Consider the following 55623-nt stretch of genomic DNA (forward strand, 5'->3'; position numbering starts at 1 on the left):
CGTGACGACCGCCGCGACGGCCTTGGTCCTCGTACTCGCCCTGCGCCGATGCGAACGGGTGCCCATGACGTGCCTGCCTCTGCGTGCGGAAGTGGGGGTGCGGCAGCACGCTAGCGAGCGGGGAACGGACAAAGCGGGGGATCGGGGGCGGGGGTGGGGATCCTTAGGGTCCGCTTAAGGCGCCCATCGGGACCGGGAAAGGTTCGGCGGCCAGGGCGGGTCCGGCCCGGAGTCCGTCCCCCGTGGTCCTCGCGCCCGGCCCGGACTTCGCCTCCTGGGTCCCCGGACACGTCCCGGAGTTCGTCCCCCGTGGACCCCGGACACGCCCCGGAGCTCAGCCCTCCCGTGCCCGTCGCGTCCCCGTCCCCCCGCGCCTGCGGCGGGTCGGGCGGTGGCCCCGGCGGCCGTTCGTGCCGTGCGCGCCCGCCGGGCCGCCCGCGCCGGCGCGTCCGCCGAGGCCGATCCAGACGCGGACCTCCGTACCGCCGAGGACCGAGCGGCCGATGCGGACGTCGCCGCCGGTGCCCTCCGCCACGCGCCGCACGATGTCGAGGCCGAGGCCCGTGGAGCCGTCCCGGCCGCCGCTGTTGCCCCGGGCCAGGGCGGCGGCGGGGTCGGCGATGCCGGGGCCCGCGTCGGAGACCAGGACGATGACGGCGTCGTCGCCGTTGTGGACGTCGATGGAGAAGGCCGTGCCCTCCGGGGTGTGGCGGAAGACGTTGCCGAGGAGGGAGTCGAGCGCGGCGACGAGTTCGGGCCGGGCGACCGGGATGCGGACCGGGCGCTCGACGCCCGCGACCCGCACCCGGCGCCCCTCGTCCTCGGCGAGCGCCGACCAGAAGTCCATGCGCTCGCGCACCACTTCGGCGGCGTCGCAGCCCGCGCCGGGGCCGGTCGCCTGGGTCTGCGGCTTCGCCTCCCGGGCCGTGCGGATGATGATGTCGACCTCGCGCTCCAGCTGTTCGACGGCCGCGCGGGTCTGCTCGGCGGCCGGACCGGAGCCGAGGGAGGCCGCGTTGAGCCGCAGGACGGTCAGCGGGGTGCGCAGCCGGTGGGAGAGGTCGGCGGCCAGCTCCCGTTCGTTGGCGAGGAGCTGGACGACCTGGTCGGCCATCGAGTTGAAGGCGACGGCGGCGGACTTGAGCTCCGGCGGCCCCTCCTCGGGGACCCGGGCGCCGAGCCGACCCTCGCCCAGGTCGTGGGCGGCGCCCGCGAGCCGCTGGGCGGGCTGGACCATGCGGACGCCGAGGCGGTCGGCGACGGCGACGGAGCCGACGATCAGGGCGGCGCCGACCCCGGCGAGGACCAGCCAGGCGGTGCCGACGCCGTTGGACACGTCGCCCTCGGGGACGAAGAGTTCGACGACCGCGACCCGGCCGCTGCTGAGCGCGGTGGGCTGGAGCAGCGCGAAGCCGCCGGGGACCTCCGTGATCGAGGCCCGACCGAGCTCCCGGGTGGCCGTGAGCTCCTTCTCCCCCGCCCGGCGGGTGCCGATCTCCAGGGGCGCGCCGCCCGGCACCTCGGCGGGGACGTGCACGGCGAGCCGGCCGGCGGCCCCGTCCTCGGTGGTGGCGACGGCCTTGTCGAGTTCGTCGCGGTCGGTGGTGATGGCGAGGACGGGGGCGAGCCCGGCGGCCCGCCGTTCGGCGTTGGAGACGGCCCGGTCGCGGGCCATCTCCTTGACGACGAGCCCGAGGGGGACGGCGAAGGCGACCACGACCATGGCGGTGACGGCCAGGCACACCTTGACGAGCGCCCATCTCACGGCCGGGGCTCCCCGGGCGGCTCCAGCTTCACGCCCACCCCGCGCAGGGTGTGCAGGTAGCGGGGCCGAGCGGCCGTCTCGCCCAGTTTGCGCCGCAGCCACGACAGGTGGACGTCGATGGTCTGGTCGTCGCCGTAGGACTGCTGCCACACCTCGGCGAGCAGTTCCCTGCGCGGGACGACCACGCCGGGCCGTCCGGCGAGGAAGGCGAGCAGGTCGAACTCGCGCCGGGTCAGGTCCAGGGGCGTGCCGTCCAGTTCCGCCTGGCGGCGCAGCGGGTCGACGGTGAGCCCGCCGACCCGGATGACCCGGGAGGGCGGTGCCTCGCCGGCGCCGGACCGGGCGCGGCGCAGGACGGCGGCCATCCGGGCGGAGAGGTGGTCGACCGAGAAGGGCTTCACGAGGTAGTCGTCGGCCCCCGCGTGGAGGAGCCGTACGATCTCGGCCTCGTCGTCCCGGGCGGTCGCGATGATCACCGGCACGTCGGTGAGGCCGCGCAGCATCTTGAGCGCCTCGGACCCGTCCAGGTCCGGCAGTCCGAGGTCGAGGATGACCACGTCGAAACGGAAATGGGCGACCTCGCGCAGCGCCTCGAGTGCCGTGCCTACGCTCCGTACGGTGTGGGACGCCTCGGAGAGCTGCCGGATGAGGGCGGAGCGCACGAACTGGTCGTCCTCGACCACGAGCACACTTGCCATGGGCGGCACCGTACGCCATGCGGACGGATCATCGGACAATGTCCACCCTCCGATTCGGAACGGCCGGGGGTGGTGCACTATGGGCCGGTGCGAAGAGGACTGGTCCACGCCCTTGCCTGGTCGCTCGCCACCGGCGCGGCGGTCACCCTGTCCTGGTGGGGGGTGCACACCGTGCTGTCCGGAACCGTGTACGACCCGCCGCGCGCGCTGCCCGTGCCGCTCTGGGCCGCGGACGGGACGCACGGTCCCGACGGCGGTCCGCTGACCTCCTCGACCCGGTATCCCGGTCCCGACCCGTCCGCGTCCGGCGCGCCGGGGACCGGACCGGGCGGCGGTCCGACGCCCTCGGCCACCCCGTCCGACACCCCCTCCGGCACTCCGTCGCGGCGCCCGAGCCCGACGGCGGAGACCCCGGCGGCCCCGCCGCCGAAGACGGGTTCGGGCACGGGCGGGGGCTCCGGACCGGAGTCCGGCTCCGGCACGAACGTGAAGAGCTACGCCGTGGACGGCGGCCGGGTCGCCTTCGACCTCGGGGAGACCTCGGCCGAACTGGTCTCCGCGACGCCCGCCTCGGGCTGGCAGATGCAGGTGTGGAAGCAGACGACCTGGATCCGGGTGACCTTCACCCGGGACGGCCGCGAGCTGTCGGTCTTCTGCGTGTGGCACGACACCGCGCCCCGCGTGGAGATCGAGGACCGGGCGGTCTGACCGGCTGTCCGGCTGTCCGCATTCCTAGCGGAAGACGGAGGCCGGCGGGGCCGGTGACGGCTTGGCGCTCGCGTCGGTGACCGGGGCCGCTCCCCCGGCGAAGTCGGCGAGGGGTCGCCCGTGTTCGACCCGGCCCGGGTGCGGGTCGGTGGCGACCCTGCGGGTGAGTTCGGCGACCGGGAGCTCCCGGTCGGAGGCGAGCAGGACCGCGTTGCCGAAGCGGCGTCCGCGCAGCACGGTCGGGTCGGCGGTCAGGGCCAGTTCGGGGAAGACGGCGGCGGCCGTGGCGATCTGGCCGCGCAGATGGGCCAGCGGCGGGCCGTCGGCCAGGTTCGCCGCGTAGAGGCCGCCGGGCCTCAGCGCCCGTCGCACCTCGGCGAGGAACTCGGTGCTGGTCAGATGGGCGGGGGTGCGGGCTCCGCCGAACACGTCCGCGATGATCAGGTCCGCCCAGCCGTCCTGGACCTTGGCGAGGCCGGCGCGGGCGTCGGTGGAGCGGACCCGTACGCGGGCGCCGGGGTCGAGCGGCAGTTCCCGGCGGACGAAGCGGACCAGGGGCCCGTCGAGCTCCACGACCTGCTGCGTGGAGCGGGGCCGGGTCGCGGCGACGTAGCGGGCGAGGGTGAGGGCGCCGCCGCCGAGGTGCACGGCCTGGATCGGGCGGTGGGGCGGGGCGGTGAGGTCGGCGACGTGGCCGAGGCGCCGCTGGTACTCGAAGGAGAGGTACGTCGGGTCGTCCAGGTCGACGTGCGACTGCGGGGCGCCGTCGACGAGCAGCGTCCAGGCGCGCGGGCGCTCCCGGTCGGGTACGAGTTCGGCGAGACCGCCGTCGACGGTCTCGGTGAGGGGGGCCGCCGCCGCCCGGTCACGCTGCTTGTTCCTGGCCATCGGTCCATTATCGGACGATCGGACCGGTCACGACGCGCCGGGGAACGCGACGGGCTCAGCGGCAGCCGTCGGCGGCCTCGATGAGCCGGGCCGCCTCGCCGAGCGCCTCGCGCAGGACGGCGGGGTCGGTGACCGGGTCGGTGTCGCCGGGCGGCAGCAGCCAGCCGGCCGGGCGGGGGGCGCCGCCGGCCGGTTCGGGCAGCTCCGGCAGCTCGGGGAGGCGGAGGCCGCGCCCCGAGGTGCGCGTACAGGCGCTGCCCGGCACGTCCCAGGCGGCGGCGGTGCCGGGCGGCACCAGGAAGCCCAGGGTGTCGCAGGTGCCGTCGTGCACCACCGGGCCGACGGCGGGGGCGCCGGTGCGGCGCAGGATGTCGACGGCCTCCAGGCCCTGGCGGACCGGCACGGTGACCAGGTCCCAGGCTTCGGCGGCGGACTCGGCCCCGGCGGCGCCCGGGGCGGGCACGGGCCGGGCGGCCGACTGTGAACCGATCTCCGACATGGGACCCCTCCTCGCTCCATGAGGAGACACGTTCCGTCTCTCCTTACGGTTCAACGCCCGTGCGCGTCAACGGCTACGGCGGTTTCCCGCCGCAAAGGATGGCAGTTCATGGCAGATCGCAGGCGAGATATCCGATTTGTAGCCAAACTCTGCGTAGGCATTCGGTCACAGCGGGTACGTTTCTGCCGCCGGACCACCCGGCAGCACCAGGAGAGGGCTCGGCCATGGCGATGTCACGGGCAGTTCCCAACCTCGCCTTCCGCAGGCTCCGCGGACAGCAGTCGCCGGCGGAGTTCGCCGCGGCCGTCCGCCGGGCGGCGCGGGAGATCGGCGAACAGGTCGCGTGCGACGCCCGCTACATCGGGCGCGTGGAGGCGGGCGAGATCCGCTGCCCGAACTACGCGTACGAGCGGGTCTTCCTGCACATGTTCCCCGGACTCGGCCTCTCCGACCTGGGGTTCTCCGCACGGGAGACGGTGCGCGGCCGGCGGCAGACCGTCCCGGCCGGGGCGCCGTCCCCCGCCGCCTCCACGACCCGGAACGATGAGGAGAGCGACGTGCTGCGTCGCGCATTCATGACGAGCGGCTCCGCCACCCTGGCGGCCGCCTCGCTGGGACTCGGCGGCCCCGCCGTCGCGATCCCCAGCCCCCGCGGGACCCACCGGATCGGCGAGACCGAGGTGCGGGCCGTCGAGGACGCCGTGCGGCGGATCCGGCTGCTCGACGACCGGCACGGCGCCGACGGGCTCTACAAGGTGGCCGCCCAGCCGCTCCGCACCGCGTACGCGCTGCTCGACGACGGCACCACGGCCCGCCGTTCCACCGAGGACCGGCTGCACGCGGGCGCGGGCGAACTCTCCCTCTCCGTCGGCTGGCTGGCCCACGACTCGGGCCGGCACGAGGACGCGCGCTCGCACTACGCCGAGGCCCTGGCGACCGCGCGCGTGGCGGGGAGCTCCGGGAACGCGGCCCTGGAGGCGCACGCCTTCTGCAACACGTCGTTCCTGGCCCGGGACACCGGCCGCCACCGGGAGGCGGTCCGGGCGGCGCAGGCCGGGCTGCGGGCCGCGCGGTCCCTGGACTCGGCCCGGCTGCTCTCCCTGCTCTCGCTGCGGGAGGCGTGCGCGTGGGCGGCGCTCGGCGACCGGTCCGCCTGCGAGCGGGCCCTCGGCCGCGCCCACTCCTTCTTCGACCGGGGCCCGGCCGACGGGGACCCGGAGTGGATGTCCTTCTTCGGGGAGCCGGAGCGGGAGGCGCAGGAGGCCCAGTGCTGGTCGGTGCTCGGCGACTGGGGCCGGGCCGCCCGCCACGCCCACCGGGCCACGGTCCTGCAGAACCCGCACTTCGCCCGGAACCTCGCGCTCTACCGCGCCCAGCTCGCCCGGGACCTGGCGCACGCGGGCCGTCCGGACGAGGCGGCGGCGGAGGCGCGCCGGGTGGTGGACTCCCTCGACGGCATCGCCTCGGCCCGCATCCGCGAACTCCTCGCGGAGACGGGCCGGGTGCTGGCGGCGGTCCGCTGAGGCCAAGGGCCTACTGCTCCAGGTGTCCGGTGTCGTTCCAGCGTTCGAGCGCCGGGTCGCCGTACGCCCAGCCCAGGACCGAGAGGCTCGTCGGGTCGAGGCGGATGCGGGCGGCGAAGGAGACGTCCTCGCCGAGCCAGCGGGCGCCGATGGAGCGCAGGATGTGCCCGTGGGCGAAGACCAGGACGTCCCGGTCGGCGGAGCGGGCCCACTCCACGACCTCGTCGGCGCGGTCCGAGAGCTGCGCCAGGGTCTCGCCGCCGGGGACGCCGTCGCGCCAGATGAACCAGTCCGGCTGCCGCTCCTTGATCTGGGGCGGGGTGAGGCCCTCGTACGCCCCGTAGTCCCACTCCATCAGCGCGTCCCAGGGCTCGGCCCGGTCGCCGAAGCCGGCGAGGGTGCAGGTCTCGCTCGCCCGGACCAGGGGGCTGGTGCGCACCTCCACGCCGGGCAGGCCCTGCCAGGGGCCGCGGTGCAGGCGCTCGCCGAGCAGCTTCGCGCCGCGGCGCCCCTCTTCGAGCAGGGGTATGTCGGTCCTGCCGGTGTGGCGGCCGAGGAGCGACCACTCGGTCTGGCCGTGCCGGGCGAGCAGGATGCGCGGTGCCATGGGAAGGCTCTCCAGAGGTTCGCGGTGCGGACGTGCTCCTTCCATCATCGCCCACCTGAATTCGGGGCGACACGCGGGCAACCTCCGGGTGCCCTCCGGCGTCCCCTCCCCCGGGCCGTACGCCTTACGGGAGGGGACCTTGTCCATGCGCAAGCCACGCTGGTGGGCCGAGCTGTCACTGATCGGCGTCGTGTACGCGGCCTACACCGGCGGGCGGCTCCTCGTGCGGGGCGACGAGGCCTCGGCCGTCGACCACGGCCTCGCGATCCTGCGTCTGGAGGGGCTGCTCGGGATCGACGCCGAGCGCCCCCTGAACCGGCTGTTCACGGACGTCCCCGCGCTCGGGATCCCGGCGGACTTCGCGTACGCCACGCTGCACTACCTGGTCACCCCGGTGGTCCTGGTGTGGATGTTCCGGCGGCGGCCCGCGCACTACCGGGCGGCCCGCGCCTGGCTGATGGCCGCCACCCTGCTCGGGCTCGTCGGCTTCACGCTGCTGCCGACCTGTCCGCCCCGGCTGCTCGACGCGGCGCACGGATTCACCGACACGATGGCCCACTTCAGCGCGTACGGCTGGTGGGGCGGCGAGGCGAGCGCGCCGCGCGGGCTCGGCGGGATGACCAACCAGTACGCGGCGATGCCCAGTCTGCACGTGGGGTGGGCGCTGTGGTGCGGGGTGATGCTGTGGCGGTACGGGCGGACTCCGCTCGTGAAGGCGCTCGGGGTGGCGTATCCGCTGCTCACGACGGTGGTGGTGATGGGCACGGCCAACCACTACCTGCTCGACGCGGTCGCGGGGGCGGCCGTGATGGGGGCCGGGTTCCTCCTCGCCCCGCACGCGCTGCGGGTGGTCGACCGGCTGCGCGGGACGGCGGTCCGGACGGCGGGAACGGGGAGCGGGAAGGAGGGCGGAACGGGGGCCGGAGCAGGGGCCGGAACGGGGGAAGCCCCTCCGGTTGTCAGTGGGGGATGCGAGACTTTCGCGGGTGAGCACATCCCCGGACAGCGGTCCGTCGCGACCGCCGCAGACGACACGTCGACACCTGCTCGCTGAGCTGCGCGGACCGGGGGTCGCACCGCGTCCGCTGGACGCGCGGGCGCTCGCGGCGCTCGCCGCCAACCCCGGCTGCCGGCGGCGGGCCCTGCTCGACGGCGCCGGGGTCGACAAGTCCGCCCTCGCGGCGAAGCTCGGCTCCCCGGCCCCGTTCGGGCAGTCGCAGTTCGCGATCGTGCGGGGCAACTCCTTCGAGGCGAAGGTGAAGGCGGACGGCGGGCGCGAACTGCTGCGGCTGCTCGGGGTGGAGGAGCCCGGCGAGGTGTCCGTGCCCGACCTGTCGGCGGCCGGGCCCGAGGGCCGGGTGGCGCGCACGGCGCTCGCGCTGCGGGAGGCGACCGGGTCCGGGGGGTGGACGCTGCTCGACCATCCGCTGCTCGCCCTGGAGGTGGCGGGCTCCCCGGTCTACCTGGAGCCGGACGCGGTGGTGGTGCGCCCCGGCGGCGGGTGGACGGTGGTCGAGATCAAGTCCTTCCCGACGGTGGACGGTTCGGCCGACGCGGCGAAGGTGGGCGCGGCGGCCCGCCAGGCCGCCGTGTACGTGCTGGCGCTCGAACGGGTGGCGGCGGTCACGGAGGGCGCGCGGGTGGCGCACTCGGTGCTCCTGGTCTGCCCGAAGGACTTCTCGAACGTGCCGACGGCCTCGGTCGTCGACGTGCGCAAGCAGCGGTCGGTGACCCGGCGCCAGCTGGACCGGCTCACCCGGATCGACGAGATCGCGGACGCGCTGCCGGAGGGCGTCAGCTTCGACGTGGCGGAGCGCTCGCCGGAGGAGCTGACGGCGTCGGTGGAGTCCGTGCCCCACCAGTACGCGCCGGAGTGCCTGGCCGCCTGCGAGCTGGCCTTCCACTGCCGGTCGCGGTCGCGGGAGACGGGCGCGGTGGAGACCCTGGGCCGTTCGGTACGGGGTGAGCTGGGCGGTCTGACGACGGTCGGCGCGGTCCTGGCGGCGGCGCGCGGCGAGGCGGGCGACCCGGACGACCCGGCGGTGGCGGCCCTGCGGCGGGCCAGGGCCCTGCGCGAGGAGGCGCTGGCGTCGGCGCCCGCCCGCATCCCCCGGGAGCCTGTCGAATGCCCCTGCTGACGTCCCTTTCCCGCACCGCGCCCCGGGAGGGCCTCGCATGTCGCTGATCTCCACGCTGGCCCGGATGGAGGCCGTCGAGTCGGGGCGGGCGCAGCCGCTCGCGACCGTGCGGCACCGGCGCGTGTCCGAACGGCCGCTCGTCCTGGTGCCGTTGACCACCGCCGGTGAGGCGGGCGCCCCGCTGGGCGCGCTCGTCGGCACCGACCCCGAGGAGCCGAGGCTCCTGGTGGTGCCCCAGCCCCGCGACCGGGACCTGCGGTTCGCGTTCCTCGCGGACCTGGCCGAGGAGGTCCTGCCGTACGTCGACGCGTTCGCGGACGTCGTCGAGCTGATCGAGCGCAACGAGACGGACGCCGAGACGGGCAAGAAGGTGCGGGTCGAGGTCGAACTGTGCGCGGACGCCCCGCAGTTGATCGTGCCGAGCCGGGCGGGCGTGGAGTACGTGCGGCTGCTCGGGCGGTCGACGCGGTTCCGGCGGACGGCCGAGCAGGACCCGGAGACGCCGTTCCCCGCGCCGCCCCGGGTGCCGCTGCTCGGGCGCTGGCTGACGCACTTCGGGGAGCGGGCCCGGGTGCCCGGCTCCTCGCTGCTGCTCGCGGCGACGGACCTGCTCAACCGGCACTGGGCGACCGGCCAGTCCTCCCTGGAGGACCAGCACCTGGGCGCGCTGCTCGCCTGGATCGACCCGGAGGACGGGATGCCGGGCCGGGAGGGGGCGCTGCGCGCCGAGGCGGGCCGGGACGAGCGGGGGCAGCTCTTCTGCCCGCCCGCCGGGCCCGCCACGGACCCGGCCTTCGACAACCGGCTGCTCGCGCCCGCGATCGAGCGGTACGACCGGGCCCGGCAGGCGTCCGGCGCGGCCGAGGACCCCGAGGCGGCCGAGCGGGCCCTCGGCGAACTGCTGACGGCCGAGCGGGAGGTGCGCCGGCTCGTCGTCTCGCAGCTGAAGCCGACGTGGGAGGCGGTGTGGCGGGCGGTCGGCCTGCTGCGGGAGCTGCCGGAGGGGGCCAGGGTCGGGGACCGCTGGACCCGGGACCGCTGGTCCTTCACCGCCCACCGGGACCGGGTCGCGGCCGGCGAGCCGCCGCAGCCGCGCCGGGACGACGCGGTGACGGCGGCGCGGAAGCTGGCGGCCCGCGAGCAGGCGCAGGGCCAGCTGGAGGCGCAGGAGGCCCTGGACGACCCGCTGGTCCTGGCGGGTCGGCGGCTCGCGGGCGAGGCGTTCGCGGCGGAGGTGGTGGAGGTGACGATGGCGTGGACGGAGTCGAAGCGGCCCGCGCCCCGGCCGCTGCTCACGGTCCGCACGGACGACCGGCCGCACCTGGACGAGCGGGTGAGGGTGTACCGCTCGCTCGACGGGAAGCCGCAGACGGCGGAGTTCGTGCGCCACGAGGAGGACGGCGCGCTGGTGCTCCGGGTCCTGGACCGGATGGGCCGGTCGAAGGAGCCCGCGGAGGGTTCGGTGCCGGAGAAGGGCGAGCGGATCGCCTGGACGCTCTTCGAGCACGACCAGCGGACCGGGCCGAAGCTGCCGGACCCGGAGGAAACCCCCTGGACGCACGGCGGCCCGCCCCGGGCGGACGCCGTGGAACTGCCCGACCCCGTGACCCCCGAGGACGTCCTGTGACCGTGTTCGACCCCGTGACCCCCGAGGACGTGCCGTGACCGTGTTCGACCCCTCCGCCGAGGCCGGGCGCGCGACGGCCGCGATCCTGGCGGACACCCTGCACGGCACGTCGCGGGGCGTGGTGGTGGACTCCCCGCCGGGCGCGGGCAAGTCGACGCTCGTCGTGCGGGCCGCCCTCGAACTGGCCGCCGCCGGGCGCCCCCTGATGGTGGTCGCGCAGACGAACGCACAGGTGGACGACCTGGTGCTGCGGCTCGCCGAGAAGGAGCCGGACCTGGAGGTGGGCCGGCTGCACTCCAGCGACTCCGACCCGTACGACAAGGCGCTCGACGACCTGGAGAACGTACGGAAGTCGGCGAAGGCGGGTGATCTGGCCGGGCTTCCGGTGGTGATCTCGACGGCCGCCAAGTGGGGGCACGTGAAGAACGTCGAGCCGTGGGCGCACGCGATCGTGGACGAGGCCTACCAGATGCGCTCGGACGCGCTGCTCGCGGTGGCGGGGCTCTTCGAGCGGGCCCTTTTCGTGGGCGACCCGGGGCAGCTGGACCCGTTCTCGGTGGTGGGCGCGGAGCAGTGGGCGGGGCTGGCGTACGACCCGTCGGCGAGCGCGGTCTCGACCCTCCTCGCGCACAATCCGGAGCTGCCGCAGCACCGCCTTCCGGTGTCGTGGCGGCTGCCCGCGTCGGCGGCGCCGCTGGTGTCGGACGCGTTCTACCCGTACACGCCGTTCCGCAGCGGCACCGGGCACGGGGACCGGAAGCTGTCCTTCGGGGTGCCGTCGGACGGCTCGGGCCCGGACCGGGTCCTGGACGAGGCGGCCGAGTCGGGCTGGGGCCTGCTGGAGCTCCCGGCCCGGCACACCCCGCGCACCGACCCGGAGGCGGTGGGCGCGATCGCCCTGGTGGTGCGGCGGCTCCTGGACCGGGGCGGCGCGGCGGTCTCGGAGCGCGCGGAGCACCCCGTGCCCCTGACGCCCGACCGGATCGCGGTCGGCACCGCCCACCGCGACCAGGCGGCGGCGGTCCGGGCGGCGCTCGCGGACCTGGGCGTGTCCGGGGTGACGGTGGACACCGCGAACCGGCTCCAGGGGCGCGAGTACGACGTGACGGTGGTCCTCCACCCGCTGTCCGGCCGCCCGGACGCGACCGCCTTCCACCTGGAGACGGGCCGCCTGTGCGTCCTGGCCTCCCGGCACCGGCACGCGTGCGTGGTGGTGTGCCGCGCGGGCGTGGCGGACCTCCTCGACGAACACCCGTCGACGGAACCGGTCCGGCTGGGCGTGGCGGTCTCGTTCCCGGACGGCTGGGAGGCGAACCACGCGGTCCTCTCCCACCTGGAGGAACACCGGGTGACCTGGACGCCGTGAGCCCCGGGGCGCGGCCGGAGGTCTCGGCTCCGGGCCGCGGGACGGGACCCGGGGCGCGCGGTCCGGGGTTCGCGCTCTTGCGGGGCGCGGGACAATGGAGGGCGGCCCGGGGTTCCGGGCCGTGTCCGTGCGCGGTCGGGTCCGGGTGCGGACACGCCCGTGCGAGACCTGTGCGAAGAGGAGAACGACGATGGCGGAATCCGCGGAGCGGGGCGGGCAGCGGCGGCTTCGGCCGGCGCCGCTGATCTTCGAGCCTGCCGAGGCGTCCGCCGATCCGGAGCACTTCTTCGACCTGGAGTCGCTGGAGGATCCCCGGGAGCTGCTGTCCCGGGCGACGGAGCTGACGCTCGCGTTCCGGGCGGCGACGGACCGGGCGATCGAGTTCCAGGCGATCGCGGCGGCGCAGCTGGCCGACCCGCGCCGGTTCGACCGGCTGACGGTGGCCGACGTCGCCGAGCGGGCCCAGTGGACCGAGGACTACGCCCGCAAGATGATCGAGTTCGGTCGCGACCTCATCCGGGCGGGCGGACGGCCGGCGGAGGACTGAGCCGGCCCGGGGTCCGGAGGGCGCACGGGCGCGCGGGCGTCGTCCTGGAGCACGGGGGCGCGATGCGGGGGCGCGCATGGCCGGAGGCACGCGCGGTGACCGAAAACCACCCCTGGCATATGCCGAGGGCGCACGATACTCCTCCGCCACCCCTCCTGTCCGGGATTCCGCGAACCCTCGGAAACCGTCCCGTCACTCCCGGTACATCTGGACGCATGACGACGTGGCTGCGCGACGAGACCCCGCACGACGTGTTCCGGTTCCTCCGGGAGGGCGACGAGGAGCGGCACCAGACCGCCCGGGTGACCGCCGACGGGGCCTCCTGGCTGGCCTCGGCCGCCGGCGGGCGGGGGACCGCGCTCGCCCGCTGGGAGTCCCGGCCGGCCTCGCCCGCCGCGCTGCCCTGCGGGACGGTCTTCGACGTCGTCAACGTGGACCCGGTCTTCGGGCGCCGGATGCTGGACCGGCTGTGGACGGAGGGCCCGGGGTCGGGGCCCGTCGCGGTCCACCGGGGCCGGATGATGCTGTTCGCCGCGCCCGGCACGGCCCAGCGGCTGCCCGCCCTGCTCGACTGGGAGGAGTGGGGCGACGCGGTGCCCCGGCCGCTCTGTCACGGGCTCGGGGACGCGGTGACCGTGCCGCCGCTCGCCCCCTCCGACGCTGCCGGGCCCCGCTGGCTGGTGGCCCCCGACACCCGTCACCCGTGGCTGCCCGGCCCCGAGGTCGTGCTCTGGGCCTGTGTGCGGGCCGTCCGGGCGGCTTCCGCCGCCGACGTGCGGGTATCGATTTTTCCTCCCGCCGATCCGGGTGCTAATGTCTACGACGTCAGCAGGCGCCGCTAGCTCAGTTGGTTAGAGCAGCTGACTCTTAATCAGCGGGTCCGGGGTTCGAGTCCCTGGCGGCGCACAGACGGAAGAAGCCCCCCGCGGAAGCGGGGGGCTTCTTCGTGTGCCGGGACCAGGGGCCCGTGGTCAGTCGCGTTCCGCCGGGTTGATCCTGACCGTCCAGACGTCCGACCCCGACCGGTCCATGACCTCGATCCGGACCCCGGAACCGGGCACGGTGAAGGTCTCGCCCTCCTCCAGCGGGGCGTCCGCGAGCGGCGGGTAGACCGAGCGCTCCCAGCAGGCCTCGGTGCGCGGGTGCGCGTCCACGACCTCGACCGGGCCGTCCCCGGAGGCCGTGGTGCCCCGCACCCGGTAGACGAGCACGCCCTCCGTGCAGGTCTCGGTGTTGTTCCCGGCGTCGCTCCTGGCCTCGATCGCGAGGACGCTGTCGGGCCCGGTGCGGACGACCGCGAGCCGGGTGCCGAGCGCGCCGCCGTCCCCGGCCGGGGCGTCGGTCGGCTCCAGGCCGACCACCCGGGGCTCCGGGCCCTGGACGCAGGTCACCTGTGCCCGGGAGAGCCAGCCGAGCTTCCACTTGTGCCAGCCGAAGAGGTCCGGGGAGAGCCCGAACTGGCTGCCCATGACGTCCCAGTCGCCCACGTGGGTGTCCCAGTCGCCCTTGCCGTCCTCCGGCCGGTGGTAGAGGTCGGGCAGGTCGAAGACGTGGCCGGTCTCGTGGGCCAGGACGTTGCGGTCGGGCGGGTGCCGCTCGAAGACCGTGACGACCCGCCGGATCTCGGTGCCGTCGACCTCCAGCGGGCGGTCCAGGTTGACCACCTTGGTCGCGTCGGAGTCCACGCCCGGCGCGTCCGGGTCCGCGACCAGGTAGACGATGTCGTACTGGGAGAAGTCGACGTCCGCGTCGGCGGCGGCGACCGCGTCGCGGAGGTACTCGGCCCGCTTCCCGGCGTCCCAGTCCCGCCGTATGTCGTACGCGCCCGACTCGCGCGGCATCGGGGTCCACGCCGTGCGGGCGTGCGGGGTCAGGGTGAAGCGGCCGTAGGAGGCGCGCTCGAAGAAGTCGCCGGTGCCGGGGAAGTGGTCGGCGGCGAGCTCGGCCGGGGTGGTGAGCGGCTCGGAGTCCGGGAAGGACAGGAAGACCATGACCGCGTCGAGGTCCCGGTCCGGGCGCGGGTAGGAGCCGTTCCAGGTGTCGAGCCCGAGCGAGTGGTGGGCCTGGGTGCGGGGCAGGGCGCAGGGGTTCGCGGCGGGCACGCCGACGGCGGGGCCCGCGACGAGCCCGGTGGCGGCCAGGGCGGCGAGCGAGGTGAAGGCGGCCGCGCCGGCGCGCAGCCGCGGGCGCCGCTCCCCTCCCCCGGGTGGCTGCTGACCCCTCACGTCGACCTCCGGATCACGAATGCGGGACACCCCACCCACCTTGTGATGATTTGCTTAATTTCGCACGTTTCCACTGCCCCGGTCGGGTGAGTGCGCACCACCGCGTCGACGCGACACGGACGCGATTCAGCTCACGGAAAGTCACATTCGGTCGCCCCTCCGACGACCCGTGTCAGAGCCGGGCAGAAACGATCGGGCAGGGTGGTCCGGTGGGGATCCTCACAGCGCCGGACGGCCCCCGGGGGCGCCCCTGAGCTGGAACGGCCGCCCGGCCTGGCCCTATGATCGGCTCACTCTTCCTCGGCCGACCGTCCCGTCCCGTACGACCGGCCCGACTGCACTACGGGAGCGAGCGGTGAGCGGAACCCCCGAAGGACCGGTGCACCAGGAGCCGGCGGAGACACGCACGGCCGAGCCCGCCCTCACGGAGCGTGACGCCGGACGCCGGGAGGCCGAACTCCGCGACTACCGCGCCGCCTTCCGGGTCGCCCGGCTCGCCATGGCCCTCGTCGACCGGGACGGCGTGGTCGTCGCGGCCAACGACTCCCTCGGCGCCCTCCTCGGCACCGAGCCCGGGGCGCTCCGCGAGCAGGCCGCCGCCGACCTCGTCGACCTCGCCTCCGACGGACGCACCTGGCACGCCTACCGCGAGGTGCTGCGGGGCCGCCGCTCCCGCTTCCGCTGCACCCGCCGCCTCAAGCACCCCGACGGGCGCTCGCTGTGGGCCGAGGTCACCGTCGCCCCCGTGCCCGGCGACCGGCGGGTCCTGCTGTCGATCGCGGACATCAGCGACCGGCGCGAGCTCCAGGCCCGCCTGCGCCACCTCCAGATGCACGACCCGGTGACCCGGCTGCCCAACCGCGCCCTCTTCTTCGAGCGCCTCTCGGCCGCCCTGGACGCCGACCGGCAGGAGGGCGGGACGCGGCCCGGATCGCACCGGTCGTACGAGTCGTACGAATCGCACGGGTATGGCAGAACAGGGCGGATCGGCCTCTGCTACATCGACCTCGACGGCTTCAAGGCGGTCAACGACACCCTCGGCCACCGGGTCGGCGACCGGCTCCTGGCCGCCGTCGCCGGGCGGCTGACCGAGTGCGCGGACAGCGACGGCTACACCCGCAGCGGCGGCCACCTGGTGGCGCGGCTCGGCGGGGACGAGTTCGCGATCCTGGTCGAGGAGTCCACCGGGACGGAGCAGGTGGCGGACCTGGCGCGCTCGGTGCTCGACGCGCTCCAGGAACCCTTCGACCTGGCCGGGCAGCGGCTTTCGGTCTCCGCCTCCATCGGCGTGGTCGAGCGCTCCGGCCGGGGGACGACGGCGACCGCCCTGATGCAGGCCGCCGACACCACGCTGTACTGGGCGAAGGCGGACGGCAAGGCCCGCTGGACCCTCTTCGACCCCGAGCGCAACGCCCACCGGATGACCCGGCAGGCGCTCTCCTCCACCCTGCGGCCGGCCGTGGAGGGCGGGGAGTTCGCCCTGGAGTACCAGCCGCTCGTGGACCTGTCCGACGGGGCCGTGCGCGGGGTGGAGGCGCTGGTGCGCTGGCACCACCCGCAGTTCGGCCCGCTCGCGCCGAATCGGTTCATCGGGATCGCCGAGGAGGACGGCTCCATCGTGGAGCTGGGCCGCTGGATCCTGCGCACCGCCTGCCACCAGGCCCGGCAGTGGCAGAAGGACCACCCGCGCGAGCGCCCGCTCTTCGTGAGCGTCAACGTGGCGGTCCGCCAGGTCTGGGACTCCGATTTGGTCGCGGACGTGGCCGGGATCCTCGCGGAGACCGGGCTCGCCCCGCACCTGCTCCAGCTGGAGCTGACCGAGTCCGCGGTGATGGGCTCGGCGGGCCGCCCGCTCCAGGCGCTCCAGGCGCTGAGCGACATGGGGGTGCGGATCGCGATCGACGACTTCGGCACCGGCTACTCGAACCTCGCCTATCTGAGCCGGCTCCCGGTCTCCGTGCTCAAGCTGGACGGCTCCTTCGTCCGCGGCTTCCAGGACGAGGAGCACGCCAACCCGGCCGACGAGCTGATCGTCGAGGCGCTCGTCCAGCTCGCGCACCGGCTCGGGCTCACGGTCACCGCCGAGTGCGTCGAGACCGCCGGGCAGGCCAGCCGGCTGCGGCGGATCGGCTGCGACACGGGGCAGGGCTGGCTGTACTCGCGGGCGGTGGCCCCGGACCGGATCGCGGAGCTGATCGGCACGGAGCCGCTGCCGGCCTGAGCGGCGCCCCCGGGCCCGTACCACCGCGCGGAACCGACCCCGCGCATGGGAACCGCCCCGCGCATGGGAACTGCCCCCGGCCGGAGGGACATTCCGGGCGGGGGCAGTGGTCATGAGGGGTTCTGCGGGTCAGGCGTTCAGCAGGCGCCGAGGTCCTGCCAGACGCCCCACTCGCCGGTGGTGCCGGGGACCTCGTTCTGGGTCCACCACTTGGCCTTGTACTTGCGGCCGTTGTGGGAGACCTCGTTGCCCGCGTTGTAGACCGTGCCGGCCGCGTACGCCGGGACCGAGCCGCAGCCGGTGGCCGGCGGGGTCGTCGGCGGCGTGGTGGGCGGGGTGGTCGGCGGCGTCGTGGGAGGCGTCGTCGGCGGGGTGGTCGGCTCGGTGGTGGTGCCGCCGAGCGCGGTGTTGATCTGCTTCAGGAGCGTGGCGTTGTTGTCCAGGCCGAGCAGGGAGTACATCATCGCGCCGGCCAGGCCGCGCTGCTTGCCGTAGTCCACCCGGGCCTGGATGGACTTCTGGTCGAGGCCGGTGAAGAACTCGCCGTCCTTGTAGAAGTACGAGGACTTCGACTTGTCGTCCCAGAAGGTGGTCGACGGGTTGTCGACGATGCCGCCGAGCTCCTTGTAGTGCGCGATGCCGGCCTGCTGGCTGAGCGGGCGGGCGCCGGAGCCGCCGGTGGCGGTCTGCGCGAGGCCGTTGGTGGTCCCGGCCGGGACGCCCTTCCAGCCGCGGTAGTAGAACTCGTAGCCCAGGGTCAGCTTGCCGGCGGGGAAGCCGCCCGCGATCCCGTAGGTCGGGTTGCCGTCGATCCAGGAGTCGATGGCCGCGTCGATGCTGTACTTCTCGGTGCCCGGCGCGATCACGTCGGTCGGGTCGTTCGGGGAGGGGTACAGCGGGGACTGGTGGTACGTCGGCCCGTCGCCGTCCCAGGCGCCGTGCATGTCGTACGTCATGATGTTCGCGTAGTCGAGGTACGCGCCGATCTTGTCCGTCTCGATGTACTTGATCTTGTCCTGGCCGGCCGGGAGGGCCGCGGTCAGGAGGTACTTCTTGCCGCCGTTGGCCGCGCCGTACTCGTTGAGCTGCTTGCGGAACTCGGCGAGCAGGAGGGTGAAGTTCTGCTTGTCCTCGGGGCCGTAGTGGTTGCCCAGGTGGCCGCCGGAGGAGCCCGGGTACTCCCAGTCGATGTCGATGCCGTCGAAGATGCCGGCCGCCGTGCCCGCGCCGCCGTAGCCGCCCTCGACCGGCAGGTTGCCCTTGAGGTACTGGTCGATGCAGGAGGAGACGAGCTTCTTGCGGCTCGCGTCCGTCTTCGCCGCGTCGTGGAAGTACTTGGAGTAGGTCCAGCCGCCCAGCGAGATGTTGATCTTCAGGTGGGGGTACTTCGCCTTCAGCTCCTTGAACTGGTTGAAGACGCCCACGATCGGCTGGTCCCACTTGTCGGCGACGCCGTCGACGCTGTCCGCCGCGCTGAAGGACTTCTGGTAGTCGGCGTACGAGTCGCCCGCACCGTCACCCGCGTTGGGGTTGTTGTCGTCACCCGCGGCCTTGTTGGCCTGGAAACAGGTGAGGTTGGTGGGGTGGATGTTGCCGAACGAGTAGTTGATGACGTCCAGCTGGCTCGCGATGCCCCGCGTGTCGAGGTGCTTGGGGTAGAACGCGTTGCCGTAGACGCTCCACTGGTCGTAGTACGCGATGCGCACGTTGCCGGTGGAGGCGGTGGTCGAGGTGGGGGCCGCCTGGGCGGAGCCGAGTCCGGCGGTCGCCGCGAGCGCGCCGGCGGCGAGGGCCGAGCTCAGGAGCGCGGCGATCAATGACTTACGGGGGTGCACGTGCGGCCTCCGGATGGGGGTACTGGGTGGTGCCGTACAGGAGCTGGAGCAGTGATAACCGCCGCGTGAACGGTGAGTCAATGGTCTGAACCAGATTGAGGACTAGACCAATTGACGGAAGAAAGCCCTTGTCAGAGACGTGCAGCACAAAACGGAACCGCCCGCCACCATCGGTGACGAGCGGTTTAAGGTTCCTTTAGGGAAGGCCCGGGGTTCGTTCGACGATGAACCAACCGGCCTCGGAAATCCGGGTTTTACCCGGCGGCCTCCGTCCCGGAACGGAAAGCGCGGTCCGGTCGGCGGGCTCCGGCTACTCGGCGAGCTCCGGCATCCCGTACGCGTCGGCGATCAGTTCGTAGCTCCGCAGCCGCGCCTCCCCGCCGTGCGCGTTGGCCGTGATCATCAGCTCGTCGGCGCCCGTCCGCTTCCGCAGGTCGTCCAGGCCCGTGCGGACCTCGTCCGGGGTGCCGTACACGATGTTCGCGAGCCAGCCGTCCACGAACTCCCGCTCGGCCGGGCCGAAGGCGTACGCCTCCGCCTCCTCCGGCGTCGGCACCAGGCCGGGCCGGCCGGTGCGCAGCCGCAGCATGGCGAGCGCCCCGGAGAGGACCTGGCGGTGGGCCTGCGCCGCCTCGTCGGCGGCGAGCGCCGAGACGCCGATCAGGGCGTACGGGGCGTCGAGCGCCTCCGAGGGGCGGAAGGAGTCCCGGTAGAGGTCGAGCGCCGGGATCGTGTTCCTGGCCGAGAAGTGGTGGGCGAAGGCGAAGGGCAGCCCGAGCACGCCGGCGAGCCGCGCGCTGAAGCCGGAGGAGCCGAGCAGCCAGATCGGCGGACGCCCCTTCGGCCCCTGCACCGGACCGGGCACGGCGTGGATGCGGGCGTACGGGTGCCCGTCCGGGAAGTCGTCGTCCAGGAACCGGGTCAGCTCCGCGAGCTGCTCGGGGAAGTCGTCGGCTCCCTCGTTCAGCCGGTCGGTGCGGCGCAGGGCGGCGGCCGTGGCGCCGTCGGTGCCGGGGGCGCGCCCGAGACCGAGGTCGACCCGGCCCGGGGCGAGGGCCTCCAGGGTGCCGAACTGCTCGGCGACGACGAGCGGGGCGTGGTTGGGCAGCATGACGCCGCCCGAGCCGAGCCGGATGCGCCGGGTGTGGGCGGCGAGGTGGGCGAGGATGACCGCCGGGGAGGAGGAGGCGACCCCGGGCATGGAGTGGTGCTCGGCCACCCAGTGCCGGTGGAAGCCGCGCCGCTCGGCCAGCCGGGACAGCTCGACGCTGGTGGCGAGGGCCTGGGACGCGGTCCGCCCGCTGCCGACGGTCACCAGGTCCAGTACGGACAGCGGTACGGGCGCGGTGCCCCGTGCCTCTCCTCGAATGGTGTCGGTCACCGTCGGGACCCTCCTCGGCAGACGTGCGGACGCATGGCGTGCGGATGTACGGGAGGAAGAACAGGAGGGGGTCTCCGTTTATTCCGTGGCCCTTCCACGCATTCCCCCGTGCCGCCTTTCGCGCACTCCTCCGCGCGCCCCTTCGCGCACCTCCCGCCCGCCCTCTCGCGCGCCCCTTCGTACGCCCCTCCGCGCGCTCCCGTGCGCGCCCCGGAGGCGGCGACACGTTCCCGCCACCCCCCTTCCGTACGTTCTCGGCCACCGGGAGGGGTCGTCCGGCGTCCGCTTCCCCGCGGAAAATCTTCCGGCCGGGGCGGCCCGAACGCATGCGCGAGCACGGGGGCGCACGCCCCTGACCTGAGGATCTGCGGAAAACGCGTGACGGTGGCATATGCCAGAGTGGCGCGTCCCAGATGGGGGCCCGGGCCCTCCGCATCATTCTCGCCAACAGCCGCCCCGTAAACGGTCCTTGGCGGTTATCGTGGTACGAAAGCTTGCGGTCACAACCTGGTAGGGGGAAACCGTGGCGCTGAAGCCCGAGCCCACCGCGCCGTTCCACTCGGTGCAGTACGCCCTGCGCGTCCTGGAGACGGTCTCACGGCACGGCGGCGGAGTGACGGACACCCAGATCGCCCGGGAGACCGGTCTCCCCGTCGCCCACCTCTCCTCGCTGCTCCTCATGCTCCGCCGCGAGGGATACGTCGAGCAGGTCGCCGACGGCGCCTATGTCGTCGGGGACTCCCTGGTCCTCCTCGGCTCCGGCGTGACCCGCCGCGAGGCCCTGGAGGCCAAGCTCCAGGAGACCCTGACCGAGCTGCGCGACTCCGTCGGCGCGGCCGTCTACATCAGCCGGTACATCGACGGCGAGGTCAAGATCACCCAGTTCGCCGACGGCCCGCGCACGCCCAAGGTGAACGAGTGGGTGGACTTCCGCTCGGCGGCGCACGCCAGCGCCGTCGGCAAGTGCCTGCTCACCCAGCTCGACCAGAACGGGCGGCGCGACCACCTCTCCCGCCACAAGATCGCCCGGCTGACCTCCCGGACGATCACCAGCGAGCGGATCCTCTTCTCCAAGCTCGACAGCCAGCCGGCCACCGTCCCCGTGCTCGACCTCCAGGAGTACGCGGTGGGCACGGTCTGCGCCGCCGTGCCGCTGACGGCGGGCGCGTCCGTGGGCTGTCTGGCGCTCTCCCTGCCGATCGAGCACGCCCACCGGCTGCGCGCGGCGGCCGACACGCTCAACCGCAGGGCCGCCCCGGTGGTCCTCTCACTGGCCATCTGACACCGCTCCCGGGGGCGGTCGGCGGGGCCGCCGGAGCGGCGGTCACGAGCACCCGGCGGGACCGGGTAGTATTTTCTCTGTCAGCAGGCGCCGCTAGCTCAGTTGGTTAGAGCAGCTGACTCTTAATCAGCGGGTCCGGGGTTCGAGTCCCTGGCGGCGCACGGACGGAGAAGGCCCCTCGCGGAAGCGGGGGGCCTTCTTGCCGTGCCCCGTCACGCCTTCAGATAGGTCAGGACGGCGAGGACGCGCCGGTGGGTGTCCTCGGCCGGGGGCAGGTCCAGCTTGGCCAGGATGTTGCCGATGTGCTTGCCGACGGCCGCCTCGGTCACCACGAGCCGGCGGGCGACCGCCCCGTTCGAGTGCCCCTCCGCGACCAGGCCCAGGACCTCGCGCTCGCGCGGGGTCAGCGCCTCCAGCGGGTCCCGGTGGCGCCGCAGGAGCTGCCGCACCACCTCGGGGTCGACGACCGTGCCGCCGTCCGCGACCCGGGTCAGCGCGTCCAGGAACTCCTCGACCTGCCCGACCCGGTCCTTCAGGAGGTAGCCGACGCCGGTGCCGTCGCCCGTGTCGAGGAGGTCGGCGGCGTAGCTGCGCTGCACGTACTGGCTGAGGACGAGGACCGGCAGGCCGGGCCGCTCGGCGCGGAGCGCGACCGCCGCGCGCAGCCCCTCGTCCCGGAAGCCGGGCGGCATCCGCACGTCGGTCACGACGACGTCGGGATCGTGGGCGGCGACCGCCGCGCGCAGGGCGTCGGCGTCCCCGACGGCGGCGACGACCTCGTGGCCGAAGCGGGCCAGGAGCCCGATCAGCCCCTCCCGGAGGAGGACGCCGTCCTCGGCGAGGACGACGCGGAGCCGGCGGGGGCGGTCTGCTGCGGTGCGGGACAAGGGATCTCCACTCGGAGGAGGGTCGGCCCGCCCGGCGGGCTCGTGATCGTGAGTGTGCCATCGAGGACGGCGATGCGGTCGGCGAGCCCGGTGAGGCCGCTCCCCCGGGCCGGGTCCGCCCCGCCGCGCCCGTCGTCCTCGACGTCGAGCCGCAGCACGCCGTGCGCGTGCCGGGCGGTGATCCGGGCCCGGCGGGCGCCGCTGTGCCGGCCGACGTTGGCGAGCGCCTCGCAGCCCGCGAAGTAGCCGGCGCTCTCCACGGCCCGGGGCAGCCGGGGCAGCTCGACGTCGGTGTCCACGGGGACGGCCGAGCGGTCGGCGGTGTCGGCGAGGGCGGGGCCGAGGCCGTAGTCGGCGAGGACCTGCGGATGGATGCCGTGGATCAGCTCGCGCAGCTCGGTCAGGACCTGCCCGGCCTCCGCGTGGGCCTTCGCGAGCTGGTCGGCGAGCGGTCCCGGCGGGGCGTCGAGGCGGGCGAGGCCGAGGGTCATGGTGAGGGCGACCAGGCGCTGCTGGGCGCCGTCGTGGAGGTCGCGCTCGATGCGGCGCCGCTCGGCCTCGAAGGCGTCGACGAGCCGGGCCCGGGAGGCGATGACCTCGCCGATCCCGGCCGCCGGGGCGTCGCGCGGGGCGAGCAGGGCGCGGGCGAGCGCGGCGCGGGCCCCGGCGACGGCGGCGAGCGGATACGCGAGGGCGACGAGGAGCACGGCGCCGAGGAGGGCGGTGGCGAAGGCCCCGGGCCAGGTGGTGACCAGGTACGCCTTGACGATCTTGGCCTCGTGGCCGTCGGCGGCGAGCTGGACGGGGGCGCTCAGCAGGGCCAGGGGCAGGCCGGCGCCGACGGCGAGGACGACCAGGTCGAGCGGCCACAGGACGGTGGCGAGCAGCAGGGCGTACGCGAGCTCCCGCCAGGTCGCCGGCTCCCCCGCCCGCAGCCGGAGCCAGGCCGCGAGGCCGGGTACGGCGGGGACGCGGTGCGGGTCGGGGGCCGGGTCCCGGTCCACGAGCCGGAGGCGGAACCGTTCGAGCGCGCCGAGGGCCGGGCCGGAGAGCAGGAGCGGCGGCAGCCCGACGAGGAACAGCGAGAAGACCCCGAGGACGAGGAGGACGAGGCCGGCGGCGGCCCCGGCGAGCGCGCCGGTGGCCAGGTAGGCGGCGGCCCGCCACGGCCAGGGGCCGAGGAGGAAGCGGGGCCGGGTGAGCGCCTGCCAGGGCGTACGGGGTTCCATGGGCGCCCACGGTAGGCCCGGCGGCGGGGGCGGGGCCATGGGGCTGGAGGGCGGGGAGGGGGTGGGGCTGGGCCCACCTCCGGGACCGGGGTGAGGCTGGGCCTGCCTGCGGGACGGGGTGGGGCTGGGCCCGCCTCCGGAGCGTGGCTGGGCCCGCCTCCGGGCAGGAGTGAGACCGGGACCGGGGTGCGGCTCGCGCCCCGGGCCCGGGGTGGCGCCCGGACGTGCCGGATCCACGGGGAGCGCGGAGGCCGTGCTCCCCGTGGGTCCGGACTACGACCGCCGGAGCGTCAGAACTTCACGTCCGAGCAGGCGTAGAAGGCGTTCGCGGTGTCCGCGACCGTCCACACCGCCAGGATGAGGTGACGGCCCGTCTTGCCCGCCGGGAGGTTCCCGGAGTGCGAGAGGGTCGCCGGCGGCTGCTGGTTGTTGTAGGGGACGGTCAGGAACGGCTGGGGGTCGAGGGCGGCCCGGGTGAGCGGCTGGCTCGGGTTCCATCCGTTCTTGGTGATGTAGTACTTGAAGTCGGTGGTGCGGTGACGGGCCGTGAACTGCCAGCGGAAGCTGTAGTTCTGACCCGCCGTGACGCTCGTCGCCGGCCAGTTGCCGCCGCGCGGGTCGTCGAGCTGGGCGAACGGGCCGTTCCCGCCGGCACAGATCTTCCCGTCGGCGGGCCCGGCGGCCGGGAAGCCCTTGAGCCCCTCGACCGACTGCGGCTCCCACTGGATGTTGCCGCAGTTGGTCACGGTGCCGTTGGCACAGAGCTTCTGGCGGCTGATCGGCGAGTCGGTGTAGCCGTGGCTGCCGGCGCTGCCGGTGCCGAGGAGGGTGACGCCGGCGACGCCGAGCGCCACCACCGTCGCGCCTATCGATTTCTTGCGCATGCTGTCGCTCCAGGAGAACGTGGGGGAGTTCCGTCGGGTCGTGCTGCACGCGTGCGGGTGGTACGGATGGTGCGGGTGGTGCGGGTGTTTCCCTGTTCTTTGCCGTACGGCGATGACGCATTTTGGTCTGGACCAAGTAACAAGGTATGGACCGAACTTGGCCCTGTCCATCCCCTCAGGCCCCCTCGGCGGAAGACGGCCTTCCCGTGTAGAACGCCACCGTCAGGTCCTTGACCAGCGACTTGCGCTCGTAGTCGTCCAGCTCGACCAGACCACGACTGGTCAGCCGGTGGACCACGTCGTCCACCGCGTCCACGATCGACGTCAGGACGCTGTCCCGGTGCTTCGCGTCGAGCGCCGCGATCCGGCTGCGCCGCATCGCCGTCGCGACCTCGGGGGCGTACTCGATCCGCGTCGGCTGCGCCGAGAAGACGTCCAGGCCGACCGGCGCGCACTCCGCCGACAGCATCCGCGTCAGGGCCTCGCCGACCGCCTCCGCGTCCCGGAGCGTCGGGGCGTCCTCGTGGAACGCGTCCGCCGGGAGCTGCGAGAGCACCCGGGCCATCGCCGCCTCCACCTGCTCCCGCAGGTACTCCTCGTGGCCGTCGACCCCGAGCGACGCGCGGACCGTGTCCCGCACCCGCCAGACCACCAGGACGACCACGTCGAGCGCCGTGCCCCGCGCGTCCACGGCCGGCAGCGGCTCGCTGCGCCAGTGCCGGAGCCGCACGTCCACCCGGCGGCGCAGCAGCAGCGGGCTGACCCAGATCAGACCGGTGCGGCGGACCGTGCCGCGGTAGTCCCCGAACAGCGTCAGGACCCAGGCGTACCCGACCCGGCCCCGGCCGAGGCCGCCGAGCGCGAAGAGGACGGCCACGACGCCGAGGGCGAGCAGGGCCCACTGGCCGAGGTGGACGCCGTAGTACGGGCGGACCGGGAGCCGCAGCATCCGCGCCGCCTCGTCGGGCACCGCGCCCGTCCACCACACGACCACCGCGCACCAGACGAGCGCCAGGGCCCCGCCGACCACCCCGACCCATCCGGGCAGCACCGCCCCGGGCCGCTCGACGAGCGCGGGGTCGGCGGTGGGGGCCGGACGGGAGGAGGGGGGCGGGGCCGCGTGCCGGGCCCTGCTCTTCGCCGCCGCCGTACGGGCCGGGGGCTCGGCCGCCCGGTCGGTACGGCCCGGGGCCAGGAACTTCGACGGGCCCGGGATGCCGGGCGTGCGGGCCCTGTCCGGGGAGACGGGCGCGGACATGGCGATGGTGTCGGGTCCGCCGTCGTCCTTGGCGCGGGGGGCGGCGGCGGTCTCCGGCTCGTCCCGGAAGAGCAGGTGCACGGGGATGGAGCCGGTGGTCTCGGTCCCGATCACGTTCTTCCGCCGCGCCACCCGCACGACCCCGGCGACGGGCAGGGCGACGACGGCGACGCGGGCGCCCTTGATCCGCCCGAAGTCGGGAGCGGTGGTCCCTGCGGGGGGCTGGGGGGTGGGCAGGTCGTCCTGCGGGATCGTCGGCGCGGGCCGGGCCGTCACGGGCCCGGCCGTCACGGCGGCGGGGCGGGACGGGGTGGCGGCAGGCCGGAACGGGAGGGCCGGGGTGGTCGGGGCGGGTGCCGCCGGGCCGGTCGGAGCGGCCGGGGTGGGCGCAGCCGGGGACGTGCCGCCCTGCGTGGACGCCTTCGCCGGGGTGGGTTCGGGGGCCTTCGCCGGGGTGGCTTCGGGGGCCCCCGGCGAGGGGGTCCGGGTCGGCTTCTCGGCGCGCGTTCCCGGCGCGGTGGGGGCCGGGGACTCGGGCGCCGGGGCGGCGGCGGGCCGCGTGGGCGTGGTCTCGCCCTGCGCGGCGGGGGCCGGGGCCTCGGGCGCGGGGGCGGTCGCCACCTGCGCGGCGGGGGCGGAGGGCTTGTCCGCGGGGCCGGCGCCGGTGCCGGAGTCCGTCCCCGGCTCGCCCGGCTCCGTACCGGATACGGAAGCCGGGTCCGACTTCGTACCGGGGACGGAACCGTCCGGGCGTCCCGCCGCCGGGACGGTCGGGGCGGTCGCCGCCAGGGCGTGGGCGGGGGCGGCCGGAGCGTCCACCGCCGGAGCCACCGGAGCCACCGGAGCTGCCGGAGCTGCCGGAGCCGCCGGAGCCACGGTCACCGAAGCCGACGGGGTCGTCGTCTCCGGAGCCTTCTCGGTCTTCGGCGCAGCGGTCACCGGGCTCGCCGGAGTGCCGACCGTCAAGCCCGACGGGATGCCGGTCACCGGAGCCGCAGGAGCCTCGGCCGCCGGGGCGCTGGTCACCGGGACCGCCGGGACGTCGGGCGTCGGGGCCGCCGGAGCACCGACCGGCTGAAGCACAGGAGCATCAGCCGCAGTGGCATCGGCCACCGGGGCCGCCGGAGCGGCGGCCACCGCTGTCGGGCGGTCGCCCGGTGGTGTGCGGGGCGGGTTCGTCGGGGGTGGGGACGTGCGGGGGAGGGTGCCGTCCGTCAGGCGTCTCGCCGTGCGGGCCGCGTCACGTGAGGCCGCCGCACCGGAGTCGGCGGGGTTCGGGGTCGATGCCGTCATTCGGGTCCACCTCATGCTCTCGGGGTCATCGGAACAAGCGCCGCCAGGTCTCCGGGCCCGGGTGGCCGTCGGCCGCTCCGCCGCGCCAGCCCTGTGCCCGCTGGAACGCCTCGACGTTGCGGCGGTCCGCCTCCGTCCAGCGCGGACCGGGTCCCGACAGGTAGTGCTTGCCGAAGCCCCGCTTCACCAGTTGTTTGCCCAGCTTCTCCACATATGCGTTGGATTGGCCCTTACGGAAGTAGCCACGCCCGGGAAAGGGCGTCGCATGCGCGCTCGACCCGCCCGAACCACTCGAACCGCCGATGCTCCGGCCCTTGCCGGTCACGAGCAGCTTCCATGTGTGGGGCCCGGGCAGGCCGTCCGCCTCCTTGCCCCGCCACCCCTGCGCCCGCTGGAACGCCCGGGTCGCCCGCCGGTCCGCCCCGGTCCACCGCGGGTCGGGCCCCACGGCGTAGAACTTCTTGGCGCCGCGCGCGACGAGCAGCTGTCCGAGCCGGGTGACGTGCGCGTTCTTCTTGCCCGGCCCGAACTTCGCCGCGCCGGGGAACGCCGGCACCGTGGACGCCTCCCCGCCCCCGGCACCGGCGCTCACCACGCCCTTGTAGCGGTAGGCCACGTACCGGTCGGAGTTCTCCCAGTACGCCATCGGCGTCGTCTTCTTCCGCGCGCGCGGCCTGGTCTGCTCGTACGCCGTGTAGGAGGTGTGCGTGGGGTCGGTCCAGCCGCCGAAGACCGTGACGTGCGAGCCCCGGGTCGGGTCGGCCGGGTTGTGGAAGAGCAGGATGTCGCCGGGCTGGAGGTCGGCGCGGCCGATCTTCTCGCCGAAGCGGTCGAGGCTGCCGGTCCACTCGTTGTTGCGCAGGTTCCAGGCCATGGAGATGTAGCCGGAGCAGTCCTGGCGGTAGCCGTCCGTCCAGTACTTCTCCATGGAGTACGGGACCCGCGCGGCGACCCACAGCTCGGCGCGGCCGATGATCTCGGCGCGGGTCGTCGGCCGCAGCGCCTCGGTCGCGGCCTGGCCCGCCGCCGGGGTGGCCGTCGGACCGGGCCCGGGAGCGGGGCCGGGCGCGCCGTGCAGCGGCCCCCGCCCGCCCTGCGGCGTGTCGGGCGGCACCGCGTCCGTCACGTCCGCCGCGTCCGCCGGTTCCACCTGGGCGGCCCTCTCCCCCGGCGTGTCCCCTGGCGTGTCCCCCGGCGTGTCCACCGGCGCGTCCGGCGCGCGGAAGAGGGCGGCCGCCGCGTCGGTCCCGCCGCTGCCCAGGACCACGCCCGCCGCCGTCACCAGGACCAGGACGCGGCGGGCGCCGTGGGCCGCCGGGTGGCCGCCCGCCCGGACCGGCAGGCCGAGGGCGAGGTCGCGCCGCTGCCGGGCGCAGCCCGGGCAGGCGCAGTCGGCCGCCGGTTCGAACTCCTCGAAGACCGGCACGCTCATGCGATCCCCTCCACACTCGTCAAAGATCTTTCGACCGCCGTTCGGGGCGCCCGTGTGGCAACTGTCCCGATAAATGGCATTTTGACGGATCGAAGGACTGATACGACCATCCGACAGGCCGGAGGCGACCGTTATTGGTCAGGAGCACGTCTTCGCGTCAGGTAGAGTTCTCTCTGTCAGCAGGCGCCGCTAGCTCAGTTGGTTAGAGCAGCTGACTCTTAATCAGCGGGTCCGGGGTTCGAGTCCCTGGCGGCGCACGCAAGGTCAAGGCCCCCTCACCGATGGTGAGGGGGCCTTGACCGTTGTCGGGTGCGGGAGCGGGGCCTCAGCCTCCCGTGAGGTACCCCGACACCACCACGTTCGCCGTGTAGGCGCCCGCGGCGCGGTCGAAGGTGCCGCCGCAGGTGATCAGGCGGAGCTCGGCGCGGCCGGGCTCGCGAGGACCGTAGACCTTCGCGGCGTCGAAGTCCTCGCGCGGGAAGACCTGGACGTCGTCGACCGTGAACTCGGCGACCGAGCCGTCCGTCCGGGTGACGAGGACCTTCGCGCCGGGGCGGGCCGCGCTCAGGCCGTAGAAGACGGCCGGGCGGGTCTCGGTGTCCACGTGGCCGACGAACAGGGCCGCCCCGGCCGCGCCCGGCGCGGTGCCGGGGCCGAACCAGCCCACGGCGCCCGGTGTCGCGAAGGGCGGCGGGTCGACGGCGCCCGTGGCGTCCAGGCCGCGCGCCGTGACGGGCGCGTCGACGCCGAGCGAGGGGACCTCGATCCGCCGGGGTGCGACGGGCGCGAGCGGCGCGCGGGCCGGGGGCAGCTCCGCGCCGGGCGGGCGCCCGACGGCGGCGATGTCGCCGGTGGTCGGCCCCGAGCCGCCCGCGGAGCCCTCGACCGCCCCGCCGCCCCAGAGCCAGAGGCCGAGGAACAGCAGGGCCCAGGCCGTGCCGGTGACGAGCCGCCCGGTGCCCGTCGGGCGGGTGCCGGACGGCACCGTCACTCCGTACCCGTGCTCGTGCCCGTACCGGAGGAGCCGTCGGTGCGGCGGCGGGAGCCGCGGAGGGCGACCGCCACGGCGGCGAGGGCGGCCATGCCGAGGCCGAGCACGGTGTACGGGGTGCCGAGGCCGTCCTCGCCGGCGGCCTGGGCGACGCCGGGGGCGGCGGGCGCGGCGAAGGCGGCGGCGCCGCCCCCGCCCGCACGGACCGGGGCGACCGGGGTCGCGTGGTGGGTCGGCTCGTGGGTGGGCCGGTGGGTCGGTCCGTGGCGCTCGACCCGTACGGCGCCGGCGTCGTGGTGCTCGCGGCCGTCGCAGAAGACGCTGATCTCGTACGTGCCGCCGTCGAGCCCGGACCGGAGGGTGGCGTCGCCGTACATCGGGTGCTTTCCGCCGTCCCGGCCGACGAGCTTGGCGTCGGCGGTGAACGCCGGGGACTTCGCGGCACCGGTCGCGCCCCTGCAGCCTTCGACCCGGACGTCCACGTCGTCGCCGGGCGAGGCGGTGGACGGGGTGACGGTGACCTTCACCCCGTCGTGGGCGTGCGCGGCGCCCGCCGCGGGAGCCAGGACGAACACGAGAGCCGCCCCCGCGGCACGGAGAGCAATGGGACCTGAACGCATCGTGACCTCCTGCTAGGAAGGATCACCCGTTCCGGTGGCTTTCGCATCCGGAGACGGCCGCCCGGGCCGCCCGGGCCGCCCCGGACCCCTCCGGGCCTCAGACGCGGTCGACGATGTCCGCGATCGAGTCGACGATCCGGGACGGGCGGAACGGGTAGCGGTCCACCTCCGCCTGCGTGGTCAGACCGGTCAGGACGAGGAAGGTCTGCATGCCCGCCTCCAGGCCGGCCAGGATGTCGGTGTCCATCCGGTCGCCGATCATGGCGCTGGACTCGGAGTGGGCGCCGATCGCGTTGAGCCCGGTGCGCATCATCAGCGGGTTCGGCTTGCCCGCGAAGTACGGCTCCTTGCCGGTGGCCTTGGTGATGAGCGCGGCGACCGAGCCGGTGGCGGGGAGCGGGCCCTCCAGGGAGGGGCCGGTCTCGTCGGGGTTGGTGCAGATGAAGCGGGCGCCGGCGTTGATGAGCCGGACGGCCTTGGTCATCGCCTCGAAGGAGTACGTACGGGTCTCGCCGAGCACCACGTAGTCCGGGTCGTGGTCGGTGAGGACGTAGCCGATGTCGTGCAGCGCGGTGGTGAGGCCGGCCTCGCCGATGACGTACGCGGTGCCGCCGGGGCGCTGGTCGTCGAGGAACTTGGCGGTGGCGAGGGCGGAGGTCCAGATGTTCTCGACGGGGACTTCGAGGCCCATCCGGGCGAGGCGGGCGTGCAGGTCGCGGGCGGTGTAGATCGAGTTGTTGGTGAGGACCAGGAAGGGCTTCCCGGTCTCCCGCAGCTTCTTGATGAACGCGTCGGCGCCGGGGATCGGCACGCCCTCGTGGATGAGGACGCCGTCCATGTCGGTGAGCCAGGATTCGATCGGCTTGCGCTCTGCCATGGGTGCGGGACTCCTGCCGTACATGTCGTGCGGGTGCTGGGGGCGCCGCGACTGCGCTGTGGCGACGCCCCCAGCCTAATCAGGATGCGGTGATCTTGACCCCGTCGATCGTCCAGTACCAGTTGTTGGAGCCCGTGTAGCGGAAGCGGAAGCTCACCGTGGAGGCGCCGGAGGGGACCGGGACCGTGAGGGACTGGGGCTGGGAGAGGACGTCGGCGGTGTAGCTCTTGACGACGGTCGGGGTGCCGCCGTTGAAGCTCGCCAGGACCTGGGCGGTCTGGGAGCCCTCCTGGCGGTAGAGGGTGGTGAAGCCGAGGGTCACCGAGGACGCGCCCGAGACGGCGTGCGCGGGCGTGACCAGGGTGGAGTCGTACGTCCCCGAGAAGGTCTTGTCGGCCCACTCGTCGGAGTCGGCGACGGCGAAGACGCCCCGGGCCCGCACGTTCAGCTCGCGGGACTGGTCGCGCTGGGAGCGGGACCAGAACTCGTCGGTGGCGAAGGACCAGCCGCGCCACTCGGTCACGCCGCCGGTGCCCATCGCGTTGTTGATCACGGACCAGCCGCTGGGCGCGGTGCGGGTGAAGCCGAGGACCCCGGCGGGGATGCCGGTCTCGTCGACGCGGCCGGTCAGCGACCCGTAGAGGGTGTCGAAGGGGTCGGTGGAGCGCTCCTGGATCGGCTTGCCGTCCAGGCCCCAGGACGGGTCGGGGACGATGCCGAGCTGGTGGAAGACGGTGGCGGCGACGTCGACGAGCCGGGTGTCGATGGGGCGGGCGCCGGCGGCGATGCCGGGGCCCTGGGCGAGGACGAAGGTGCGCCGCTCCTCGACGGCGGAGCCGCCGTGGCCGCCGCCGTCGGTGTGGCCGTGGTCGGTGGTGACGATGACGGTCCAGCGCTCCGTGGCGTACGACGGGCGGGCCTTGATCGCGGCCAGGAGCCGGCCCAGGTAGGCGTCCTGGACGTCGATGGCGTCGAGGTACTTGGCGTGGGCGGCGCCGTAATTGTGGCCGATCTCGTCTGTCTCGCCGAAGTAGACGAAGAGGACGTCGGGGTTCTGGTTCCGCAGGACGTCCTCGGTGATGTCGGTGATCACCTTGTCGTTGACGACGTAATCGTTGTCGTAGACGAGCTTGGCGTCGGCGCCGGGGGTGACGGTCCCGTGGGTGTCCAGCTCGGGCCAGTCGACGGCGGCGAAGAGCGAGAGGCCGGGGCGGACCTGGTTCAGGCGGGCGAGGAAGCCGGGGTACCGGCCGTAGTTCTTCCCGGCGAAGGTGTTGTCCTTCACGCCGTGCTTGTCGGGCCAGACGCCGGTGGAGATCGTGGACCAGCCGGGGCCGGAGGAGGTGGCGGCCATCGGGTTGGCGTAGAGCAGGGAGCGGCCGTAAGTCCCGTTGGCCATGAGGGACTTGAGGGTCGGGGCCTTGGCGGCGTCGATCCGGTCGTACCGCAGGCCGTCCATGCCGACGACGAGCACCTTGTCCTTGCTGGTGCCGTCGGGGAGCGTCGGGGCGGCGGTCGTGGCCGCCAGGGCGGTGGGGGCGGCGGCGAGTCCGGTGGCGGCGACGGCGGCGGTGGCGCCCGCGGCGGCGAGCACGGTGCGGCGGGAGATGCCGGTGAGCGGCATGTCGGGATCCTCCGTGGGTTTTCGCGAAAGGGGGTGAGGGCGCGCCAACGCCCCCGATTCCTCGGGGGCGTTGGGTCCGTACCCGTTATCCTTTCGCGATCCGCGCGCGCGTTCCAGGGGCCGTACGGTGAACTCTCAGCTTCCGGTGGCGGACTTCCACGCGTCGACGTACGCGGTCAGGTTCTCGTCGATGTCGGCCCAGTCCGGTTCGAAGACCTCGACGCCTTCGAGGAGCTTGGCGAGGGCCAGGGCGTTGGCGTCGGTGGGCTTGACGTCCTTGCGGGCCGGGAAGCCGCCGCCGACGGCGCTGACCTCGCGCTGGGCGCCCTCGCTCAGCAGGAAGTCGAGGAGCTTCCTGCCGTTCTCGGCGTGCGGGGCCCTGTTCACCAGGCCGGCGGCGTACGGCAGCGCGAAGGTGGTGGGCTTCCCGTCCCCCTTGGCCGCGAACCAGATGCCGAGGTTGGGCATGGACTTGGACTGCGCGAAGTTCATCTGGACGTCGCCGTTGGCGACGAGGAGTTCGCCCTTGTCCACCTTGGGGGCGAGCTTGGAGGTGGAGGAGGACGGGCCGACGTTGTTGGCCTGGAGCTTCTTCAGGTACTCCATGGCCGGAGCCTGTCCGCCGAAGTCGTGCATCGCCTTGATGAGGACGGCGGTGCCGTCGCCCGCGACGCCGGGGGTGGAGTACTGGATCCGGTTCTCGTACTTCTTGTCGAGCAGCTCCTCCCAGGTCTCGGGAGCCCGGGGCAGCTCCTTCTTGTTGTGGATGAAGCCGAAGTAGTTGTTGACCACGGAGGTCCAGGTGCCGTCGGCCGCCTTGTCGGCGCCGTCCACCCGGTCGGCGCCCTGCGGCGCGTACTTCTGGAGCAGCCCCTTGGAGCCGGCCTGCTGGATGAAGGGCGGCAGGGTGACGAGGACGTCGGCCTGGGTGTTGCTCTTCTCGCGGAGGGCGCGCTGCACCATCTCGCCGGAGCCGCCCTCGACGTACTCGACCTTGATGCCGGTCTGCTTCTCGAAGTCCTCGAACACCTTGTCGTACCAGCCGTCGCCCGCCTCGCCCTTGAGGCCGTCGGCGCTGTAGACGGTGACGACCTTCTCGTCGGAGGCGGCGGAGGAGCCGCCGCAGGCGGTGAGGGAGGCGGCGAGGACGAGGGCGCCGGTGACGGCGGCGACCGGCTTGGCGTGCGTGGGCAGGGTACGCATAACGTTGTTCTCTCCTAGCGGTACGAGGCCTTGGTGCGGATGCGGGAGACGGCGAGCAGGACGAGCAGCGTCGCGGCCATGAGGACCACGGCGAGCGCCGAGCCGGTGAAGAGGGAGCCCCGGTCGGTGGCGGTGAAGACGAGCACCGGCAGCGGCGTCCAGTCCGGCGGGTAGAGCATCATCGTGGCGCTCAGCTCTCCCATGGAGAGGGCGAAGCAGAGCCCGGCGGCGGCGTTCAGGGACGGCAGCAGGAGCGGGAGCTTCACCCGGAGCAGTACGTACGAGGGGCGGGCGCCGAGACCGGCCGCCGCCTGCTCGTACATCGGGTCCAGGCGCCGGATCGCGGCCGAGACCGACTGGTGGGCGAAGGCGGTGACGAGCACGGTGTGGGCCAGGATCACGATCCAGCGGGTGCCGTTGAGGAGCACCGGCGGCTGCGAGAAGGCCACGAGGACGGCGAGGCCGACCACCACGGACGGCACGGCGACCGGCAGCATGAAGAGCGCGTCCACGATCCGCCGGCCCCGCTTCCCCAGGGCCGCCGAGGCGAGCGCGGCCCAGGTGCCGGCGGTCAGCGCGATCAGGCTGGCGGTGACGGCCGTGACCAGGCTGGTGGTCAGGGCCCGGAGGGACTCGCCGCGCACGGCCGCCGCGTAGTGGGCGGTGGTGGGGCCGGAGGGGAAGGCGCCGGACCAGTGGGTGGAGAAGGAGGCGGCGAGGACGACGAGGAGGGGCAGGGCGAAGAGCGGCACGAAGAGGACGGCGAACAGGGCCCAGGCCGTCCACCTGCCCGTACGGCTATGCACCAGCACGGCGGCTCACCCCCCGGTAGAGGGCGTACAGACCGGTGGAGAGGACGACGTTGACGACGGCGACGACACAGGCGGCGGCGTAGTCGGATTCGAGGATCGCCTTGCCGTAGACGAGCGTCGGGAGGGTCGTGACGCCCTTGGCGCCGGTGAAGAGGACGATCCCGAACTCGTTGAGGCACAGGACGAGGACGAGGCTGCCGCCGGCGGCGAGCGCGGGCAGCGCTTCGGGCAGGATCACCTGCCGGACGATCCGCAGCGGCCGGGCGCCGAGCGAGGACGCCACTTCGAGCTGGGCCGTCTCCATCTGCGAGAAGGCGGCGAGCAGCGGGCGCATCACGAACGGGGTGAAGTACGTGATCTCGGCGAGCAGGACGCCCCACGGGGTGGTCAGGAACCGGAAGGGCCCGGTGGCGGCGCCGGTGGCGTCGGTCCAGATCCCGTTGGCCATGCCGACCGTGCCGTAGAGGAACAGCAGGGCGAGCGTGATCAGGAAGGACGGGAAGGAGAGGAAGACGTCGATGAACTTCGCCACCGCCTTCGCACCGGGGAAGGGCACGAACGCGATCACGAGCGCGAGGGCGAAGCCGAGGACCAGGCAGCCGGCGGTGGCCGCGACGGCGATCCACACGGTGGTGACGAGGGCCTCGCGGAAGGACGCGGAGCCGAGGACGGCGGCGTACGCGCCGGGGGCCAGGGACTCGCGGACGACGAGGGCGAGCGGGTAGAGGAAGACGAGGCCGAGGACGGCGACGGGGGGCAGGGCCCAGACCCAGGCGGGTGCGGTGCGGGGCTTCCGGGTGCGGGACGCGGCCGGAGTGGCCGTGGTGACGGCGCTAGCCACCGGTCACCCCCGGACCGCCGGCCGTCCCCGGACCGCCGGCCGTCCCCGGACCGCCGGCCGTCCCCGGACCGTCGGCCGCCTCCGGGCCGTCGGTCACCCCCGCCGTGAGCAGCACCGCGTCCTCGGACGCGAAGTGCAGGGTGACCTCGGCGCCCAGCGGAGGCGTCTCCCGCAGTTCGCGGACGTCCGCCTTCACCCGGTGGCCCGCCACCTCGACGTACAGCCGGTGGGTGGAGCCGCGCCACTGGACCTCGGCGATCCGGCCCCGCAGCGCGTTCGGGCCGTCGCCGAGGCCGACGAGGTGGGGGCGGACGCAGAGGGTGGCCGAGGAGCCGGGGGCCGCTCCCCCGGTCGCCACCTTCAGCTCCGTCCCGCCCAGGGCCGCCCCGTCCGCGCCCACCGTCACCGGCAGCAGGTTGGCGTTGCCGACGAAGGAGGCGGTGAACTCGGTGCGGGGCCTGCGGTACAGCTCCTGCGGGGTGCCGCAGTCCCGGAGCCTGGCCCTGTCCATGACGGCGATCCGGTCGGCGAGGGTCAGCGCCTCGACCTGGTCGTGGGTGACGTACAGGATCGACACCTCGGGCAGTTCGCGGTGGAGCCGGGCCAGTTCGGCCAGCATCCCGGAGCGGAGCTGGGCGTCGAGCGCCGACAGCGGCTCGTCGAGGAGGAGGACGTCGGGCCGTACGGCGAGGGCGCGGGCGATGGCGACGCGCTGCTGCTGCCCGCCGGAGAGCTCCCGGGGGTGGCGGCGGGCGTAGTCGGCCATGCCGGTCATCTCCAGGGCCTCGGCGACCCGCCCGGGGATCTCGGCCTTGGGGACCTTGCGGGCCTTGAGGCCGAAGGCGACGTTGGCGTCCACCCGGAGGTGCGGGAAGAGGGCGTACTGCTGGACGACCATGCCGATCCCGCGCCGGTACGGCGGCAGGTCGGTGACGTCCCGGTCCCCGATGAACACCCGCCCGGAGACCGGCCGGACGAACCCGGCGACGGCCCGGAGCGCGGTCGTCTTGCCGGAGCCGGAGGGCCCGAGGAGGGCCATGACCTCGCCGGGCTCCACGGTCAGGTCGAGGGAGTCGAGGACGGTGGTGGAGCCGTAGGCGACGGAGACGGCGTCGAAGCGGATGCCGCTGGTCGTCCCCCGCACTTCCGCGGTCATGCCTCGTACTCCCTTATCAGCTCCGGGAGTTCCGCGACGGAGGCGAGGACGCGGGTGGCGCCGTGCTCCTTCAGCGCGGCCTCGCCGTGGGCGCCGGTCAGGACGCCGGCCACGATCCCGGCGCCGGCGCGGACGCCGGAGAGCATGTCGTACGAGGTGTCGCCGGCGACCGCGATCCGGCGCACGTCGTCGACGGCGCCGGTGCGCAGGAGCGCGCCGAGGACCATGTCGGGGTACGGGCGGCCCCGGCCGCCGGTGTCGGCCGGGCAGAGGGTGAGGCCGACGAGGTCGCGCCAGCCGAGGGCGTCGAGGATGGCGTCCTGGGTGACCCGGGCGAAGCCGGTGGTGAGGACGACGGTCCTGCCCTGCTCCTGGAGGGCGGCGATCGTCTCGGCGGCGCCGGGGATCGGGGCGATCCTGCCGTCGGCGACGAGCTCCCCGTAGGCCTGCTCGAAGGCGAGGTTGGCCTCCTGGGCGCGCCGCTCGTCGCCGCCGAGGAGGTGGCGGAAGACGGAGATCTTCGACTCGCCCATGGTGGCGCGGACGTGGCCGATCATGGCGGCCGGGTCCTCGCCGAGGCGTTCGGCGGCGACGGTGAAGGCCTGCTCGACGAGGCCGTCGTCGGCGACGGTGGTGCCGGCCATGTCGAGGACGACGAGGTTCATCGGGTTGTTCTTCGTGCTCATGCGGTTCACCAGCCCAGTTCGTTCGCGGTCGTCTCGGCGATGGCGGGCGAGCACGTCATGCCCCGGCCGCCGGGTCCGGTCACCAGCCACACGCCGTCGCGGACCTTCTGGCGGTGCACGACCCGGGTGGTGTCGACGCACTGCGCGTACACCCCGGCCCAGCGGCGCCGGATCTTCGGCAGCGGGCGGCCGAGGAAGGACTCGACGACGCGGGTGAGGTGCTCGTAGGGGTCTTCGAGGGTGTCGAAGGCGAAGGGGTGCTCGTACTCGTGGGTGTCGCCGATGGTCAGTCCGCCGTCGAGCCGCTGGACCATGAGGAGCTGCATCCGGTGGGCGGCGGCGGTGGGGTCCTGCGCCTGGCCCGCGTTCAGCGCGTCGAGGGCGCCGGAGGCGTAGGCCGGGTAGTAGCGGAAGGAGTCGGCGTCCGCGACGGAGGTGGTGAGCGGTTCGCCGAGCGGGTCGGTCTGCATCATCTGGAGGCGGACCCGGCGGACCGGGATCTCGCCGGCGACCTCGCGGACGAGGCCGGAGAGCCAGGCGCCGGTGCACAGGACGACGGCGTCGCCGCCGTGGACCTCGCCCCGGTCGTCGCGGACGGCGTGCTCGCCGACGACCTCGCGGACCTCGCGGTTCGGCAGGAAGGTGTACCTCCCGGTGGCGAGCAGGGCCTCGCGGAGGGCGAGCTGCGCGGTGCGGGGCTCGACGGCGGCGTCCCGCTCGCACCGGAGGGCGGCCTCGAACTCGCCGCGCAGGGCCGGGTTGACCGCGCGGGCCTCGTCGGCCGTGAGCAGCTCGTAGCCCCGGGCGGCGGCGTCGGGGCGGGCCACGGCGGCCTCGGCGACGGCGAGTTCGAGCTCGTTCCGTACGGGGGTGAGGGAGCCGATGGCCCGGAAGCCGAGCCCGGGGACGCGGGCGCCGATGCCCTCCCAGAGTTCGCGGGCGCGCAGGGCGGTGTCCAGCTCCTCCCCGCCGGCGCGGCCGCTCACCCAGATCTGGCCGAAGTTGCGGAGGGAGGCTCCGCGCGCCTCGGCCTCGCGCTCGATGTGTACGACCTCGTGGCCGCGTTCCACTGCGTGCCAGGCGTGCATGGTTCCCACCACGCCGGCTCCTACGACGATCACCTTCATGCCGACGACGGTCGCGGGGACGGGTGGCCCGGACGGGGCCGGTGGACGACGGGACGGTGAACGGGCCGCCAAACTTGGACCAGACCCGTTATCTTTTCGTGATGTCGCAGGCTTTCGGGGCGGGGCCTTCTCTCGTCAGTCCTGGCGTCCCAGGTGCGTGGTGAAGCTGAAGCGGTCGCCCCGGTAGAGGGTGCGGACCCGCTCCAGGGGCCGGCCGGCGGTGTCCCGGGAGACGCGGTGGAGCAGCAGCATCGGGAGGGCGGGCGGCGTGCCGATCAGCAGCGCCTCGCGCGGGGTCGCGAGCACGGTCTCGATGCGCTCGTCGGCGTCGCCGAACACGATGCCGAGCCGGTCGTGGAGGTAGGCGTAGAAGGAGGAGTCCGGGTCGAAGTCGGCGTCCAGGCGCGGGGCGCGGGCCTCGGAGACGTACGTGCTCTCCAGGCCGACCCGCTCGTCGTCGGCGAGCAGCACCCGCTCCATGTGCCAGACGGGCTCGCCGCGTTCGGCACCGACCTCGGGGGCGAGCGCCTCGGGGCAGGGGAAGCGGTCGAGCGAGATCAGGCCGCGGCCGGGGCGGCGGCCCTGGCGGCGCACGCCCTCCGTGTAGCTGGCGAGCGAGAGGGGCTGTTCGAGCTTGGGGCCCGCGACGACCGTGCCCCGGCCCCGGCGGCGCAGCCGCCCCTCCAGGAGGAGTTCGCGGATCGCCTGCCGGACGGTCTCGCGGGACACCTCGTACCGGACGGCGAGGTCGCGCTCGGTGGGCAGCAGCCCGCCCTCCCCCAACTCGTCCACCATCAGCGCGAGTTTCGCCTTGACGGCGTAGTACTTGGGGACGCGCCCGTGCTCGGGGACGCCGGAGCGGACGGGGGCGCCGGGAGTGCTCTGGTAGTTCACCGGGGGATGGTCGCAGACGGGGGTGAACGGGGAGGTGTACGGAGGGTGACGCGGGGGTGCGGGGCGCCTCCGGCGGGGGTGGGGTGGACGGGGGGCCTGTCCGCGGGGCCGGGGCCTGATCGCGGGACCGGGGCTGGCTCGCGGGGCAGGGTCCGGCTCGCGGGGGCAGGGTCCGGCTCGCGGGGAGCGCGGTTCAGGTGCGGCGGTGGCGGCGGCTCGCGCGGACGAGGGCGGCGCCGAGCACGAGCAGGGCGGCGGCGAGGGGCGCGAGGGCGCGGGCCCGGGCGTCCGACGCGCGTCCGGTGTGGGCGAGTTCGGGGGCGGGGGAAGGGGTGGTGGCGGGGGCTTCCCCGGGCGTCGCCCCGGACGCCTCCCCCGAGGCCTCCCCTGGTGCCTCCCCCGACCCCTCCCCCGAGGCCTCCCCGGATGCCTCCCCGGACGGAGAGGGCCGGGTGGGAGTGGCGGGTGCGGGAGGCGGGGTGGCGCCGGGCGGCTCGGCGGGGGTCGTCGATCCGGGCGAGGCTGCGGGCACGGGCGGCTCCGCCGGCCGTGACGGCACCGGCGGCTTCGACGGGCCCGACGGGTCGGTCGGGTCGGTCGGCTCCGACGGAGCCGACGAAGCCGACGGAGCCGACGGCTCTGAAGACTTCGTGCCCTTCGCGCTCCGGGACGGTTCGGCGGGCACGGGCGGCGCGGTGGGCCCGGGTGGCTCGGGGGGCTCGGTCGGGGCGCCCGGGGCGGGGGGCCCGACGGTCAGGCGGTAGTCGCCGGAGTCCCCGATCCACTCCCCGTCCGCACCCCGGCGCTGCACGATCGCCGCGTTGAGCACGACCTCGTCGGGGGCCGTTCCCGCGCGGAAGGCGAGGCGTACGGGGACGGTGAGGGTCTCGCCGGCGGGGACGGCGAAGCCGCCGAAGTCGGTGAACACGCCCACGTTCTCGGCCTCCGAGGTCCCCTGGAAGGTCACGGGGTGCCAGCGCGCGGCCCCGGCGTCGTAGAACTCGAAGCGGATCTGCTCCGGCCGGAGGGCCCGGTCGCGGTCGGTGAGGACGAGGACCGGGTGGATGCCGGAGCAGGGTGACCCGGTGGTGTTCGTGAGGTCGAGCCGCCAGTCCTGGAAGGGGCCGCCCGGCGTGTAGCGGGCCGGGCCGCCGTGGATCCGGGTGTCGAGCGGGAAGGCGTCGTCGTCCGGGGTGCCGCAGCCGGGGGTGGACGGGTCGGGGGCGGGGATGGCGGGGGGCTGCGGGGCGCCGGGGGGTTCGGGGGCGGCGGGGGCGGGCGCTCCGGGGCCCGGGGCCGTCGCCGCCGGGGCGGGGGTCGCCGTCGCCGTCGTCGCCGGGACGGGGGCCGCGAGCGCGAAGGGAGCCGCCACGGCGGTCGCCACGGTCACGGCGCGGACGCTGCGCAGTCGCAGGGGTGCGGATGCCATGGTGCCGGTGCCTTTGCTGATCGCGGGCAGGGGGACGGCCGCGACGCTGCCAGGCGGGAGGGCGCGGGCCGGGGAGCGACACCGGGGGCTCCTCCGGAAGGACCGGGAATCCGCCCGATCAGCCTACTTTCCGACAATCCGATCAATCGGAGCGAAGGACAGGGGCGACCCGATCACTCCTTCCCGAAGACCGGCGCCAGGATCAGCCACGCCGCCCCCTCCGCCACCGCGTCCCGCTCCGCGACGACGCCCACCGGGGCCGTCAGGCCGAGGCCGGCGAGCACGTCCCGCACCCCGTCCGCGAAGACCTCCGGCGCGGCGAGCACCGCCCGGCCGCCCAGGAGGACCTGGTCGATGTCGAGGAGCCGTACGAGATTGGCGGCGCCGGCACCCAGGATCCGCGCGGCCCCGGCGGGTTCGCCGCGCGCGACCTCCGCCAGGCACAGGACCTCCAGGCAGCCGCGCCCGCCGCAGCCGCACGGCGGCCCGTCGAGCTGGACGGTCTGGTGGCCCAGTTCGCCCGCCCCGGTCCTGTCCCCGCGCAGGGGCGCGCCGCCGAGGACGAGGCCGGCGCCGAGGCCCGTACCGAGGTGGACGTAGGCGAAGGAGCCGGGGGCGCCGGGCCGCAGGGCGAGGCCGAGGGCGGCGGCGTTGGTGTCCTTGTCGAGGACGACGGGGAGCCCGAGGCGGCGGGCCAGCTCCTCGCGGACCGGGTGGCCGGCCCACTCGGGGAAGCCCGTGACCCGGCCGGGCACTCCGGCCCGGTGGTCCAGGGGTCCGGGCATGGCGACCCCGACGCCGAGGACGGTCCGCCCCTCCCCGCCCGCGCCGAGGACGGTCCGCCCCTCCCCGCCCGCGTCGAGGAGCGCCCGCACCTCCTCCGTCACCGCGTCCAGGACCGGTCCGGCTCCCGCGCCCAGGTCCAGCGGGCGGCGGCGGAGGGCCACGGGCGCGCCCGCGAGGTCGGTCAGGAGGACCGTCAGCTCGTCGCGGTCGAGGTGGACGCCGACGGCGTGCGCGGCGGAGGGCGCCAGGCGCAGGACCGTACGGGGCTTGCCGCCGGTCGAGGCGCGGTGGCCCGCCTCCGCCGCGAGGCCCTCGGCCCGCAGCCGCGCGGTGATCTTGCTGACGGCCTGCGGGGTGAGCCCGGTCCGCTCGGCCAGCTCCAGACGGCTGATCCCGCCCTCCCCCGCCACGCGCAGCAGATCGAGCACGAGCGCGGCGTTGTGGCTGCGCAGCGCCGGTACGTTCACTCCACCCAGGTCTTTCCTCACGTTCCCATTGTCGCCGCCGCTTGCACTTCGGCAACAGCGTTGCTTAAGTGAGGAACATGACTGGCACCGACTCCCCCCGCACCCCCCTCCGCGTCGGACTCGTCGGCTACGGCCTCGCGGGCTCCGTCTTCCACGCCCCGCTGATCGCCGCCTCCGAGGACCTCGTCCTCGCCGCCGTCACCACCGGCAACCCCGAGCGGGCCGCCGAGGCCCGCGCCGCCCACCCGGGCGTACGGGTGGTGGCGAAGCCCGAGGAGCTGTGGGCGCCGGACGCGGAGGAGCTGGACCTGGTCGTCGTCGCCTCCCCCAACAAGACGCACGTCGAGGTCGCCACGGCCGCCCTGGAGGCGGGCCTCCCGGTCGTCGTGGACAAGCCGCTCGCCGGGACCGCCGCCGAGGCGCGCGGGCTCGCCGCCCTCGCCGAGGAGCGGGGCCTGCTGCTCTCGGTCTTCCAGAACCGCCGCTGGGACGGCGACTTCCGCACCCTGCGCCGCCTCCTGGACGAGGACGCGCTCGGCGAGGTCCAGCGCTTCGAGTCCCGCTTCGAGCGGTGGCGGCCGAAGCCGAAGGGCGGCTGGCGTGAGTCCGGCGCGCCGGAGGAGATCGGCGGGCTCCTGTACGACCTGGGCAGCCACGTCGTGGACCAGGCCCTCGTCCTCTTCGGCCCGGTGGTCTCGGTGTACGCCGAGTCGGACGTGCGCCGGCCGGGCGCCGAGGCCGACGACGACACCTTCCTCGCGCTCACCCACGCGAACGGGGTCCGCTCGCACCTGTACGTGAGCGCCACCACCGCCCAGCTCGGCCCCCGGTTCCGGGTGCTCGGGCAGCGCGCGGGCTTCGTGAAGTACGGACTCGACCCCCAGGAGGCCGCCCTGCGCGACGGGCTGCGGCCCGGAGCCGGCGGCGCGGCCTGGGGCGTGGAGCCGGAGGAGCTGTGGGGCCGGCTCGGCGCGGGCGAGTCGCCGCTGACCGGCGGCGGCGCCCCGGTCGAGTCGCTGCCCGGCGACTACCCGGCGTTCTACGCGGCCGTCGCCGCCGCCCTGCGCGGCACCGGCCCGAACCCGGTCACCGCGCACGAGGCCGCCGACGCGCTCGACGTCCTGGAGGCGGCGCGGCGGTCGGCCCGCGAGGGGATCACGGTGACGCCGTGAGCAGCTCCGAGGTCGTCGAACTGGAGGCCCAGGAGGCCCGGTTGGTCCTCCCCCGGTTCACGTACGAGGACGCCTGGGCGCTCGGCACGCTCCTCGTCTCCCTGGCCCGGGAGCGGGAGGCGCCCGTCGCGATCGACGTGCGGCGCGGGGCGCAGCAGCTCTTCCACTGCGCGCTGCCGGGGTCCAGCGCGGACAACGACGCCTGGATCGACCGCAAGCGGCGGGTCGTCGAGCGGTACGGCGAGAGCTCGTTCCTGGTCGGGGCCCGGTTCCGGGCCAAGGGGACGACGTTCGAGGCGTCCTCGCGCCTCGACCCCGACCGGTACGCCGCGCACGGCGGTTCGTTCCCGATCGGGGTCGAGGGCGCGGGAGTGATCGGCTCGGTCACGGTCTCGGGGCTGCCGCAGGCCGAGGACCACACCCTGGTCGTCGAGGCGCTGGAGCGACTGCTCAGTTCGTACGGCGCCGACGCCGGCTGATCATCACGAGGACGCCGCCGCCGAGGGCGAGGACGACCGCCGTGGCGCCCATGACGATCTTCCCGGTACCGGCACCGGTCTCGGAGAGCTCGCCGTTCGGACCGTGGGGACGGCCGTGGTCGCCACCGGAGTCACCGTGACCGCCGGAGCTGCCGGTACCGCCGGTGCTGCTGTGGCCACCGGTGCTGCCGTGGCCGCCGGCCCCGTTGGAACCACCGGAGTCGCCGTGACCGCCGGTGGTGGTGTGCCCGCCGGGGCCACCGGTGCCGCCGGAGTCACTGTTCCCGCCGGGACCGCCGGTACCGCCGGAGTCGCCGTGCCCGCCGGGTCCGCCCGTACCGCCGGAATCACCGGAGCCGCCGGTGTCGTCGCCGTAGCCACCGTCACCGCCGCCGTCCGTCGAACCACCGTTCGTGTGGTCGGTGGGCGTGGGGGTGGGGTCGGTCGGGGTCGGCGTGGGGTCGGTCGGCGTGGGAGTCGGGTCCGTCGGCGTCGGCGTCGGGTCCGTGGGGGTGGGGGTGGGGTCGGTCGGGGTCGGCGTGGGGTCGGTCGGCGTGGGAGTCGGGTCCGTCGGCGTCGGCGTGGGATCCGTCGGGGTCGGCGTCGGATCCGTGGGAGTCGGGGTCGGGTCCGTGGGAGTCGGGGTCGGGTCCGTGGGAGTCGGCGTCGGATCCGTCGGCGTAGGAGTCGGGTCCGTAGGCGTAGGCGTAGGCGTCGGGTCCGTGCAGGACGGCAGGTCCCCGTTGAACGGGTAGGCGTGCATCTCCTGCCCGCCGCCGCCGGTCGTCTCCGACGCGTGTGTCAGGTTGCCGGTGGTGAAGAAGCGCCCGTTCGTGCCCGGCATGGTCACGGTCGCCGTACTGGCCTGGTTGCCGATCAGGACGCTGCCCGCGAACTGGGCCGTCCCCTCGAACGTCACCGTCGCGGCGTCCGGGAAGTTCCACAGGACCCGCTCGCGCAGACCGTTCGGGAGCTGGTTGATGTACGTGTCGACGGTGCGGTCGGCACCGTAGACGTTGACGAGGACGGTCGCCCCGGCCGGGACGCCCTCGAAGCGGATGTTCTGCTGCCCGCCGCTCGCGGACTCCAGGTCGAAGCCGACGTCGAAGACCTGGAGGTCCGAGGCGCCGTCACCCGTGAAGAGCGTCTCCGAGCCGCTGTTGACGGCGGTGCCGGTGGTGGCGCGGTGGGCCCCGCCGACGTAGGCGTAGCACTGGCTCGCGTCGGTGAGCTGGTCGCGGAGCGAGACGTACGGGGCGGCCGCGTCGTCGTCCTGCACCGGGTCCGGGATCACCGTGCCGGAGCGCGTTCCCCCGTACCGCGTGACGCCGCTGACCGTGCCCTCGCTGGTGAGCAGCCGCTGCCCGGCGGCGACCGTCACGTCCTCCCCGACGGTGAGGAAGTCGGTGCCGTTGTCGGGCGGGACGCGGGACCCGCCGCCCACGATCCCGACGTTGTAGACGGCGGAGGCGCCCACGCGCTTGTTCATGTCGAAGCCGCCCAGGACCACGACCTTGCCCTCGGCCTCGGCCGCGGCCTCGCGGACGAGGAAGTCGCCGCCGACGAAGATGTTGATGTTGTTGTCCCGGTACTGGACGGGACCGCTGTTGAGGTCGGGGTACGTGGCGGGGCAGTTGCCCGGCAGGCAGGGCCCGAGGCCGCCCGGGAGGGGGTCGGCGTGGCCGCTGACGGCCAGGGTGCCGACGAGGGCGGTGGCCGCGACCGTGGACGCGGCGATGAGGGCGAGGCGACGCCTGTCCCGCCTCCGCGCGGGGGAGATTCGTTCCATATCGGGCAATATGCAAAATGCGCATGAAAATGGCGACGCCCCACGCGGGACGTCGCCGTTTTCACCACGGAAGAGCCCAGGCGGGGCACCCTCCTGACGGCCTCACAGGCTCACCGGCCGCGCCGGGCCCCCGACCCCACCGGCCCCGCCGGCCCCACCGGCCTCAGGCGCCCTTGAGCTCCTGGCGCTGCCGGCCGAGCCCCTCGACCTCCAGCTCGACCACGTCGCCGGGCCGCAGGTACGGCTTGGGCTCCGGCTGCCCCATGGCGACGCCGGCGGGCGTGCCGGTGTTGATGACGTCGCCCGGGTAGAGGGTCATGAACCGGCTGACGTACCGGACGACCTCCGCGACCGGGAAGATCTGGTCGGAGGTGTGGCCGTCCTGCTTCAGCTCGCCGTTGACCCAGAGGCGGAGGGAGAGCGCCTGCGGGTCGGGCACCTCGTCGGCGGTGACGAGCCAGGGGCCGAGCGGGTTGAAGGTCTCGCAGTTCTTGCCCTTGTCCCAGGTGCCGCCGCGCTCGATCTGGAACTCGCGCTCGGAGACGTCGTGGGCGACCGCGTACCCGGCGACGTGCGCGAGGGCCTGCTCGTCGGTCTCCAGGTAGCGGGCGGTGCGGCCGATGACGATCGCGAGCTCCACCTCCCAGTCGGTCTTCACCGAGCCGCGCGGTACGAGGACGGTGTCGTCCGGGCCGACGACGGTGTCGGCGGCCTTGAGGAAGACGACGGGCTCGGCGGGGGTGGCCTGGCCGGTCTCGGCGGCGTGCCCGTGGTAGTTGAGGCCGATGCACACGACCTTGCCGATCCGGCCGACGGGCGGGCCGACGCGCAGCCCGGTGGCGTCGAGCGGCGGCAGCACCCCGGCGCCGGCCGCGGCGCGGATCCGGTCGAGGGCCGCGGCGTCGGCGAGCAGGCCGCCGTCGACGTCGTCGACGAGGGCGGAGAGGTCGCGGAGGGTTCCGCCCTGGTCGAGGAGGGCGGGACGCTCGGCTCCGGGCGGGCCGACACGCAGCAGCTTCATGGTCTTCTCCCTGTGGTCGAGGCGGGCCCGGGAGGGCCCTGGGGTACCCCGGCCGATGGAGTGCGGCCATCGGAGGATTGGTCGATCCTCCAAGAGAACGGGCCGCTCTGCAAGACCCCGCCCACGCAGTGGACCCTTACGCGCGAGTAGCAACGGCGTCGCCGGCCGCCTCTTCCTTCGGCGCACGGAAGAGGAAGGCCCGTTCGACGACGGTCCAGGCGGTACTGGTGACGACGTAGAGGGCGGCGGCGAGCGGAACGACGGCGACCGTGATCAGGGTGGCGAAGGAGAGCAGCGGCATCACCTTGGTGATCGCGCCGGCGCCGGGGGTGGGCTGCCCGAGGTCGAGGGGCTGGGCGGCGAGCTGCCGCTTGGTGTGGCGGTAGCCGAAGGCGGCGACGGCGGCGACGATCGCGAACAGGACGAGGTAGACCAGCCCGGCCGGACCGAACGGGCCGCCGTGGGAGAGGGCGTCGGCCCAGCGGTCGCCGAGCGGGGCGGCGAAGAGGGCGTGCCCGGCCATCCGGTCGCCGGCGAACAGGTGGTACATCAGGAGGAAGGCGGGGGCCTGGAGCAGGCTGGGCATGATGCCGGCGAAGGGGGAGACCTTCTCCTTCGCGTGCAGGTCGAGCATCGCCTTCTTGAGCCGCTCGGGGTTCTTGGCGTGCTTCTTGCGGAGCGCGGCGAGCTGCGGGGCGATGCGGGTGCGGGCCTTCTGGCCGCGGGCGGCGGCCCGGGAGAGCGGGTGGACGGCGAGCCGTACGAGCGCGGTGAAGAGGACGATCGCGGCGGCGGTGGCGGTGGTGGCGAAGAGCGGCTGGAGCAGCTCGGCGAGCCGCTCGACCAGGGCGGCGAAAAGGGACATGAGGTCGGACATGGGGGAGCCCTCCGTGGGGTCTCGTCGTGCCGGGGAGAGGTGCGTTTCTCGGCATGACGGATCCGCGCGAGGGGTTCCGAGGAGGGTGTCCGGGAGCTCCCTACGCGGCCGTCGGGAGGGGACGGCCGGGAGCCCGGGGTCTGCGGCGGCCCGCGGCGTCGGGGTCGCGCTGCGGCAGGAAGGCGGTGCGCCGCTCGCGGTCGCGCATGGCGGTGCGGACGGCGGTGGGCGGCACGGCCGGAGCCGTACGGGCGCCGGAGAGGGCGCGGAAGAGGCCGGCCGCGGCGAGGGCGACGGCGGCGGAGACACCGGCTCCGGCGAGGGCGCCGGCCCCGTCGGACAGGAGCAGTCCGGTGAGGGCGAGCAGGAAGAGCAGCAGTGCGACGACCCGTGGGGCCGGGGTCCTGCCCGTCATCCCGTCACCTCCTCCGTACCGCCGGTTCCTCTCCGTGAAGACGCACGACGGGACGGGGAAGTTCCCGCGGTCTCCCGCGATTTCCCGTCCCGGCGGGCTCCCGCGCCTCCCGTCCCGCCGGGCTCCCGCGCTTCCCGTCCGCCGGGCTCCCGCGATGCCCTGTCCCGGCAGGCTCCCGCGACGTTCCGCACCGCCAGGCTCCCTCGACGTTCCGCACCACCAGGCTTCCGCGATGTCCCGTCCCGCGCTCAGGAGGTCTCCAGGGGTACGAGGAGGCGCCGGGGCCGCAGGAGGGCGCGGCCGACGGGGTCGGCGGGGTCCGGGTCGAGCCCGGCGCCGGGCCGCATCTCGACGTCGGCGGGCGGAACGGGGAGGCCACAGGCGGGGCACGCGCCGCCGGGACCGAGCTCGGTGCCGCAGTCGGCGTGGTGGAAGTGGCGCATCGGCAGGGTGCCAGGGAGCTCGGTCCGGGCCCAGGAGCCGAGCGACCACAGGACGGGCCAGAGGGCGAGACCGCGCTCGGTGAGGACGTACTCGTCGCGCGGGGGCGACTCCCGGTAGCGGCGCCGTTCGAGGACGCCGACCTCGACGAGGGCCTGGAGGCGGGCGGCGAGGACGGCGCGGGGGGCGCCGAGGTGGGCGAGGAAGTCGCCGTAGCGGCGGACGCCGTAGAAGGCGTCGCGCACGACGAGGAGGGTCCAGCGCTCGCCGACCACTTCGAGGGCGCGGGCGATGGAGCACTGCTGCTGGGCGTAGTCCTTGCCGAGGGCCATGGGATCCATCGTACCGAAGAGGGTTCACTCAACGAACCGACCTGATACCGTGAGTTCGTTCACCGAACCGACTGATCGGCCGACAGGTGGAGGCCCGCCGTGCCCCGACGAACGCCCTTGCTCCGTCCCCGCACCTCCGCCCCACCTCCCGAGGGGCATCCGGGCGCCGCCGCTCTCGCCGTGACGGCGACCGCGACCGCCGTCGCGCTGATGAACTACACGGCGCCGATGCCCACCCTCCCCGCCGTGGCGGCCGCCCTCGGGACCTCTCCCTCAGCCCACGCCTGGCTGCTCAACGGCACCCCGCTCGGCCTCGCCGCATTCCTCCTGGTGGCCGGCGGCCTGGCCGACGCGTACGGGCGGCGCCGGGTCTTCCTCCTCGGCGCGCTCGCCCTCGGCCTCACCACCGCGCTCGGCGCCCTCGCGGACTCCACGCTCGCCTTCACGGCCGCCCGGATCGCCCAGGGCGCGGCGAGCGCGGCCGTCCTCGCGGGCAGCCTGGGCCTGCTCGCCCAGGCGTACCCGGCGGGCCGGGACCGGATCAGGGCGACGGGCGTATGGGGCGCGTCGGTGAGCGGCGGCATCGCGCTCGGCCCCCTGCTCGCGGGCGCGCTGGGCCTGGTGGACTGGCGGCTGGCGTACGGAGCGCTCGGGGCGGCGGCGCTGGTGACGGCGGCGGCGGGAGCGCGATGGCTGCCGAGGCCGACGACGGCCCCGGGCGGAACCGCGACACCCCGCCCGGACATCACGGGGGCAGTGACCCTCGGACTGGCCCTGTCGGCGCTGCTCACGGCGCTCACCCTGGGCAGGGACGGCTGGCTGCGCCTCCCGGTGGGCCTCCTGCTCCTGGCCTCGGCGGCCCTGACGGCCCTGTTCGCGCTGGTGGAGACCCGGCGGAAGGACCCCATGATCGACCTGGCGCTGCTGCGGCGGCCGGCGTTCCTGACGTCGACGCTCGGGGCGCTCTTCACGGGCCTGGCGGTGATCGGCCTGTTCAGCGTGGTGCCGGCGCTGCTCCAGGCCGGCACGGGGATGTCACCACTGGATACGGCCTGGCTGTTCCTCCTCTGGTCGGGAACGGCCTTCGTATCGGCCCTCCAGACCCGCCGCCTGGCGGCCCGGCTCTCCGCCGCGCACCAACTGACCCTGGGGTTCGTGCTGTCGGCGGCGGGGGTGCTGACGTTCCTGGGGGCGCTGGAGGGCCACGCGGGCGCGTGGCGCCTCCTGCCGGGCCTGCTGGTGGCGGGGGCGGGCAGCGGCCTCCTGAACGCGGCGCTCCCCCGGCTCGCGGTCGACTCCGTACCGCCGGAGCGGGCGGCGATGGGCTCGGGCGCCAACAACACCGCCCGCTACATCGGCTCCTCGGCGGGGGTGGCCCTGACGCTCGCCCTGGCGACGGCGGGTCCGGACACGGCCCTGGCGGCATCGGCGGCGCTGGCGCTGACGGGGGCGGCGCTGACGCTCGTACTGGCGCGGCGCTGACGCTCGTGCCGGCGGGGAAAGAGAGATCGCCCACTCCCTCCGGACGAGTACCGACCGAAGACCCGAAACCCCGCAGGTGAGCCCGGCGACCCTCGCGCCTCCCCGCCCCCGGAGGCACGACGGGACCCGCCGCGCCAACTCTCCGGGGCCGCACAGCAGTACGGTGGGACGCATGCGCCCCGACACGCCTGCAGCCCACACCACCGAAGCCGAGCGTCTGCTGCGCACCGCCGCGCAGTACCCGGGTGACCGGGAGCCCCTGTACCTCCGGGCGGCGGCCCACCTGGAGCTGGCGGGCGACCGCCCGGGCGCGACGGCCCTCTACGACGACCTCCTGTCGTCCGAGCCCGTGGACCCGCACCTGATCAGGGCGCTGAAGGCGGCGAACCTGTGGGAGTACGGGCACGAGGCGGAGGCGCGGGCGATCATCGAGGGCCTCCGGGGCGCCCGGCCGTCGGACGCGGCGCCGTGGGAGATCGCGGCGGAGACGCTGGAGGCCCACGACGAGCTGGAGGAGGCGGAGTCGACCCTGACGGAAGCGGCGAGACTCCTGCTGACCACCCCGGACGACCTCCCCCACGCGACCCGATCCCTGATCACGACCCGGCACCGGGTCCGCCGCATGCTGGCGCTGCCGCACGACGACTGGGACGCCCTGGCGGACCGGCTGCACACGGGAACGGTCCCGCTGGACGAGCTGCACGACCCGAAGCGCCTCTGGTCCCTGGGCTCGGAGGACCCGGCGGAGCTCCGGGCCGAGATCGCCCGCCTCCGCTCCGAACTGGGCACCTACCGCACGGCCCTCTCCCGCCCCTTCCCGGTCGCGGTCCTCCACTGGCCGGAACCGGAACTGGACGAGCTCCTCGCGGCCTACCCGGAGCTGGAGGCCGAGTACCCCACCTACACGGCCCACCTCACCGACATCGAGGCCTCCCTCCGCGAACTCGCCCAGGCCGGCACCCCCAACCTCGGCATCGTCCGCGCCACGGTCCCCTCCTACGAGGCCTTCGCCGCCTCGGAATCCACCCGCCCCTCGAACGCGGACCTCCTCCCCCAGTACGCCACCACCCTGGCGGCCCGAGGCCGCGCCACGGCTTGGCCGCCGGCGCGGGGGGCGGAGTGCTGGTGCGGGTCGGGGGAGACGTACGGGAAGTGTCACGGGTCGGAGTGACGCCGGGCCGGTCCGGCAGAATGCGGGTGTGACCGAAGCCGTTCCGTCCTCCCCCGCAGTCTCGGCCCGCATGAGCCGCCAGGGCTCTCGCGACACCGCCCAGGAACTGGCGGTACGCCGGCTCCTGCACGCCTCCGGCCTGCGCTACCGCGTCAACGTCCCGGTCCCGGGCATGCCCCGCCGCACGATCGACATCGTCTTCGGCCCGGCCAAGGTCGCCGTCTTCCTGGACGGCTGCTTCTGGCACGGCTGCCCCCGACACGCGACGCAGCCGAAGTCCAACGCCGAGTGGTGGCGCGCGAAGCTCGACAAGAACATGGCCCGCGACCGGGAAACGACGGAACACCTCGCGGCTCTGGGGTGGACGGTGCTGCGGTTCTGGGAGCACGCGTCGACGGAGGAGATCTCGGCGACGGTGCGCGCGGCGGTGGACCGGAAGAAGAACGAGCGGATCCAGGCGGGGCGGAAGGCACTCGTGCAGGACCCCCGGGAGACCGAGCGGACGACGGATGCCTGATCGACTCCGCTTCGTGGACGTCTGCTCCGGCGCCAGCGGACTGGCGTCGGGCCTGGAGGAGGCGGGCTTCTCCCCCGCGCTCCTCCTCGACAACAAACCCCAGGCGTGCGAGACGCTCCTGGCCAACAGGCCGCGCTGGAAAGTGGTCTGTGAGGATCTCGTCCAGTTCCTCCCGGACGAGCATCCGGAGTCTCTCGACGTCGACCTCCTGTCGGCCGGCCTGCCGCGGGTGAAGGCCTCGGCCGCCGTGGGACGTGCGCACAGCGATCAAGAACTGCGGCTTCTCACTGCCACGATCCTTCTGCTCCACTCGATCCGGCCTCGTGCCCTCCTGCTGGAGAATCTGCCCGCACTCATCGACTCCCCGGCCTATGCGGGCATCCGGAAGTTCGTCGAGGCCGAGCTGACCCACCTCGGCTACCGCTTCCACTGGTTCGTACTGAACGCGGCGGACTTCGGTGTGCCCCAGGAGCGCAGGCAGGGCATCCTCGTGGCCCTCAAGGAGCGATGGTTCCCCGCTTTCGTCCCGCCGGAGCCGACCGTGAACCAACACGTTCCGGTCGGTCGGGTACTCCTTCCCTCCATGAGATCCCGGGGCTGGCGCGACGCCGAGGCCTGGGCGGCCCAGGCCTCGGCCGTGGCGCCCACCCTGGTCGGGGGGTCGGAGAATCGCGGCGGCGCCGATCTCGGACCGTCCGGCACGAAGCGTGCCTGGGCTCGTATGGGAGTGAACGCCGGATCGCTGGCGGACCAGGTGCCGGGAGCGGAGTACGCGTGGCCCCGCTCGGACGACCCGGCACGGATGGTGAAGATCACGGTGGACCAGGCGGCCCTCCTTCAGTCGTTCCCTCCCGAGTGGCGCATCACAGGGCGGAAGACGGCCCGGTACCGACAGATCGGCCACGCCACTCCCCCACCAGTGGGTCGGGCGCTCGGTGCGTCCATAGCCACCGCTCTGGGCGTTGTCCACAGCCCCTAGACAAGACGTCCTGTCCACCCCTGCGCGCCGGCTAGACTTCAGGCCCATGAGCCACATCGATACGGAAGACTCCTCACCTGCGGATTTCCACATCCTGGACCTCTTCGCGGGCCCGGGGGGACTGGATGTGGCGGCAGACGCGCTGGGATACCGGGTGACCGGCATCGAATGGGACGCGGGAGCGTGCGCCACTCGCGGCGCGGCGGGGATGGACACCTTCCACGGAGACGTCCGCAAGTACCGTGCCGCCTTCTTTCCGCGTGCTCAGGTTCTGACCGGAGGACCTCCCTGCCAGACATTCACCGTCGCCGGGCACGGTGCGGGTCGTAGAGCGCTGGACCAGGTTCTGGAGTACATCGAAAGGCTGCACGAGGTCGTACGCGACACCGAGAAGCGCCCCGGCGATCCGCAGGCCTGGCTGCAGGTCTTCCGGACCTGGCGGAGGATCCACGAGGAACTGCGGCGCAAGGAACTCGAGGCCGAAGCGATCAGGCACGAGAAGCGCGCCGTGGAGCAGCGCAGGACCGAGACGCGCAAGGCGATGCGGGTCTGCCTGGAGCGGCGGGGAAACTCGGCGAATGAGATCAGGGAGTTCCTGAAGAAACTCAAGAAGCCGCAGACCGTCGAACTCGTGGACGGCGAGCTCCAGGATCTGTTGAAGGTCTTCTGCGGGCTGGACGGCGAACTCGCCGAGCTGAAGAACGAGCTGGAGAAACTGGGCGACGAGCGGACGGGTCTCGTCCTGCAGCCTCTGTGGTGGGTGATCGAGCGGAGCAGGCGGCCCGGATCGGAGCCGTACGAGGCCGTCGTCCTGGAACAGGTACCGGCGGTGATGCCGGTATGGGAGCGGTACGTCGGGGTCCTGGCCTCTCTCGGCTACCGAACCGCGACACAACTCATGCACACGGAGGCTTTCGGCGTTCCCCAGACCCGACGGCGTGCCGTGCTGATGGCCCGCTTCGATCGGCCCGATCTGCCGGAGGGCCCCGGGCCCGGTCTTCTCCGACAGCTGCCCGAGACCCACGATCTCTACCACCGGAGGGGAACCTTCACCCGTCTGCCGAAGACGAAACGGTCGGACACGTTGTTCTCGGAGAAGCCGGAGCACTGGGTCTCCATGGAGGCCGCCCTGGAGAATGCGGAGAAGCACTCGGTCAAGGTGCGTCGTCGTCCTCCTTTCAGCGTCGTCTCCAACTACGGAACCGGAGGCGTGCCGGAGGCCCGCGGCCGACGTGACCACGACGACCCTTCCGCCACGATCACGGGGAAGGTGTCGCGGAACCGCGTGGTCCACAAGGGGACCGACAAGGATCTCGAGGACGACCTGGGCCGTTTCAACAACGCTGAGGCGGGGGTACTCCAGACGTTTCCCGCGGCATACCCCTGGAGCGGCAACGACGTCTCGCAGCAGATCGGCAACGCGGTCCCTCCCCGGCTCGCCCTGCACGTGCTGTTGCGCGTACTGGAACCCGAGCTCGACGCTGAGGAGGCCGAGGCCAGGCTGGATAGGGGAGTCGAGAAACTGCAGGCCTGGGAGCCCAAGGAATCGGTGGAGCCCCTGAAGCATTCCGGCCTCAAGGGCCACCCGCTCACCGGCAGGTGACCCTTCCGCTCCTTCAATCCTTGGGCGCCCGGCCCCGGACCGGGGCCGTCTCGAAGAGCTCGACGAAGTAGTCGGTGAGCTTCCGCACCGTCTCCTCCGGGACGGGCTCCTCCTCAGGCCCCCTGGGCAGGGTGTGTCGCGGAACCGAAGGCGCCGTCTCGGCATCCGCGATCCACTGGCGCAGTACCTCGGGGTCACGCGGCTCGTCCTCGGCCAGAGCGTCGTAGACGAGGGTCGCGCCGGCGGCACTGATCGCCGTCATGAGGCCCTCGATCTCACGACCGGTGGTGATCCCCCGCCCCAGGACGCCCACCAGTGCCTGGGCGGTGGGTCGGTGGTCGACGAGGTCGCGCCGCAGCGCAGAGTGGATCAGGTCCTGGTTGCCGCAGGCCGCCTCGACCGGGAAGTAGTCGCCTCCGTTGCGGAACATCTCCGCCGCCCACCACAGCCGCGAGAAGCACTGGCGGTCGGGCGCGCCCTTGAAACGCTCCGAGTTGATCTTCGACGTGGTCGGGGAACCGTGCCGCCACGCCACGTAGTCCGGTGCGACGGCGAGTGCGAGATGGGTCCACAGTCTGCGATCCGCCGCCTCCCGTCGGGTGAGGCGGAGCGTCGCGTGCAGCCGGGGCGCCAGCCAGCCGTCGGCACGGGTCCGGCTGTCGCCGAACTCGTGCATCGCGTCCTCCACCAGTTCCCTGAGCGGTTCGACCTCCCAGCGGGCGTCGTCCTCCGCCAACGGTTCGACGGCCTTGGCGAGGTCCACGCCCCCGTGCCCCCGGACCCCCGCGAGCAGGTCCTCCGTCAGGAAGGGGCCGGCCGCCGCCGCGGACAGCAGGCCGAGCCGCTGGGGAATGTAGTGCGGTTTCTCGATCGTCATGTCTTGTCCCCTCGGTTCAACTGCTGAAGTCCGCGCAGGGCGTTGGTGAGCGCCTTGCTCGCGCCGGCGCGCCGCACGGCCGCGTAGTGGATACGGGTCTGGAGTTCCACCCATCCCGCGTCACCGGTGCGTCGGCGGTGGACCCGGCGGAGCGCCTCCTCCGGACGGACGCCCGGGATCACGTCGGGGAGCATCTCGCGGAGCACCTCGCCCTGCCAGTCGGTGGGAAAGACGGGCGTTCCGTCGGGCTCCACCTCCAGATCACCCACGGAACTGTGGAACACCGCGGTCCACGCGTCGGTGGCCATCTGGGAGACGAGCATCTCGTGGACCTTGCTCTCGATGCCTCCGCTCTCGGCGCCGAGGAGATCGGAGAAACCCTCGATGTCGGAGTTGACCAGCACCGCCGGCAGCCGGCCCGAGGCGTCCACGATCCAAGGGGCGTCCGCGTAAGCGTGCAGCCACTCCCGCGAGGTCTTCGAGAAGCTCACCTGCTTCACATCGAGGCTCAGGCCACCGAGCGGCTCCTCCGCGACCACGTCCACGGTCCAGTCGTCGTCGGTCTCCGCCAGCGACCGGCCCGGTACGCCGTCGATCGTGGCGACGGCCTGGACCGCGAGCGTGGCGCGCCCGACGTGGTCGTCACGGAACACCTCGACGGT

At 74.2% G+C, this 55623-nt stretch carries 52 protein-coding genes and 3 tRNA genes (2 of these 55 only partly in view); 21 read left to right on the plus strand and 34 right to left on the minus strand.

Features of this window, described 5'->3' with window-relative positions; genetic code table 11:
- From ACWGSR_RS13845 to ACWGSR_RS13855, 3 genes are all read right to left on the minus strand, one after another.
- Positions 1-66 carry the beginning of a glycoside hydrolase family 18 protein gene (locus tag ACWGSR_RS13845; protein WP_453566336.1) on the minus strand. The gene continues 1443 nt to the left of window position 1, outside the view, so 66 of the gene's 1509 nt are visible here — the first part of the coding sequence; its start codon is at positions 64-66; its stop codon lies off the left edge, out of view.
- A gap of 268 nt (positions 67-334) precedes the next feature.
- Complete coding sequence (locus tag ACWGSR_RS13850) at positions 335-1765, minus strand: ATP-binding protein (protein WP_453566340.1); 1431 nt, start codon at positions 1763-1765, stop codon at positions 335-337.
- Complete coding sequence (locus tag ACWGSR_RS13855) at positions 1762-2463, minus strand: response regulator transcription factor (RefSeq protein WP_376231529.1); 702 nt, start codon at positions 2461-2463, stop codon at positions 1762-1764. The genes ACWGSR_RS13850 and ACWGSR_RS13855 overlap by 4 nt, the downstream gene beginning before the upstream one ends.
- A gap of 87 nt (positions 2464-2550) precedes the next feature.
- Between ACWGSR_RS13855 and ACWGSR_RS13860 the strand changes: the two genes are divergently transcribed.
- Positions 2551-3171, plus strand: a complete 621-nt coding sequence (locus ACWGSR_RS13860) for a hypothetical protein (protein ID WP_453566343.1) — start codon at positions 2551-2553, stop codon at positions 3169-3171.
- A 24-nt stretch (positions 3172-3195) separates the two neighbouring features.
- Here the strand turns inward: ACWGSR_RS13860 and ACWGSR_RS13865 are convergent, their stop codons facing one another.
- Together ACWGSR_RS13865 and ACWGSR_RS13870 are read right to left on the minus strand one after the other, a co-directional pair.
- Positions 3196-4059 (minus strand): spermidine synthase, encoded by an 864-nt coding sequence (locus tag ACWGSR_RS13865; protein WP_376231525.1) that lies wholly within the window; start codon positions 4057-4059, stop codon positions 3196-3198.
- Between the two features lie 55 nt (positions 4060-4114).
- A complete protein-coding gene (locus tag ACWGSR_RS13870; RefSeq protein ID WP_376231523.1) occupies positions 4115-4558 on the minus strand; it encodes a hypothetical protein in 444 nt (147 codons plus the stop codon).
- 224 nt (positions 4559-4782) lie between these two features.
- On the opposite strand from ACWGSR_RS13870, the gene ACWGSR_RS13875 reads away from it, so the two are divergent.
- Complete coding sequence (locus ACWGSR_RS13875; protein WP_376231521.1) at positions 4783-6081, plus strand: tetratricopeptide repeat protein; 1299 nt, start codon at positions 4783-4785, stop codon at positions 6079-6081.
- A 10-nt stretch (positions 6082-6091) separates the two neighbouring features.
- Here ACWGSR_RS13875 and ACWGSR_RS13880 read toward each other — a convergent pair whose 3' ends face one another.
- Positions 6092-6688 carry a histidine phosphatase family protein gene (locus ACWGSR_RS13880; protein ID WP_453566345.1) on the minus strand — a complete coding sequence of 199 codons (597 nt, stop codon included), beginning with the start codon at positions 6686-6688 and terminating at the stop codon, positions 6092-6094.
- Between the two features lie 145 nt (positions 6689-6833).
- Between ACWGSR_RS13880 and ACWGSR_RS13885 the strand changes: the two genes are divergently transcribed.
- The 7 genes from ACWGSR_RS13885 to ACWGSR_RS13915 all read left to right on the plus strand — a co-directional run bounded on the left by ACWGSR_RS13885 (position 6834) and on the right by ACWGSR_RS13915 (position 13272).
- A complete protein-coding gene (locus ACWGSR_RS13885) occupies positions 6834-7742 on the plus strand; it encodes a phosphatase PAP2 family protein (RefSeq protein ID WP_453566348.1) in 909 nt (302 codons plus the stop codon).
- Positions 7675-8826 (plus strand): hypothetical protein, encoded by a 1152-nt coding sequence (locus ACWGSR_RS13890; protein ID WP_376231514.1) that lies wholly within the window; start codon positions 7675-7677, stop codon positions 8824-8826. Before ACWGSR_RS13885 ends, ACWGSR_RS13890 begins: the two co-directional genes overlap by 68 nt.
- Positions 8827-8863: 37 nt before the next feature.
- Positions 8864-10453 carry a hypothetical protein gene (locus ACWGSR_RS13895; protein WP_453566351.1) on the plus strand — a complete coding sequence of 530 codons (1590 nt, stop codon included), beginning with the start codon at positions 8864-8866 and terminating at the stop codon, positions 10451-10453.
- 34 nt (positions 10454-10487) lie between these two features.
- A complete protein-coding gene (locus ACWGSR_RS13900) occupies positions 10488-11819 on the plus strand; it encodes an AAA domain-containing protein (protein WP_453566353.1) in 1332 nt (443 codons plus the stop codon).
- A 190-nt stretch (positions 11820-12009) separates the two neighbouring features.
- A complete protein-coding gene (locus ACWGSR_RS13905) occupies positions 12010-12366 on the plus strand; it encodes a hypothetical protein (RefSeq protein ID WP_376231506.1) in 357 nt (118 codons plus the stop codon).
- Positions 12367-12581: 215 nt separating this feature from the next.
- On the plus strand, positions 12582-13208 hold the full coding sequence (locus tag ACWGSR_RS13910; RefSeq protein ID WP_376231503.1) for a hypothetical protein: 627 nt from the start codon (positions 12582-12584) through the stop codon (positions 13206-13208).
- Positions 13199-13272: transfer RNA gene (locus ACWGSR_RS13915), tRNA-Lys, on the plus strand. Before ACWGSR_RS13910 ends, ACWGSR_RS13915 begins: the two co-directional genes overlap by 10 nt.
- A gap of 65 nt (positions 13273-13337) precedes the next feature.
- Here the strand turns inward: ACWGSR_RS13915 and ACWGSR_RS13920 are convergent.
- Positions 13338-14621, minus strand: coding sequence for a M6 family metalloprotease domain-containing protein (locus tag ACWGSR_RS13920; protein WP_453566357.1), 1284 nt, complete (start codon positions 14619-14621; stop codon positions 13338-13340).
- Positions 14622-14946: 325 nt separating this feature from the next.
- On the opposite strand from ACWGSR_RS13920, the gene ACWGSR_RS13925 reads away from it, so the two are divergent.
- Positions 14947-16812: a putative bifunctional diguanylate cyclase/phosphodiesterase gene (locus ACWGSR_RS13925; RefSeq protein ID WP_453566360.1), complete on the plus strand. Its 1866-nt coding sequence runs from the start codon at positions 14947-14949 to the stop codon at positions 16810-16812.
- A gap of 137 nt (positions 16813-16949) precedes the next feature.
- Here the strand turns inward: ACWGSR_RS13925 and ACWGSR_RS13930 are convergent, their stop codons facing one another.
- Together ACWGSR_RS13930 and ACWGSR_RS13935 are read right to left on the minus strand one after the other, a co-directional pair.
- Positions 16950-18647 carry a glycosyl hydrolase family 18 protein gene (locus tag ACWGSR_RS13930; protein ID WP_376231494.1) on the minus strand — a complete coding sequence of 566 codons (1698 nt, stop codon included), beginning with the start codon at positions 18645-18647 and terminating at the stop codon, positions 16950-16952.
- Between the two features lie 310 nt (positions 18648-18957).
- On the minus strand, positions 18958-20028 hold the full coding sequence (locus tag ACWGSR_RS13935; RefSeq protein ID WP_376231492.1) for an LLM class flavin-dependent oxidoreductase: 1071 nt from the start codon (positions 20026-20028) through the stop codon (positions 18958-18960).
- Positions 20029-20551: 523 nt separating this feature from the next.
- Between ACWGSR_RS13935 and ACWGSR_RS13940 the strand changes: the two genes are divergently transcribed.
- On the plus strand, positions 20552-21310 hold the full coding sequence (locus ACWGSR_RS13940) for an IclR family transcriptional regulator (RefSeq protein ID WP_376231490.1): 759 nt from the start codon (positions 20552-20554) through the stop codon (positions 21308-21310).
- An 87-nt stretch (positions 21311-21397) separates the two neighbouring features.
- Positions 21398-21471: transfer RNA gene (locus tag ACWGSR_RS13945), tRNA-Lys, on the plus strand.
- A 51-nt stretch (positions 21472-21522) separates the two neighbouring features.
- On the opposite strand, the gene ACWGSR_RS13950 is transcribed toward ACWGSR_RS13945, so the two are convergent.
- From ACWGSR_RS13950 to ACWGSR_RS13965, 4 genes are all read right to left on the minus strand, one after another.
- Positions 21523-22197, minus strand: a complete 675-nt coding sequence (locus tag ACWGSR_RS13950) for a response regulator (RefSeq protein ID WP_376231489.1) — start codon at positions 22195-22197, stop codon at positions 21523-21525.
- Positions 22116-23426 carry a sensor histidine kinase gene (locus ACWGSR_RS13955; protein WP_453566364.1) on the minus strand — a complete coding sequence of 437 codons (1311 nt, stop codon included), beginning with the start codon at positions 23424-23426 and terminating at the stop codon, positions 22116-22118. Before ACWGSR_RS13955 ends, ACWGSR_RS13950 begins: the two co-directional genes overlap by 82 nt.
- Positions 23427-23716: 290 nt before the next feature.
- Positions 23717-24310: a lytic polysaccharide monooxygenase auxiliary activity family 9 protein gene (locus ACWGSR_RS13960; RefSeq protein ID WP_366374977.1), complete on the minus strand. Its 594-nt coding sequence runs from the start codon at positions 24308-24310 to the stop codon at positions 23717-23719.
- A 175-nt stretch (positions 24311-24485) separates the two neighbouring features.
- Entirely contained in the window at positions 24486-26399 is a 1914-nt protein-coding gene (locus tag ACWGSR_RS13965) for an SPFH domain-containing protein (protein WP_453566366.1), read from the minus strand.
- Between the two features lie 121 nt (positions 26400-26520).
- On the opposite strand from ACWGSR_RS13965, the gene ACWGSR_RS13970 reads away from it, so the two are divergent.
- Positions 26521-26646: a hypothetical protein gene (locus ACWGSR_RS13970; protein ID WP_453566368.1), complete on the plus strand. Its 126-nt coding sequence runs from the start codon at positions 26521-26523 to the stop codon at positions 26644-26646.
- A gap of 240 nt (positions 26647-26886) precedes the next feature.
- Here ACWGSR_RS13970 and ACWGSR_RS13975 read toward each other — a convergent pair whose 3' ends face one another.
- Positions 26887-28293: a peptidoglycan-binding protein gene (locus tag ACWGSR_RS13975; RefSeq protein ID WP_453566370.1), complete on the minus strand. Its 1407-nt coding sequence runs from the start codon at positions 28291-28293 to the stop codon at positions 26887-26889.
- A gap of 183 nt (positions 28294-28476) precedes the next feature.
- Between ACWGSR_RS13975 and ACWGSR_RS13980 the strand changes: the two genes are divergently transcribed.
- Positions 28477-28550 (plus strand) — tRNA-Lys (locus ACWGSR_RS13980).
- Between the two features lie 68 nt (positions 28551-28618).
- Here ACWGSR_RS13980 and ACWGSR_RS13985 read toward each other — a convergent pair.
- The 13 genes from ACWGSR_RS13985 to ACWGSR_RS14045 form a co-directional block, all read right to left on the minus strand.
- On the minus strand, positions 28619-29284 hold the full coding sequence (locus tag ACWGSR_RS13985; RefSeq protein ID WP_453566373.1) for a class F sortase: 666 nt from the start codon (positions 29282-29284) through the stop codon (positions 28619-28621).
- Entirely contained in the window at positions 29281-29904 is a 624-nt protein-coding gene (locus ACWGSR_RS13990) for a hypothetical protein (RefSeq protein WP_453566376.1), read from the minus strand. Before ACWGSR_RS13990 ends, ACWGSR_RS13985 begins: the two co-directional genes overlap by 4 nt.
- Positions 29905-30001: 97 nt before the next feature.
- Entirely contained in the window at positions 30002-30781 is a 780-nt protein-coding gene (locus ACWGSR_RS13995) for an HAD-IIA family hydrolase (RefSeq protein WP_366374987.1), read from the minus strand.
- A 79-nt stretch (positions 30782-30860) separates the two neighbouring features.
- Positions 30861-32405: an alkaline phosphatase family protein gene (locus tag ACWGSR_RS14000; RefSeq protein WP_453566379.1), complete on the minus strand. Its 1545-nt coding sequence runs from the start codon at positions 32403-32405 to the stop codon at positions 30861-30863.
- 135 nt (positions 32406-32540) lie between these two features.
- The gene (locus tag ACWGSR_RS14005; RefSeq protein ID WP_453566382.1) at positions 32541-33608 is read right to left on the minus strand and encodes a 2-aminoethylphosphonate ABC transporter substrate-binding protein; all 1068 of its coding nucleotides are present in this window, start codon (positions 33606-33608) and stop codon (positions 32541-32543) included.
- A gap of 14 nt (positions 33609-33622) precedes the next feature.
- Positions 33623-34420, minus strand: coding sequence for an ABC transporter permease (locus ACWGSR_RS14010; RefSeq protein ID WP_376231468.1), 798 nt, complete (start codon positions 34418-34420; stop codon positions 33623-33625).
- Positions 34407-35261 (minus strand): 2-aminoethylphosphonate ABC transporter permease subunit, encoded by an 855-nt coding sequence (locus ACWGSR_RS14015; protein ID WP_453566385.1) that lies wholly within the window; start codon positions 35259-35261, stop codon positions 34407-34409. The genes ACWGSR_RS14010 and ACWGSR_RS14015 overlap by 14 nt, the downstream gene beginning before the upstream one ends.
- Entirely contained in the window at positions 35254-36417 is a 1164-nt protein-coding gene (locus ACWGSR_RS14020; RefSeq protein ID WP_453566388.1) for an ABC transporter ATP-binding protein, read from the minus strand. The genes ACWGSR_RS14015 and ACWGSR_RS14020 overlap by 8 nt, the downstream gene beginning before the upstream one ends.
- A complete protein-coding gene (locus tag ACWGSR_RS14025; protein WP_376231460.1) occupies positions 36414-37103 on the minus strand; it encodes a phosphonatase-like hydrolase in 690 nt (229 codons plus the stop codon). The genes ACWGSR_RS14020 and ACWGSR_RS14025 overlap by 4 nt, the downstream gene beginning before the upstream one ends.
- Before the next feature lie 5 nt (positions 37104-37108).
- Positions 37109-38230: a TIGR03364 family FAD-dependent oxidoreductase gene (locus ACWGSR_RS14030; RefSeq protein ID WP_453566391.1), complete on the minus strand. Its 1122-nt coding sequence runs from the start codon at positions 38228-38230 to the stop codon at positions 37109-37111.
- A 135-nt stretch (positions 38231-38365) separates the two neighbouring features.
- Entirely contained in the window at positions 38366-39124 is a 759-nt protein-coding gene (locus ACWGSR_RS14035; protein WP_453566394.1) for a GntR family transcriptional regulator, read from the minus strand.
- Between the two features lie 193 nt (positions 39125-39317).
- Positions 39318-40553, minus strand: a complete 1236-nt coding sequence (locus ACWGSR_RS14040) for a hypothetical protein (protein WP_453566396.1) — start codon at positions 40551-40553, stop codon at positions 39318-39320.
- A 173-nt stretch (positions 40554-40726) separates the two neighbouring features.
- Entirely contained in the window at positions 40727-41827 is a 1101-nt protein-coding gene (locus ACWGSR_RS14045) for an ROK family transcriptional regulator (RefSeq protein ID WP_453566398.1), read from the minus strand.
- Positions 41828-41883: 56 nt separating this feature from the next.
- Between ACWGSR_RS14045 and ACWGSR_RS14050 the strand changes: the two genes are divergently transcribed.
- Both ACWGSR_RS14050 and ACWGSR_RS14055 read left to right on the plus strand, forming a co-directional pair.
- Complete coding sequence (locus ACWGSR_RS14050) at positions 41884-42978, plus strand: Gfo/Idh/MocA family oxidoreductase (RefSeq protein WP_453566401.1); 1095 nt, start codon at positions 41884-41886, stop codon at positions 42976-42978.
- Positions 42975-43457 (plus strand): heme-degrading domain-containing protein, encoded by a 483-nt coding sequence (locus ACWGSR_RS14055; RefSeq protein ID WP_453566404.1) that lies wholly within the window; start codon positions 42975-42977, stop codon positions 43455-43457. Before ACWGSR_RS14050 ends, ACWGSR_RS14055 begins: the two co-directional genes overlap by 4 nt.
- Here the strand turns inward: ACWGSR_RS14055 and ACWGSR_RS14060 are convergent.
- The 5 genes from ACWGSR_RS14060 to ACWGSR_RS14080 form a co-directional block, all read right to left on the minus strand.
- Positions 43429-45246, minus strand: coding sequence for a choice-of-anchor A family protein (locus tag ACWGSR_RS14060; protein WP_453566406.1), 1818 nt, complete (start codon positions 45244-45246; stop codon positions 43429-43431). The two genes, ACWGSR_RS14055 and ACWGSR_RS14060, sit on opposite strands and share 29 nt — an antisense overlap.
- Before the next feature lie 163 nt (positions 45247-45409).
- Positions 45410-46267 (minus strand): fumarylacetoacetate hydrolase family protein, encoded by an 858-nt coding sequence (locus tag ACWGSR_RS14065; protein ID WP_453566409.1) that lies wholly within the window; start codon positions 46265-46267, stop codon positions 45410-45412.
- 136 nt (positions 46268-46403) lie between these two features.
- Positions 46404-47144 (minus strand): YidC/Oxa1 family membrane protein insertase, encoded by a 741-nt coding sequence (locus ACWGSR_RS14070; protein ID WP_376231435.1) that lies wholly within the window; start codon positions 47142-47144, stop codon positions 46404-46406.
- Positions 47145-47244: 100 nt separating this feature from the next.
- Positions 47245-47559, minus strand: coding sequence for a DUF6412 domain-containing protein (locus ACWGSR_RS14075; RefSeq protein WP_432088920.1), 315 nt, complete (start codon positions 47557-47559; stop codon positions 47245-47247).
- A 248-nt stretch (positions 47560-47807) separates the two neighbouring features.
- On the minus strand, positions 47808-48332 hold the full coding sequence (locus ACWGSR_RS14080; RefSeq protein ID WP_376231431.1) for a winged helix-turn-helix transcriptional regulator: 525 nt from the start codon (positions 48330-48332) through the stop codon (positions 47808-47810).
- Positions 48333-48449: 117 nt separating this feature from the next.
- Here ACWGSR_RS14080 and ACWGSR_RS14085 point away from each other — a divergent pair, with 117 nt between their 5' ends.
- From ACWGSR_RS14085 to ACWGSR_RS14105, 5 genes are all read left to right on the plus strand, one after another.
- Entirely contained in the window at positions 48450-49814 is a 1365-nt protein-coding gene (locus ACWGSR_RS14085) for an MFS transporter (RefSeq protein ID WP_453566412.1), read from the plus strand.
- A 172-nt stretch (positions 49815-49986) separates the two neighbouring features.
- Positions 49987-50985: an SEC-C metal-binding domain-containing protein gene (locus ACWGSR_RS14090; RefSeq protein ID WP_376231425.1), complete on the plus strand. Its 999-nt coding sequence runs from the start codon at positions 49987-49989 to the stop codon at positions 50983-50985.
- Between the two features lie 70 nt (positions 50986-51055).
- Positions 51056-51502: a very short patch repair endonuclease gene (locus ACWGSR_RS14095; protein ID WP_453566528.1), complete on the plus strand. Its 447-nt coding sequence runs from the start codon at positions 51056-51058 to the stop codon at positions 51500-51502.
- A complete protein-coding gene (locus ACWGSR_RS14100; RefSeq protein WP_453566414.1) occupies positions 51495-52481 on the plus strand; it encodes a DNA cytosine methyltransferase in 987 nt (328 codons plus the stop codon). Before ACWGSR_RS14095 ends, ACWGSR_RS14100 begins: the two co-directional genes overlap by 8 nt.
- Before the next feature lie 46 nt (positions 52482-52527).
- The gene (locus tag ACWGSR_RS14105; RefSeq protein WP_453566416.1) at positions 52528-54084 is read left to right on the plus strand and encodes a DNA cytosine methyltransferase; all 1557 of its coding nucleotides are present in this window, start codon (positions 52528-52530) and stop codon (positions 54082-54084) included.
- A 13-nt stretch (positions 54085-54097) separates the two neighbouring features.
- Here the strand turns inward: ACWGSR_RS14105 and ACWGSR_RS14110 are convergent, their stop codons facing one another.
- On the minus strand, positions 54098-54961 hold the full coding sequence (locus ACWGSR_RS14110) for a DUF6339 family protein (RefSeq protein WP_453566419.1): 864 nt from the start codon (positions 54959-54961) through the stop codon (positions 54098-54100).
- Positions 54958-55623 carry the 3' portion of a hypothetical protein gene (locus ACWGSR_RS14115; protein ID WP_376231416.1) on the minus strand. It continues 330 nt past the right edge of the window, so the window shows 666 of its 996 coding nt (coding positions 331-996); the start codon falls outside the window, past its right edge; its stop codon occupies positions 54958-54960. The genes ACWGSR_RS14110 and ACWGSR_RS14115 overlap by 4 nt, the downstream gene beginning before the upstream one ends.

The sequence above is a fragment of the Streptomyces sp. NPDC055632 genome (genome assembly GCF_053618675.1).

What these genes read in the sequence shown, in the direction of transcription:
- ACWGSR_RS13855 (WP_376231529.1), bottom strand. Translation starts at nt 2,463, where the DNA reads ATGGCAAGTGTGCTCGTGGTCGAGGACGACCAGTTCGTGCGCTCCGCC.
- ACWGSR_RS13865 (WP_376231525.1), bottom strand. Translation starts at nt 4,059, where the DNA reads ATGGCCAGGAACAAGCAGCGTGACCGGGCGGCGGCGGCCCCCCTCACC.
- ACWGSR_RS13870 (WP_376231523.1), bottom strand. Translation starts at nt 4,558, where the DNA reads ATGTCGGAGATCGGTTCACAGTCGGCCGCCCGGCCCGTGCCCGCCCCG.
- ACWGSR_RS13875 (WP_376231521.1), top strand. Translation starts at nt 4,783, where the DNA reads ATGGCGATGTCACGGGCAGTTCCCAACCTCGCCTTCCGCAGGCTCCGC.
- ACWGSR_RS13880 (WP_453566345.1), bottom strand. Translation starts at nt 6,688, where the DNA reads ATGGCACCGCGCATCCTGCTCGCCCGGCACGGCCAGACCGAGTGGTCG.
- ACWGSR_RS13885 (WP_453566348.1), top strand. Translation starts at nt 6,834, where the DNA reads ATGCGCAAGCCACGCTGGTGGGCCGAGCTGTCACTGATCGGCGTCGTG.
- ACWGSR_RS13895 (WP_453566351.1), top strand. Translation starts at nt 8,864, where the DNA reads ATGTCGCTGATCTCCACGCTGGCCCGGATGGAGGCCGTCGAGTCGGGG.
- ACWGSR_RS13905 (WP_376231506.1), top strand. Translation starts at nt 12,010, where the DNA reads ATGGCGGAATCCGCGGAGCGGGGCGGGCAGCGGCGGCTTCGGCCGGCG.
- ACWGSR_RS13910 (WP_376231503.1), top strand. Translation starts at nt 12,582, where the DNA reads ATGACGACGTGGCTGCGCGACGAGACCCCGCACGACGTGTTCCGGTTC.
- ACWGSR_RS13955 (WP_453566364.1), bottom strand. Translation starts at nt 23,426, where the DNA reads ATGGAACCCCGTACGCCCTGGCAGGCGCTCACCCGGCCCCGCTTCCTC.
- ACWGSR_RS13960 (WP_366374977.1), bottom strand. Translation starts at nt 24,310, where the DNA reads ATGCGCAAGAAATCGATAGGCGCGACGGTGGTGGCGCTCGGCGTCGCC.
- ACWGSR_RS13975 (WP_453566370.1), bottom strand. Translation starts at nt 28,293, where the DNA reads ATGAGCGTGCCGGTCTTCGAGGAGTTCGAACCGGCGGCCGACTGCGCC.
- ACWGSR_RS13990 (WP_453566376.1), bottom strand. Translation starts at nt 29,904, where the DNA reads ATGCGTTCAGGTCCCATTGCTCTCCGTGCCGCGGGGGCGGCTCTCGTG.
- ACWGSR_RS13995 (WP_366374987.1), bottom strand. Translation starts at nt 30,781, where the DNA reads ATGGCAGAGCGCAAGCCGATCGAATCCTGGCTCACCGACATGGACGGC.
- ACWGSR_RS14000 (WP_453566379.1), bottom strand. Translation starts at nt 32,405, where the DNA reads ATGCCGCTCACCGGCATCTCCCGCCGCACCGTGCTCGCCGCCGCGGGC.
- ACWGSR_RS14005 (WP_453566382.1), bottom strand. Translation starts at nt 33,608, where the DNA reads ATGCGTACCCTGCCCACGCACGCCAAGCCGGTCGCCGCCGTCACCGGC.
- ACWGSR_RS14020 (WP_453566388.1), bottom strand. Translation starts at nt 36,417, where the DNA reads ATGACCGCGGAAGTGCGGGGGACGACCAGCGGCATCCGCTTCGACGCC.
- ACWGSR_RS14025 (WP_376231460.1), bottom strand. Translation starts at nt 37,103, where the DNA reads ATGAGCACGAAGAACAACCCGATGAACCTCGTCGTCCTCGACATGGCC.
- ACWGSR_RS14030 (WP_453566391.1), bottom strand. Translation starts at nt 38,230, where the DNA reads ATGAAGGTGATCGTCGTAGGAGCCGGCGTGGTGGGAACCATGCACGCC.
- ACWGSR_RS14040 (WP_453566396.1), bottom strand. Translation starts at nt 40,553, where the DNA reads ATGGCATCCGCACCCCTGCGACTGCGCAGCGTCCGCGCCGTGACCGTG.
- ACWGSR_RS14050 (WP_453566401.1), top strand. Translation starts at nt 41,884, where the DNA reads ATGACTGGCACCGACTCCCCCCGCACCCCCCTCCGCGTCGGACTCGTC.
- ACWGSR_RS14060 (WP_453566406.1), bottom strand. Translation starts at nt 45,246, where the DNA reads ATGGAACGAATCTCCCCCGCGCGGAGGCGGGACAGGCGTCGCCTCGCC.
- ACWGSR_RS14065 (WP_453566409.1), bottom strand. Translation starts at nt 46,267, where the DNA reads ATGAAGCTGCTGCGTGTCGGCCCGCCCGGAGCCGAGCGTCCCGCCCTC.
- ACWGSR_RS14070 (WP_376231435.1), bottom strand. Translation starts at nt 47,144, where the DNA reads ATGTCCGACCTCATGTCCCTTTTCGCCGCCCTGGTCGAGCGGCTCGCC.
- ACWGSR_RS14075 (WP_432088920.1), bottom strand. Translation starts at nt 47,559, where the DNA reads ATGACGGGCAGGACCCCGGCCCCACGGGTCGTCGCACTGCTGCTCTTC.
- ACWGSR_RS14080 (WP_376231431.1), bottom strand. Translation starts at nt 48,332, where the DNA reads ATGGCCCTCGGCAAGGACTACGCCCAGCAGCAGTGCTCCATCGCCCGC.
- ACWGSR_RS14090 (WP_376231425.1), top strand. Translation starts at nt 49,987, where the DNA reads ATGCGCCCCGACACGCCTGCAGCCCACACCACCGAAGCCGAGCGTCTG.
- ACWGSR_RS14095 (WP_453566528.1), top strand. Translation starts at nt 51,056, where the DNA reads ATGAGCCGCCAGGGCTCTCGCGACACCGCCCAGGAACTGGCGGTACGC.
- ACWGSR_RS14100 (WP_453566414.1), top strand. Translation starts at nt 51,495, where the DNA reads ATGCCTGATCGACTCCGCTTCGTGGACGTCTGCTCCGGCGCCAGCGGA.
- ACWGSR_RS14105 (WP_453566416.1), top strand. Translation starts at nt 52,528, where the DNA reads ATGAGCCACATCGATACGGAAGACTCCTCACCTGCGGATTTCCACATC.
- ACWGSR_RS14110 (WP_453566419.1), bottom strand. Translation starts at nt 54,961, where the DNA reads ATGACGATCGAGAAACCGCACTACATTCCCCAGCGGCTCGGCCTGCTG.